The organism is bacterium (assembly GCA_035295165.1).
In the GTDB taxonomy this organism is placed as follows: Bacteria; Sysuimicrobiota; Sysuimicrobiia; order Sysuimicrobiales; family Segetimicrobiaceae; genus JAJPIA01.
In genome coordinates this window covers 1-56,526 of record DATGJN010000116.1, presented here as the reverse complement: position 1 = coordinate 56,526, position 56,526 = coordinate 1, and the positions used below count along the sequence as shown (strand labels likewise).

At 69.1% G+C, this 56,526-nt stretch carries 55 protein-coding genes and 1 tRNA gene (1 of these 56 only partly in view); 39 read left to right on the top strand and 17 right to left on the bottom strand.

Annotated elements, in window-relative coordinates; translation table 11 throughout:
- The 9 genes from VKZ50_20965 to VKZ50_20925 form a co-directional block, all read left to right on the top strand.
- Positions 1–193, top strand: the 3' end of a protein-coding gene (locus tag VKZ50_20965; protein HLJ62200.1) for an ABC transporter substrate-binding protein. It extends 1,373 nt beyond the left edge of the window; 193 of the gene's 1,566 nt are visible here — the last part of the coding sequence; its start codon lies off the left edge, out of view; it ends in the stop codon at positions 191–193.
- Positions 194–293: 100 nt separating this feature from the next.
- Positions 294–1,265 (top strand): ABC transporter permease, encoded by a 972-nt coding sequence (locus VKZ50_20960; protein ID HLJ62199.1) that lies wholly within the window; start codon positions 294–296, stop codon positions 1,263–1,265.
- Entirely contained in the window at positions 1,258–2,106 is an 849-nt protein-coding gene (gene nikC, locus VKZ50_20955) for a nickel transporter permease (GenBank protein HLJ62198.1), read from the top strand. The genes VKZ50_20960 and nikC overlap by 8 nt, the downstream gene beginning before the upstream one ends.
- 94 nt (positions 2,107–2,200) lie before the next feature.
- On the top strand, positions 2,201–3,136 hold the full coding sequence (locus tag VKZ50_20950; GenBank protein ID HLJ62197.1) for a M14 family metallopeptidase: 936 nt from the start codon (positions 2,201–2,203) through the stop codon (positions 3,134–3,136).
- Between the two features lie 96 nt (positions 3,137–3,232).
- On the top strand, positions 3,233–3,916 hold the full coding sequence (locus VKZ50_20945; protein HLJ62196.1) for an RraA family protein: 684 nt from the start codon (positions 3,233–3,235) through the stop codon (positions 3,914–3,916).
- Positions 3,826–4,608 carry an MFS transporter gene (locus tag VKZ50_20940; GenBank protein ID HLJ62195.1) on the top strand — a complete coding sequence of 261 codons (783 nt, stop codon included), beginning with the start codon at positions 3,826–3,828 and terminating at the stop codon, positions 4,606–4,608. The genes VKZ50_20945 and VKZ50_20940 overlap by 91 nt, the downstream gene beginning before the upstream one ends.
- 126 nt (positions 4,609–4,734) lie before the next feature.
- The gene (allB, locus tag VKZ50_20935; protein ID HLJ62194.1) at positions 4,735–6,096 is read left to right on the top strand and encodes an allantoinase AllB; all 1,362 of its coding nucleotides are present in this window, start codon (positions 4,735–4,737) and stop codon (positions 6,094–6,096) included.
- A 117-nt stretch (positions 6,097–6,213) separates the two neighbouring features.
- The gene (locus VKZ50_20930) at positions 6,214–6,666 is read left to right on the top strand and encodes an SRPBCC domain-containing protein (protein HLJ62193.1); all 453 of its coding nucleotides are present in this window, start codon (positions 6,214–6,216) and stop codon (positions 6,664–6,666) included.
- An 85-nt stretch (positions 6,667–6,751) separates the two neighbouring features.
- On the top strand, positions 6,752–7,819 hold the full coding sequence (locus VKZ50_20925) for a quinone-dependent dihydroorotate dehydrogenase (GenBank protein HLJ62192.1): 1,068 nt from the start codon (positions 6,752–6,754) through the stop codon (positions 7,817–7,819).
- A gap of 38 nt (positions 7,820–7,857) precedes the next feature.
- On the opposite strand, the gene VKZ50_20920 is transcribed toward VKZ50_20925, so the two are convergent.
- The gene (locus VKZ50_20920) at positions 7,858–8,715 is read right to left on the bottom strand and encodes an NAD(P)-dependent oxidoreductase (GenBank protein HLJ62191.1); all 858 of its coding nucleotides are present in this window, start codon (positions 8,713–8,715) and stop codon (positions 7,858–7,860) included.
- Between the two features lie 208 nt (positions 8,716–8,923).
- Here VKZ50_20920 and VKZ50_20915 point away from each other — a divergent pair, with 208 nt between their 5' ends.
- Positions 8,924–10,159, top strand: coding sequence for an amidohydrolase family protein (locus VKZ50_20915; GenBank protein ID HLJ62190.1), 1,236 nt, complete (start codon positions 8,924–8,926; stop codon positions 10,157–10,159).
- Positions 10,160–10,229: 70 nt separating this feature from the next.
- Here the strand turns inward: VKZ50_20915 and VKZ50_20910 are convergent, their stop codons facing one another.
- Both VKZ50_20910 and VKZ50_20905 read right to left on the bottom strand, forming a co-directional pair.
- Positions 10,230–11,501, bottom strand: a complete 1,272-nt coding sequence (locus VKZ50_20910) for a hypothetical protein (GenBank protein HLJ62189.1) — start codon at positions 11,499–11,501, stop codon at positions 10,230–10,232.
- Between the two features lie 302 nt (positions 11,502–11,803).
- Positions 11,804–13,507, bottom strand: coding sequence for a formate--tetrahydrofolate ligase (locus VKZ50_20905; GenBank protein ID HLJ62188.1), 1,704 nt, complete (start codon positions 13,505–13,507; stop codon positions 11,804–11,806).
- Positions 13,508–13,688: 181 nt separating this feature from the next.
- Here VKZ50_20905 and VKZ50_20900 point away from each other — a divergent pair, with 181 nt between their 5' ends.
- Positions 13,689–14,279 (top strand): 5-formyltetrahydrofolate cyclo-ligase, encoded by a 591-nt coding sequence (locus VKZ50_20900; GenBank protein ID HLJ62187.1) that lies wholly within the window; start codon positions 13,689–13,691, stop codon positions 14,277–14,279.
- A 42-nt stretch (positions 14,280–14,321) separates the two neighbouring features.
- Here VKZ50_20900 and VKZ50_20895 read toward each other — a convergent pair whose 3' ends face one another.
- The gene (locus VKZ50_20895) at positions 14,322–15,275 is read right to left on the bottom strand and encodes a sensor domain-containing diguanylate cyclase (protein ID HLJ62186.1); all 954 of its coding nucleotides are present in this window, start codon (positions 15,273–15,275) and stop codon (positions 14,322–14,324) included.
- A 111-nt stretch (positions 15,276–15,386) separates the two neighbouring features.
- On the bottom strand, positions 15,387–16,568 hold the full coding sequence (locus tag VKZ50_20890) for an amidohydrolase family protein (protein ID HLJ62185.1): 1,182 nt from the start codon (positions 16,566–16,568) through the stop codon (positions 15,387–15,389).
- Positions 16,569–16,846: 278 nt separating this feature from the next.
- On the opposite strand from VKZ50_20890, the gene VKZ50_20885 reads away from it, so the two are divergent.
- Together VKZ50_20885 and VKZ50_20880 are read left to right on the top strand one after the other, a co-directional pair.
- The gene (locus VKZ50_20885) at positions 16,847–16,996 is read left to right on the top strand and encodes a hypothetical protein (protein HLJ62184.1); all 150 of its coding nucleotides are present in this window, start codon (positions 16,847–16,849) and stop codon (positions 16,994–16,996) included.
- Between the two features lie 130 nt (positions 16,997–17,126).
- On the top strand, positions 17,127–17,993 hold the full coding sequence (locus tag VKZ50_20880; protein ID HLJ62183.1) for a hypothetical protein: 867 nt from the start codon (positions 17,127–17,129) through the stop codon (positions 17,991–17,993).
- Between the two features lie 3 nt (positions 17,994–17,996).
- On the opposite strand, the gene metC is transcribed toward VKZ50_20880, so the two are convergent.
- Positions 17,997–19,166, bottom strand: coding sequence for a cystathionine beta-lyase (gene metC, locus VKZ50_20875; GenBank protein ID HLJ62182.1), 1,170 nt, complete (start codon positions 19,164–19,166; stop codon positions 17,997–17,999).
- Positions 19,167–19,307: 141 nt separating this feature from the next.
- Here metC and VKZ50_20870 point away from each other — a divergent pair, with 141 nt between their 5' ends.
- From VKZ50_20870 to VKZ50_20855, 4 genes are all read left to right on the top strand, one after another.
- On the top strand, positions 19,308–20,681 hold the full coding sequence (locus VKZ50_20870) for an MFS transporter (GenBank protein ID HLJ62181.1): 1,374 nt from the start codon (positions 19,308–19,310) through the stop codon (positions 20,679–20,681).
- Between the two features lie 141 nt (positions 20,682–20,822).
- Positions 20,823–21,542, top strand: a complete 720-nt coding sequence (locus tag VKZ50_20865; GenBank protein ID HLJ62180.1) for a YbhB/YbcL family Raf kinase inhibitor-like protein — start codon at positions 20,823–20,825, stop codon at positions 21,540–21,542.
- A 242-nt stretch (positions 21,543–21,784) separates the two neighbouring features.
- Positions 21,785–22,939, top strand: a complete 1,155-nt coding sequence (locus VKZ50_20860; GenBank protein ID HLJ62179.1) for an SPOR domain-containing protein — start codon at positions 21,785–21,787, stop codon at positions 22,937–22,939.
- A gap of 94 nt (positions 22,940–23,033) precedes the next feature.
- On the top strand, positions 23,034–24,422 hold the full coding sequence (locus VKZ50_20855; GenBank protein HLJ62178.1) for a M20/M25/M40 family metallo-hydrolase: 1,389 nt from the start codon (positions 23,034–23,036) through the stop codon (positions 24,420–24,422).
- Positions 24,423–24,431: 9 nt separating this feature from the next.
- Here the strand turns inward: VKZ50_20855 and VKZ50_20850 are convergent, their stop codons facing one another.
- Positions 24,432–25,388 carry a peptidyl-alpha-hydroxyglycine alpha-amidating lyase family protein gene (locus VKZ50_20850; protein ID HLJ62177.1) on the bottom strand — a complete coding sequence of 319 codons (957 nt, stop codon included), beginning with the start codon at positions 25,386–25,388 and terminating at the stop codon, positions 24,432–24,434.
- Between the two features lie 195 nt (positions 25,389–25,583).
- On the opposite strand from VKZ50_20850, the gene VKZ50_20845 reads away from it, so the two are divergent.
- The 9 genes from VKZ50_20845 (at position 25,584) to VKZ50_20805 (ending at position 35,511) form a co-directional block, all read left to right on the top strand.
- Positions 25,584–26,792 (top strand): MFS transporter, encoded by a 1,209-nt coding sequence (locus tag VKZ50_20845; protein ID HLJ62176.1) that lies wholly within the window; start codon positions 25,584–25,586, stop codon positions 26,790–26,792.
- Positions 26,793–26,812: 20 nt separating this feature from the next.
- Positions 26,813–27,793, top strand: a complete 981-nt coding sequence (locus VKZ50_20840) for a cobalamin-binding protein (GenBank protein ID HLJ62175.1) — start codon at positions 26,813–26,815, stop codon at positions 27,791–27,793.
- A 15-nt stretch (positions 27,794–27,808) separates the two neighbouring features.
- On the top strand, positions 27,809–27,985 hold the full coding sequence (locus VKZ50_20835) for a hypothetical protein (protein ID HLJ62174.1): 177 nt from the start codon (positions 27,809–27,811) through the stop codon (positions 27,983–27,985).
- 179 nt (positions 27,986–28,164) lie between these two features.
- Positions 28,165–29,040: a DNA-formamidopyrimidine glycosylase family protein gene (locus tag VKZ50_20830; protein ID HLJ62173.1), complete on the top strand. Its 876-nt coding sequence runs from the start codon at positions 28,165–28,167 to the stop codon at positions 29,038–29,040.
- Between the two features lie 190 nt (positions 29,041–29,230).
- Positions 29,231–30,367 carry a winged helix DNA-binding domain-containing protein gene (locus VKZ50_20825; GenBank protein ID HLJ62172.1) on the top strand — a complete coding sequence of 379 codons (1,137 nt, stop codon included), beginning with the start codon at positions 29,231–29,233 and terminating at the stop codon, positions 30,365–30,367.
- 126 nt (positions 30,368–30,493) lie between these two features.
- Positions 30,494–31,876, top strand: a complete 1,383-nt coding sequence (locus VKZ50_20820) for a M20/M25/M40 family metallo-hydrolase (protein HLJ62171.1) — start codon at positions 30,494–30,496, stop codon at positions 31,874–31,876.
- Positions 31,877–31,909: 33 nt separating this feature from the next.
- Positions 31,910–32,857 (top strand): ABC transporter permease, encoded by a 948-nt coding sequence (locus VKZ50_20815; GenBank protein ID HLJ62170.1) that lies wholly within the window; start codon positions 31,910–31,912, stop codon positions 32,855–32,857.
- On the top strand, positions 32,857–33,819 hold the full coding sequence (gene opp4C / locus VKZ50_20810; protein HLJ62169.1) for an oligopeptide ABC transporter permease: 963 nt from the start codon (positions 32,857–32,859) through the stop codon (positions 33,817–33,819). The genes VKZ50_20815 and opp4C overlap by 1 nt, the downstream gene beginning before the upstream one ends.
- A gap of 78 nt (positions 33,820–33,897) precedes the next feature.
- On the top strand, positions 33,898–35,511 hold the full coding sequence (locus VKZ50_20805) for an ABC transporter substrate-binding protein (protein ID HLJ62168.1): 1,614 nt from the start codon (positions 33,898–33,900) through the stop codon (positions 35,509–35,511).
- A 66-nt stretch (positions 35,512–35,577) separates the two neighbouring features.
- Here the strand turns inward: VKZ50_20805 and VKZ50_20800 are convergent, their stop codons facing one another.
- From VKZ50_20800 to VKZ50_20775, 6 genes are all read right to left on the bottom strand, one after another.
- Positions 35,578–37,416, bottom strand: coding sequence for an ABC transporter ATP-binding protein (locus VKZ50_20800; GenBank protein ID HLJ62167.1), 1,839 nt, complete (start codon positions 37,414–37,416; stop codon positions 35,578–35,580).
- Positions 37,413–39,224 carry an ABC transporter ATP-binding protein gene (locus tag VKZ50_20795; GenBank protein HLJ62166.1) on the bottom strand — a complete coding sequence of 604 codons (1,812 nt, stop codon included), beginning with the start codon at positions 39,222–39,224 and terminating at the stop codon, positions 37,413–37,415. The genes VKZ50_20800 and VKZ50_20795 overlap by 4 nt, the downstream gene beginning before the upstream one ends.
- A gap of 80 nt (positions 39,225–39,304) precedes the next feature.
- Entirely contained in the window at positions 39,305–39,946 is a 642-nt protein-coding gene (locus tag VKZ50_20790; GenBank protein HLJ62165.1) for an O-methyltransferase, read from the bottom strand.
- Entirely contained in the window at positions 39,943–41,106 is a 1,164-nt protein-coding gene (locus VKZ50_20785) for a Gfo/Idh/MocA family oxidoreductase (GenBank protein HLJ62164.1), read from the bottom strand. Before VKZ50_20785 ends, VKZ50_20790 begins: the two co-directional genes overlap by 4 nt.
- A 9-nt stretch (positions 41,107–41,115) precedes the next feature.
- Positions 41,116–42,393: an aminotransferase class I/II-fold pyridoxal phosphate-dependent enzyme gene (locus VKZ50_20780; GenBank protein ID HLJ62163.1), complete on the bottom strand. Its 1,278-nt coding sequence runs from the start codon at positions 42,391–42,393 to the stop codon at positions 41,116–41,118.
- Positions 42,390–43,415 (bottom strand): LacI family DNA-binding transcriptional regulator, encoded by a 1,026-nt coding sequence (locus VKZ50_20775; protein ID HLJ62162.1) that lies wholly within the window; start codon positions 43,413–43,415, stop codon positions 42,390–42,392. Before VKZ50_20775 ends, VKZ50_20780 begins: the two co-directional genes overlap by 4 nt.
- 338 nt (positions 43,416–43,753) lie before the next feature.
- On the opposite strand from VKZ50_20775, the gene VKZ50_20770 reads away from it, so the two are divergent.
- The 12 genes from VKZ50_20770 (at position 43,754) to VKZ50_20715 (ending at position 52,361) form a co-directional block, all read left to right on the top strand.
- Positions 43,754–43,876, top strand: coding sequence for a hypothetical protein (locus VKZ50_20770; protein ID HLJ62161.1), 123 nt, complete (start codon positions 43,754–43,756; stop codon positions 43,874–43,876).
- Positions 43,867–44,850 (top strand): Gfo/Idh/MocA family oxidoreductase, encoded by a 984-nt coding sequence (locus VKZ50_20765; protein HLJ62160.1) that lies wholly within the window; start codon positions 43,867–43,869, stop codon positions 44,848–44,850. Before VKZ50_20770 ends, VKZ50_20765 begins: the two co-directional genes overlap by 10 nt.
- Before the next feature lie 4 nt (positions 44,851–44,854).
- Complete coding sequence (locus VKZ50_20760; GenBank protein ID HLJ62159.1) at positions 44,855–45,628, top strand: sugar phosphate isomerase/epimerase family protein; 774 nt, start codon at positions 44,855–44,857, stop codon at positions 45,626–45,628.
- A gap of 28 nt (positions 45,629–45,656) precedes the next feature.
- Positions 45,657–46,592 carry a ribokinase gene (rbsK, locus tag VKZ50_20755; protein HLJ62158.1) on the top strand — a complete coding sequence of 312 codons (936 nt, stop codon included), beginning with the start codon at positions 45,657–45,659 and terminating at the stop codon, positions 46,590–46,592.
- A 4-nt stretch (positions 46,593–46,596) separates the two neighbouring features.
- Complete coding sequence (locus tag VKZ50_20750; GenBank protein ID HLJ62157.1) at positions 46,597–47,496, top strand: TIGR01777 family oxidoreductase; 900 nt, start codon at positions 46,597–46,599, stop codon at positions 47,494–47,496.
- Between the two features lie 77 nt (positions 47,497–47,573).
- Positions 47,574–47,873, top strand: coding sequence for a UxaA family hydrolase (locus VKZ50_20745; protein ID HLJ62156.1), 300 nt, complete (start codon positions 47,574–47,576; stop codon positions 47,871–47,873).
- Entirely contained in the window at positions 47,866–48,882 is a 1,017-nt protein-coding gene (locus VKZ50_20740; GenBank protein HLJ62155.1) for a UxaA family hydrolase, read from the top strand. The genes VKZ50_20745 and VKZ50_20740 overlap by 8 nt, the downstream gene beginning before the upstream one ends.
- Positions 48,883–48,888: 6 nt before the next feature.
- Positions 48,889–50,061 (top strand): UxaA family hydrolase, encoded by a 1,173-nt coding sequence (locus VKZ50_20735; protein ID HLJ62154.1) that lies wholly within the window; start codon positions 48,889–48,891, stop codon positions 50,059–50,061.
- Positions 50,062–50,253: 192 nt separating this feature from the next.
- A tRNA-Ala gene (locus tag VKZ50_20730) sits at positions 50,254–50,329 on the top strand.
- A 244-nt stretch (positions 50,330–50,573) separates the two neighbouring features.
- A complete protein-coding gene (locus tag VKZ50_20725) occupies positions 50,574–51,134 on the top strand; it encodes a hypothetical protein (protein ID HLJ62153.1) in 561 nt (186 codons plus the stop codon).
- Positions 51,131–51,925 (top strand): terminase family protein, encoded by a 795-nt coding sequence (locus VKZ50_20720; GenBank protein HLJ62152.1) that lies wholly within the window; start codon positions 51,131–51,133, stop codon positions 51,923–51,925. Before VKZ50_20725 ends, VKZ50_20720 begins: the two co-directional genes overlap by 4 nt.
- Positions 51,926–51,935: 10 nt before the next feature.
- Positions 51,936–52,361, top strand: a complete 426-nt coding sequence (locus VKZ50_20715; GenBank protein HLJ62151.1) for a hypothetical protein — start codon at positions 51,936–51,938, stop codon at positions 52,359–52,361.
- A 153-nt stretch (positions 52,362–52,514) separates the two neighbouring features.
- On the opposite strand, the gene VKZ50_20710 is transcribed toward VKZ50_20715, so the two are convergent.
- The 4 genes from VKZ50_20710 to VKZ50_20695 all read right to left on the bottom strand — a co-directional run bounded on the left by VKZ50_20710 (position 52,515) and on the right by VKZ50_20695 (position 55,560).
- On the bottom strand, positions 52,515–52,847 hold the full coding sequence (locus tag VKZ50_20710) for an SHOCT domain-containing protein (protein ID HLJ62150.1): 333 nt from the start codon (positions 52,845–52,847) through the stop codon (positions 52,515–52,517).
- An 84-nt stretch (positions 52,848–52,931) separates the two neighbouring features.
- A complete protein-coding gene (locus VKZ50_20705) occupies positions 52,932–53,657 on the bottom strand; it encodes a hypothetical protein (GenBank protein HLJ62149.1) in 726 nt (241 codons plus the stop codon).
- Positions 53,658–53,761: 104 nt separating this feature from the next.
- Complete coding sequence (locus VKZ50_20700) at positions 53,762–54,868, bottom strand: ATP-binding protein (protein HLJ62148.1); 1,107 nt, start codon at positions 54,866–54,868, stop codon at positions 53,762–53,764.
- The gene (locus tag VKZ50_20695) at positions 54,865–55,560 is read right to left on the bottom strand and encodes a response regulator transcription factor (protein ID HLJ62147.1); all 696 of its coding nucleotides are present in this window, start codon (positions 55,558–55,560) and stop codon (positions 54,865–54,867) included. The genes VKZ50_20700 and VKZ50_20695 overlap by 4 nt, the downstream gene beginning before the upstream one ends.
- Before the next feature lie 392 nt (positions 55,561–55,952).
- Here VKZ50_20695 and VKZ50_20690 point away from each other — a divergent pair, with 392 nt between their 5' ends.
- Positions 55,953–56,504, top strand: coding sequence for a hypothetical protein (locus VKZ50_20690; protein ID HLJ62146.1), 552 nt, complete (start codon positions 55,953–55,955; stop codon positions 56,502–56,504).
- Positions 56,505–56,526: the final 22 nt, after the last annotated feature.

The window sequence follows — 56,526 nt, the reverse complement described above, 5'->3', positions numbered from 1 at the left end:
TACTACCCTCGATCGCGCGGCCCGCGCCAAGATCTATCAGCAGGCGGCGCAGATTCTCGCGAACGATCAGCCCTACGACGTGTTGCTCTACCAGGGGTACGTGGTGGTGCAGAGCGCGCAACTCCACGGATTCGTGCCCAATCCGAGCGGCAACCTCAAGACGCTGGACGCCGTCACCCTCGGTGGCCGATAGCGCGGCCGGCGGACGCCCGGCGCTGAACGGCTGACGGGGAGGACGATCGCGTCCGGAGGGACGGACTCGTCCCTCCCACACCCCGGGTATGCTGCGCTACGTGCTGCGACGGCTGGCCCAGATGGTCGTGGTGCTGTTTGGGATCTCGTTGCTCGTCTTCGGCCTGCTCCACCTCGTGCCCGGCGATCCGGCCGCCTTGTTGCTGGGCCAGCAGGCGACCGCCCAGGATATTGCGCGCCTCAGACACGTGATGGGCCTCGACCGCCCCGTCTGGTACCAGTTCGTGCAGTACGTGGCGCGCGCGGCGCGCGGCGACCTCGGCACGTCGATCTTCCTCGGCGGGCAGCGCGTTACGGTGTTGATCGGCGCGCATCTGCCCGCCACTGCGGAACTGGCGTTCGCGGCGATGGCCCTGGCGGTGGCGGTTGGGGTGCCGGTCGGGGTCCTGTGCGCGGTCCGGCAGTACTCCCTAATCGACGTCGTGAGCATGGCCGTGACGCAGATCGGCGTGTCGATGCCGGTGTTCTGGCTCGGCATGCTGTTCATCTTGTTGTTCTCCCTGCAACTCCGCTGGCTGCCGACGTTCGGCCGAGGGATGCCCCTCCCCGCGGCGTTCCTCGCCATGCTGGAAGGGAACGGCGCCCCGCTCGTCGACAGCCTGCGGCACTTGGCGATGCCGGCGATGACGCTGGCGCTGTCGGCGGTCGTGCTGATCACGCGCATGGTGCGCTCGGCGATGCTGGAGGTGCTTGGGCAGGACTACGTCCGCACGGCGCGGTCGAAAGGCCTGACCGCGCGGGCGGTGACCTACCGCCACGCGCTGCGCAACGCGGTGCTGCCGGTGATCACGATCGTGGGGCTGCAGGTCGGCGCGCTGCTAGGCGGCGCCGTGGTCACGGAGACGATCTTCGCGTGGCCGGGCCTGGGGCAGTTGCTGATCAACGCGATCAGCCAGCGGGATTTCCCCGTCGTCCAAGGCGCGACGCTGGTCATCGCCCTGGTGTTCTCCGTGATCAACTTGGCGGTCGACGTCGCGTACGCGTGGCTGGATCCCCGCATCCACTATGGGTAGCGAGGCACGGCGGCCATTTGCCGCACGCGTCGTGCGGAGCCGAGCGGCCCTGGTGGGCGGCGGGCTGGCGGTCCTGATCGGCCTGATCGCGGTGTTCGCCCCGTGGGTGACGCCGTACGACCCGTTCCAGATGGCGATGGCGCAACGGCTAGAACCTCCCAGCATCCCGCACCCGCTCGGCACGGACATGTTCGGGCGCGACCTGTGGGCGCGCATGGCGCTCGGCGCGCGCTACTCTCTGGTCGTGGCGTTCCTGGGCGTGGCGATCGCGTCGGTGATCGGCGTGTCCGTGGGGCTGCTCGCGGGCTATTATGGGGGATGGGTGGATACCATCGTCAGCCGGGTCGTCGACGTCTTTCTTGCATTCCCCGTCATCCTGCTCGCGCTTGCGCTGATCGCCGCCCTCGGACCCAGCCCCATCAACGCGATGATCGCGATCGGCCTGGTGTACTGGACGACGTACGCGCGGGTGGTGCGTGTGTCGGTGCTGGCGGTGCGCCACGAAGAGTATGTGCTGGCGGCGCACGCCGTGGGGGTGCCGGACGCGCGGATCCTGATCCGACACCTGCTTCCGAACGTGCTCGCGCCGGTGATCGTGCTCGCGACCCTCGGGATGGGAGGGGCGATCGTGATCGAGTCCACGCTGAGCTTTCTCGGGCTCGGCGTCCAGCCGCCCGCGCCGTCGTGGGGATGGTCGCTCGCGCTCGGAATGCGATACATGCGGCAGGCGCCGCACCTGGCGGTGGTCCCCGGCGTCGCCATCATGCTCACGGTGCTCGCCTTCAACCTGCTGGGCGACGGGGTCCGAGATCTCACGGACGCGAGGGGACGGACCCGCTGAGGGCTCGGCGGGTTGCCGAATCGCCCGCGACGCACGGAGTGACGCGACACGAAGACCCGCGCCGGGTCTTCGAGGCTCGAGGAGGAGGGGGATTATGGTCGGCACACGAACGACGTACACATCGGTCCCGGTCGTCACGCTGGCGAACGGTGGCGAGCTCCGCGTTCCGATCCACGAGGTGCGCGGGGTGGCGGGCGACGGGCCGACGCTCGGGCTCTCGGCGTGCCTCCACGGCGACGAGCAGGTCTCCACCGAGATCTTGTACCGGTTTCTCGAGGCGCTGGACCCGCGCGCGCTGAAGGGGCGGCTCCTCATCGTGCCGGTGGCCAACGGACTGGCGTACGAAGCGATCACGCGGCATACTCCGCTCGACATGCACAACCTCAACCGGGTGTTCCCCGGCGGCGGGGAAGGGTTTCTCACCCATCAACTCGCAGAGGTGTTGGTCGCGCATTTCCTGGACGCGCTCGACTACTACGTCGACCTCCACGCCGGCGGGGCGTACGGGACCGTGGACTACGTCTACATCACGAACGCCGAGGCGCTGTCGCGCGCGTTCGGGTCCGCGGTGCTGTTCCGGCCGCCCCAGGGCTACGGGTACGGAGGCTCCACGGCGCACTACATGACAGCCAAAGGGATCCCGTGCGTGACCGTGGAGCTCGGGGGCGGAGCGGTGGACCAGTCGGGGTATGTGCGGCGCGGCGTGGCTGGCATCGCAAACGTGATGCGGACGATCGGGATGCTGGCCGGGGACCCCACGCCCGCGCCGCGTCAGACGGTGCTGCGGACGCTCGTGACGCTGCGGCCGCGCGCTGGGGGCATGCTCCTCCCCGAAGCGACGGTGCTGCACGCCACGCTCGCCAAAGACACCGTGTTGGGGCGCATCGTGAGCCCGTACTCATTCGAGGAGCTCGACGTGTGCCGCGCGCCGTTCGAGCGAAGCCTCACGGTGCTGGTCCGGCCTTCGGTCTGCCGCGTGCAGCCGGGGGAGTTTGGGTACATGATCGGCGATCTCGCCACCGCGGAGTGACGGCCGCGGCCCCGCGGGGTTGAGCGGCTCGGCACCGGATGAGCCCGACGCCGGTGTGCGAAGTTCTTTCGGGCGAATCGAGAGGAGGCGCGACGCATGGGGTTGGTAGGGAACCGGGTTCGTCTGACACCCGCCAGGCCGCCACGCGATCTGGTGGAGCGATTTCTTGAGGCGAGCCCTCCGGATCTCGCCGATGCGATGAACAAGAGTGGAGCGATGCGCGACATCGCACCCGCGTATCTCCCGATCGCCCGATGCGTTGGCCCTGCGCTGACCGTCAAGATCCCCACCGGCAGCTCGATGATGATTCTGAAGGCGATGGAGCTGGCGCAACCCGGAGACGTGATCGTCATCGACGGGCGCGGCGCGCTCACCGCCAGCCTGTGGGGAGGGAACCGCAGTCTGTTTGCCGCGCAGAAGAAGGTCGCCGGCGTGGTCATCGACGGCGCGATGCGGGACGTCGCCGAAACGCGCGAACTCAACCTCCCGCTCTTTGCGCGGGCGATCTGTCCGATGGCCGGCACGACCGCGGGCCCCGGCGAAATCAACTACCCTGTTGCGTGCGGCGGGGTTGTGGTCGCGCCAGGCGACATTGTGGTCGCGGACGCGGAGGGGATCGCGGTCGTGCCGCTGGCCGACGCCGAGGATGTCCACCGCGCGTGGCGCAAGATCGTGGACCGGGAACGGGCCTGGCGAACAGATTCCGCGTCCGGCCGACAGGTGGGCGGGCTCGACGTCGATCGGTTATTGCGGGACGCTGGCACCGAGGTGGTTCCCTGACCCACGGCGGTTCCGCGACGACCGCCGCCGCCCGGGTCGAGGCCGCACGCCCGCCGTTTCGCCATCGAGGGTTCACGCTGCTGTGGACGGCGCGGATGATGTCGGTGATGGGCCTGCAGGTGCAGGCGATCGGCGTCGGATGGCTGATCTACGCGCTCACGGGGTCCGTGTTGCACCTCGGTTTGGTCGGTATGGCGCAGTTCGTGCCGACGGCCTGCCTCGCCCTGTTTACGGGGCGCGCCGCCGACCGCTGGGACCGACGCCGCATCCTCGTCGTGCGCTACAGCGCCGAATGTCTGTGTGCGTGCGTATTGCTCGTGCTGGTCGTGACGGGGACGGCCCCGGCCGCGACGATGCTGGGGACGCTGGTCGCGTTCGGCGCCGCCCGCGCGTTCGAAAACCCGGCGACCAATGCGCTGCTGCTGCTCGTCGTGCCGCGCCGGATCTTTGCGAACGCCGTCGCGGTGAACACGTCGGCGTTGCAGACGGCGACCATCGTCGGCCCCGCGCTCGGCGGCGTCGCGACCGTAGTGGCGGCGGCGCTGTGGGCGTGGTGGTTTCCCTCGCTGCGTCGCGTCGACCGACTGGATGCCCTCGACCGGCCGCGCGCTGACGCGTCGATCCGGCGGTCGAGCGGAGGAGTCATGCGACGTCCCGTGGAACGTGATGGCACGGATGAGCAATCGTCATAACGCCTCGAACGATCCCCGGGAGGCCACCGCCGAGCGGTTCTGTGATCGTTTCCGTGCGCCGGCCACGCGGTCGTGGCCGCCGGATGTCGCCGCCGCCGAGCGTGACGGGCGCAGGGCGCGCACACGATGCTTGACCTGATCGTCAAAAACGGCACGATCGTCAGCCCGGCCGCGAGCCACCGCGGGCACGTCCTCATCGACGATGGCAAGGTCCTCGAGATCCAGACCCGGGACGACTTGCCGCCGGCCGAGCGCGTCATCGACGCCACCGGCCTGCACGTACTTCCCGGGCTCATCGATCCTCACGTGCACTTCCGAGTGCCGGGCCTCGGCTACAAGGAGGACTTCGAGACGGGCTCGCGGGCGGCGGCGGCCGGCGGCATCACGACGGTCATCGATATGCCGAACGTCGTTCCGCCAACGGCCACGGTCGAGGCGTTTCACGCGAAGGCCCAGCACGTCCGCGGCGGAGCCTACGTGGACTACGGATTCTACGCCGTGCTGATCTCGGGGAACAGCGATCAGATTCTGCCGCTGGCCGACGCCGGGGTCGTCGGGTACAAGATCTTCCTCGGGGAGACCGTGGGCAACATCCCGGCGCCCGAGGACGGCGAGATCATCGATGCGTGGCGGATCATGGCGCAGACCGGCCTTCGCTGCGGCGTGCATGCCGAGGACAACGGCATCATCCTCTACCTGCGCAAGAAACTGCAGAACCAGGGACGCCGGGACCCCCTGGCCCATCTCGAGTCCCGCCCCGCTGTCGCGGAGGCCGAGGCGATCTCGCGCGCGATTCTGTTCGCGCGCGAAGCGGAGAGCAAGCTGATGATCTACCATATGAGCTCCGCGGAAGGCGTCGAGCTCGTCCGCCGGGGAAAAGCGAGCGGAGTGGACGTGATGGCGGAGACCGGTCCGCACTACCTTCTGCTGGAAGGGGAGGACATGGTGCGGAGGCAACTCGGCTCGCTGATGAAGATCAGCCCGCCGGTTCGGTCCAGGGAACACGCGGACGCGCTCTGGCGAGGTCTGCTCGACGGCACGATCGAGGTCTTGGGGACCGATCACTCCCCGCACACCCGGGAGGAGAAACTGGCCGATGCCCCCATGGGAGACATTTGGAAGGCGATGGCGGGATGGCCCGGCGTCGAGACCGCCGTGCCCCTCATGCTCACGCAGGTCAGCGCCGGCCTGTTGAGTCTCAACCACTACGTCAAGGTCCAGGCCGAGGGTGCCGCCCGCGCGTGGGGCCTCTGGCCGCGCAAGGGACATCTCGGTCGCGGGGCCGACGGCGATGTGACGATCGTGGATCTGCGCCGCGAAGGTACGATCGATCAGGAGACGCTGCACAGCAAGAGCAAGGTGACGCCGTTCCACGGATTCCGCGTCACCGGCATGCCCGTGTACACTATCGTACGCGGGCATGTCGTCATGGAGCGCGGACGAGTCTCTGGCCGGCCGATCGGCGAGCTGCAACGGCCCGTCGCTTAGCGCGCGGCCGATCACGACGCGCGGTGGCGTGCCCGCGGTCTCCGAACGGCGATTGGCCGGGGCTCCGAGGGCGCATGGGGTGCGCGGCGCGCGATCCGCAGTGGGGGGTGCCCGACGATGAAGCTTGAGAAGGAGATTTCGGTACCGGTCGCCCCCGACAAAGTCTGGGCCTTTCTGTGGGACGTCGAACGGGTCGCCCGTTGCTTGCCCGGGTGCCGAGACGTGCGCACGGTCGTGCCGCACGAGCGGTACGAGGCCGTCGTCGCGGAGCGGGTCGGCCCGTTCAAGGTGCAGTTTCCCCTCGAGATCCGCGTCGTGGAGGCGGAAGAGTCGCGCCGCCTGAAGGCAGAAGCGGTCGGCCGCGACGCCGCGATGGGTACCTCGCTCCGGGTGATGCTGGACTTGCACCTGGAGGGGGTGGGATCCGGCTCGCGGCTCGTTATTGTGTCCGACACGAGCCTGTCGGGGAAACTCGCGACGCTTGGGCACGGGATGATTCAGCAGCGGGCCGACGGGATCATGACGAAGTTTGCCGAGACGATGCAGCGCGAGCTGGAGGGCGCCGGCTAGGCCGGCGCGGCGGCGTGGTCGCGCCGGGTTCCCGGCCTCCGCGCGGCGTCGCGCGAGCAGTGGAGTCGCCGGCGCCCGATCGGTGATGTACAACCGGCTCGTGAAGCCCCTGCTCTTTCGCATGGATCCCGAGCGCAGCCACGATCTCGCGCTGGCCTCGCTGAGCCTTGCGGGGTGGGTGTGGGCCCGTACCGCCGCGCCGCCGGCCGTGGACCCGCGGCTCGCGGTCGAGGTGTGCGGGCTGCGGTTCGCATCCCCGGTGGGCCTCGCCGCGGGCTGCGACAAGGCCGGCCGCGCGCTGTGGGCGTGGCCCAGGCTCGGGTTCGGGTTCGTCGAGGTGGGGACCGTCACGCCTCGCCCTCAACCGGGCAACCCGCGGCCCCGGGTCTTCCGGCTGCCGGAGGATGACGCGCTGATCAACCGTCTCGGATTCAACTCCCCGGGGGCCGGGGTCGTGGCGGAGCGCATCGCGCGGGCGCGTCGCACGGGCGCGTACCCGATCCCGCTCGCGGTCAACATCGGCAAGAACAAGACGACGCCGCTCGAGCAGGCGGCGGACGACTACGTGGGCGCGTTGGACCGCCTGCATGCGCACGCGGATTTCATCGTCGTCAACCTCTCCTCGCCGAACACGCCGGGGCTGCGGGCGCTGCAGACGCGGGACGCCGCGGTGCCCCTTCTTGAAGCGCTCGCCGCCCGCAACCGCAGCCTCGGGGAGAAGCCGCTGTTCGTGAAGGTGGCGCCCGACATGGCCCCGGACGAGCTGGAGGCGATCGCGGATGCGATTCGCGGACGCGCCCACGGGCTGGTGGCGACGAACACCACGGTGCGTCGCGACGGGCTACACAGCCCGCGTGGACGCGAGTCCGGCGGCCTCAGCGGCGCGCCGGTACGGCGTCTCGCGACCGACGCGGTCCGCGTGCTCTTTCGCGCCACCGGCGGCCGGGTGCCGATCATCGGCGTCGGAGGGATCATGACCGCCGAGGACGCATACGAGAAGATCAAGGCGGGCGCGGCGCTCGTGGAGGGCTACACCGGCTTTGTGTACGGCGGCCCGGGGTGGCCGCATCGGGTCACTCGGGGACTCGTGCGGCTGCTTGAGCGCGACGGCCTGGGGACGCTTCGCGACGCCGTCGGCGTCGAGAACGGGTAGGCCCGCCCCCCCGGTGGCCGCCGCGCGTCCGTCTGACGTTACTCGTCGACGCCGCGGACGATCGCGGCAATCGTGTCGGCGAACTGGACCTGGCTGTCGTCCTCGGGTCGGTACCCGAGCGCGGCGCGGGCGTTGGCGAGGCTCCAGAATCGGTGGGTGTTGCCGCTGATGCCGTAGACGATCAGGAACGGGACGCCGTTCGCATCCGCGATGTTCTCGGCCTCGACCATCCGAATCACCTGCTGCACTTGGTCGCGGCGGGACAAGTACGCTCCCAGGGCACGGTGCATCCTTTTGATGTCTCCCGGTCGGACGTGCAGCACGTCGTCGTCCCGAGGTCCGCCGATCCGCCACTGCACGACCTCCAGCGCGCGTCCTCCCACATGCCCTGCGGCAAAGACGAAACCCAGCAGTTCGTACGACGCTTTGGACCAGCCGTACCAGTTATCCGATCGCGGCGGCATGTCGGGCGTGATCATGTCCAGCTTGTCCGCCCAGACCAAGCGCTCGTAGTAATCGGTCGCGTGGTTTGAGCTCGCGACGACCACGCGGCGGACGCCCTCCTCGAGCGCCGTCCGGTAGACGTTGTATGCGAGGGCCAGGTTTTGATGCTCGGCCCAAAACTTTCCCTCGGTGTTGTCGTTCCAGCCGGCGGGCTCCGAGGGCCGCACGAACGCGCAGTGGATCACGGCGTCCACGCCGCGGAAGTGCTGGCGGTACGCGTCGCGGTTTGGGTCGGTCAGATTCGCGAGGACCACCCCCGGCACGGGTGTGTCGTGACGGCTCGTGCTGCGCACGTCGATCGGGAGGACATCCCATCGCGCGCTGATCTCGGCGAACATGCGCTGGGCGATGTATCCGCACGCTCCGGTCAAGACGACGCGGCGCTTCGCCATGGCGGTGCTCCCTGTGAGGTGAGGAACGGCGTGGCCACGTTACAGGTTCGGATCCGTCACGTGATTCCCTCTCAATCACCGCGTCGGCCGCGTGCAGCGGGGCGGGGATGAAGCGCGCGACGACGCGTCGAAACTGTACCGTGGTGCGGCACTCGCGTTCGCCATGCGCGGCGGGTGCGGCAACTCGACGCGGAGGGTGGGAGGAGTCGTGACCACACGGTTGATCCTGTTCCGCAACGCTACGATCGTCGACGGGACGAGCCCGGATCGGCGTGAACGTCATCACGTTCTCGTCGAGGGCGGCACGATTCGGGAAGTGTCCGACCGTCCCATCACCGCCGCGTCCGCCGACGTGCTGGATCTGCGGGGCCGGACACTGATGCCCGGGCTGATCGACTGTCACGTCCACGTGATCGCATCGCTCGTGAACCTCAGTGTCGTGCTGTCCGAATCACTGATGACGCTCCGTGCGCTTCCGATCCTGCGCGGCATGCTCGAGCGCGGGTTCACGACCGTGCGGGATGCCGGCGGGGCCGACTATGGCCTGGCCCAGGCAATCGAGCAGGGGTTCGCCGTGGGACCGCGGCTGTTTGTGCCTGGGAAGGCGCTCAGCCAGACGGGGGGGCACGGGGATTCCCGAAGTCGGTTCGACGACGCTCCGGTGCACCCGCGCGGCCGGCCCGGAGGGCTCAACCGAATCGCCGACGGCGTGGAGGCCGTACGCTTGGCGGCGCGCGAAGAGTTGCGCGCCGGGGCGCACCAGGTGAAGGTGATGGCGTCCGGCGGGGTGGCGTCCCCGACCGACCCGATCGCGAACACGCAGTATTCTCGCGGCGAGCTCACCGCGGTCGTCGAGGAGGCGGAGGCCGCCCAGACATACGTGATGGCGCACGCGTACACCGCCAAGGCAATGCGCCGGGCCGTCGAGTGCGGGATCCGCACGATCGAGCATGGCAACCTCGTGGACGACGCGACGGCGAAGCTGATGGCCGAGCGGGGCGCGTACGCCGTGCCGACGCTCGTCACGTACGAGGCGCTGGCCGACGAGGGCGCGTCGCTCGGGCTCCCGCCCGACAGTGTGGCCAAAATCGCGGACGTCCGCGAATCGGGGCTTCGCTCGCTCGAGATCTTCCGCCGCGCGGGCGTCAAGATGGCGTATGGGACCGATCTGCTTGGCGAAATGCACCGGCACCAATCCTCTGAGTTCACGATCCGAAGCCGGGTGCTGTCTCCGTTCGAGGTGCTCAGGAGCGCGACGACGGTCGCGGCCGAAGTACTGCGCATGGAAGGGCGCCTCGGGATCGTGGCGCCCGGCGCGATCGCGGATCTGCTCGTCGTGGATGGGGATCCACTATCGGACCTCCGCGTGCTCCTCGACCAAGGCGCCCATCTTCAGATGATCATGAAGACCGGAACGTTCTACAAGAATCAGCTGGCGTCGTAGCACCGCGAAACACTCGAGAGGCGCTCCCGCAACCACGGTCTCGGGAGCGCCTCGAGCGTCGTCGGAGTCGTTACCTGGTCCGCCCGTTCTGGCAGGACTGATTCTGCGACCCTCCGCCGCAGTTCGATCCGCGCCCGCGGTTCTGCTGGCCTCCCGAGAATCTCCCGGAGTTGGGATTGGCGTACCGCGGTTGCGCCGGACCGTTGTTTCCGGGAATATACCGGGTGACCGGTTGGGACTGGAAGGTCCTCGGCGGCTGCTGGATCGTGGGTCGCGGATCGTTCTGCCCGCGGAACGCCGGCTGTGGTTGGTTGGCCGGGCCGCGGAACGTGGGTGCGCCCTGGTTGACCGGCTGGGACTGGAAAGTCCTCGGCGACTGCTGGATCGTGGGCCGCGGATGGTTCTGGCCGCGGAACGCCGGTTGCGGCTGGTTAGCCGGGCCGCGGAACGTAGGTGTGGCTTGGTTGACCGGCTGGGACTGGAAGGTCCTCGGCGACTGCTGGCCCGTGGACCGCAGATCGTTCCGCCCGTGGACCGCGGGCCCGGCGATCTGGCCGCTCACGTGAGAGGGGCCGTCCCAACGGGGATCGCCCTGCCGTATCGGGGCGCTAAAGGGCGCGCTCCCGTAGGTGCCCCGGTAGGGTTGGTACGCCGGATGGTAGTAGTGCGCACGATAGGGGCCGTAGTAGGGATACCGATAGAAATGACCGTCGTTGTCCCGGCTCACGAGGTAGACAAGGGTCCCGACGACGATCGTGCCCAGCACAAGGCCCACGATCGGCGCGGGGACCACGATCTCGGGGCACGACGGCGGATAATACCCGTAGTAGGCTCGGTAGTACGGACGGTAGTAGTAGTGGTAGTAGGAACCATAGTACGGGTATCGGTAGTAGCCGCCATCCGGGCCGTGGACAAGGAGATAGAGCAGGCCCGCCACGACGATCGTCCCCAGCACGACGCCCTCGATCGGCAACGGCGTCGGCTGGTACGCGATTGGGGCAGGCGGCGCGGACGGCGGCGTGGCGTACGCCTGACCGGACACGTCGACGCGCGTCGCCGCGAAGTCGCTTCCATTGGCGACGAGCCAGACGGTGATGGGCGCCCCGATGTACTGCTGCAGCGCACACAGCGGCACGCTCGACGAGTCGATCAGGATCGCCGTGTACGGTGCGACCGTGATGGTGTTCGACGTGTCGCCGTTGCTCAGCGTGATCGTCTGCGCGTCGCAGTCGACCGCCTCTATCGTCCCCTGTACCTGAATCGAGGACTGTGCCTGGCCGACACCGGCGAATCCGAGGAGCGGTACAAGCAGACCCAACAGCAGTGCGACGACGTTTCGCATCGTGCGCCCCCTCCCGTGCTCGTCCCCCCGGTCGCGGATGACGGTTGAGCGACACCGCGTCGCCTCCGTCTCACCTTTACCCTAGCAACCGTGGTTGAAGAACTCATGAAGAAGTGATGAAGGGGGCGGGCCGCAGCGCAGATTCATCAAAATGGTATCCGCGCCCGATCAACTGATCTGCGAGCGAGGGGGCGCGACGTGAGGTCGCACCCGCGCCCCGTCAGCGTCCGGCGAGCGGCCCGACGTGCCCGCGGGATGGGGGCGCGGCGCCTGCCGGTGTGGGTGGGGCGAGCGCGGCGTCGTTACTCCAGGCCCACGACGTTGCCGTGTTCGTCGACGTCCATGCGCTCGGCCGCGGGATGGGACGCGAGGCCGGGCATCGTACGCATGTCGCCGCAGATCGGGTAGATGAAGCCGGCGCCCACCGACGCGCGCACCTCGCGGACCGGCAGCGTCCAGCCGGTGGGTGCGCCCTTGAGCGCCGGGTCCGCCGAAAGCGAGAGGTGGGTCTTCGCGACGCAGATGGGCAGCCGCCCGAAGCCGTTGCGCTCGTAGCTGTCGAGTTGGCGGGTCGCGAGCGGCGAAAACGACACGGCCGCGGCGCCGTAGATCTTGGTCGCGATCGTCTCGATCTTCGTGCGCAGCGGCATCTCGTCCGGGTAGAGCAGCTGGAACTCGCTCGGCGTCCGCGTCGCCTCGAGGACCCGCTCGGCGAGCGCCACCGCACCCCGGCCGCCGTCTGCGAAGTGGGTGCACACCGCGACGGTCGCCCCCGCGACCTCGGCGATCTCGCGGATGACCGCGTGTTCCGTCGGGAAGTCCGCCGGAAAAGCATTGATCGCGACGACCGGCCGGACACCGTGGAGCCGCACATTCTCGATCTGCTTCCGCAGATTGGCGCCGCCGACGTGGACGTCGTCAGGGTTCTCCTTGAGCAGATCGGGCGGTAGGGGGCGGCCTGGCACGATGCGGTAGCGGCCGGAATGCGCCTTCAGCGACCGCACCGTCGCCACGATCACCGCCGCGTCGGGATGCAGCCCAGAGGTGCGGCACTTGATGTTGAAGAACTTCTCCGCCCCGATATCGGCCCCGAACCCCGCCTCGGTGATGAGGAAGTCGCCGCATCGCACGCCGATCAGGTCCGCGATGATGGACGAGTTGCCGTGGGCGATGTTGCCGAAGGGCCCGGCGTGCACCAGCACCGGTGTCTGCTCGAGCGTTTGCAGCAGGTTTGGCTTGATCGCCTCCCGCATGATGACCGTCATCGCGCCCGCCGCCGTCAGTTGCTCCGCTGTCACCGGCTCGCCGCCCCGGGTGTATGCGACCACCGTCTGGCCCAGGCGCCGCCGCAGGTCCCGCAGCGACGTCGCCAGGGCCAGGATCGCCATGACCTCGGACGCCGCGGTGATGTCGAACCCGGTCTGCCGGGGGATGCCATCCTCCTTGGCGCCGAGGCCGACGACGATGTTGCGGAGCGTCCGGTCGTTCACGTCGAGCACGCGCCGCCACGTGATGTTGGCGGGGTCGATGCCGAGCGCATTGCCGTGGAACAGATGGTTGTCGAGCATCGCCGCAAGCAAATTGTGCGCCGCTGTGACGGCGTGGAAATCGCCCGTCAGGTGGAGGTTGACGGTCTCGAACGGCACCACCTGGCTGTACCCGCCGCCTGCGGCCCCGCCCTTGATGCCAAACGTCGGGCCCATCGACGCTTGTCGCAACGCGATGGTCGCGCGTCTGCCGATCTGGGCGAAGGCCTGCCCGAGCCCGATCGTGGTCGTCGTCTTCCCCTCGCCGAGCGGGGTCGGGGTGATGCCCGTCACCACCACGTACTTCGCCCGCGGGCGGTCGGAGAGGCGTTCGATCGCCTCGAGCTTGATCTTGGCCGCGTACTGTCCGTAGGGCTCCAGCCACTCCGGGCGGAGCCCCATCATCTCTGCGATCTCACCGATGGGCTTGAGCCGAGCGCTGCGTGCGATCTCGAGAGCCGAAGGCGTCTGTGTGGTCATCACTCACTCCCGTCGGGGTGCGCGGTCCGGTGTCTGCCGTGCGCTATAGTAACATGTGGAACGGCACGGGGGCGCGCGAGGCCGATCGCGGCCGCGCGTCGCCGCCGACACCGCGCCGACTGCGCGCGCGGCGTCGGTCGCGCGGCAGGAATCGTGGCGCGCGGGTAGACGGGGGCCGGGGATGGGCGACCTTCGGGCGGAGAAGATGCAGCTGCGGGCGTCGATGCGAGCGCTTCGCGACGCGTTGTCCGCCGAGGAGCGGGCGCGGCTGTCCGATCGGATCGCCGCGCGACTGGGTGCCCTTCTGGATCGGCTGGCACCGCGCACGGTGATGGTGTTCTCGTCGTTCGGCTCCGAGGTATCGACACGGAGCATCATCGAGACGCTGCTCCAGGCCGGCCGGCGAGTCGCCCTGCCGGTGGTCGCCGGGCACGAAATGCGCGCGGCATCGTTCCGGCCCGGCGATCCGGTGCGGACGGCCCGCTACGGCGCCGCCGAACCCACCGCCGCAGCCGAAGTGCCGCCGGACGCGATCGACGTCGTCATCGTACCCGGCCTGGCGTTCGACCGGCGCGGATACCGCGTGGGATATGGGCGGGGGTACTACGATCGCTTCTTGGTTCGGACGCGGCCGGATACGTCGCGAATCGGCATCGCGTTCCACGCGCAGGTGGTGGACGCGGTGCCCCGCGGCGACGCCGACCAGCCGGTAGACGCGATCGTCACGGAACTGGAAGTCGTTTGCTGCCGGCCGCCGCGGCGGCCCGAGTAGCTCGCGGTCCCGGCCGCGCGCGGCGGGTGGCCTCGCCGAGGATCATCCCCTGCGCTGATTCTTGTGTTCGTACAGTCGAGCATCGGCCTTCGCGAGCAGCGTTTCCGTGTCCGCGCCATCGCGGGGATAGCCCGCCAGTCCCCAGGAGAGCGAGAGCGGCAACGGCATCACCCGCGGCCCGACGGTGACGGTGAGATCGCCGAGTTGCCGCAGCATGTCGGCCGCCTGCTCATCGTCCGTCTCAGGGAACAGGATCACGAACTCGTCGCCGCCAAACCGCGCGACGACGTCGACGGTTCGCAGCGACGCGCGGAGCGCGGCCCCGACCTGCGCGAGCACGGCGTCTCCCCGCATGTGCCCGAGGCTGTCGTTCAACCGTTTGAAGCCGTCGACGTCCACAACTGCGAGCATGAACGAGCGGCTAGTGTCGTGGTGCCGTCGCACGGCGCGTTCGCACTCCGTGAGAAACGCGCGCCGAGTCAGGAGTCCGGTCAGCGCATCCGTGACCGCCTGCTGCCGCACCTGTTCGTGCAGACGCGCGGCCTCGAAGGCGCCGCCAAGATACCGGGCCACGATCGCGAGCACGTCGAGGTCCACCTGCGTGAACCCGTCCACCTCCGTCCGGTGGGCGGCCACCATCCCGATCGCCCGCCCCTGGGCCACGAGCGGCGCGAAGATCCCCGAGCGGATGTTCTCGTACCGGCGCACCTGGCGCGCGTCGGCGTGCAGATCGGGCACGTACAGGGGGGCGTTCTGCTCCACCGCGGCCCAGCTGAGCCCGTGCCCGCGCGGGAGCCGCAATCCCTTGGTATCGCTGCGGAGCCCGGCCGCGCCGACGAGGACGAGCGTGTCAGGATTGTCCTCGTCGATCAGCCCGATCGTGCAGGACTCGAACCCGACTTCCTCCTTCAGCCCGTGCAGCACGCGGTCGATCAGATCCGACATCTGGAGGACCGCGGTGAACTCTGTCGCGAGGTGCGCCAGGAAGGCGAGCACCTTCGCCGGCTCGGCGTCGACCGGCCGTCTCGGCCGCCGCCGCGGGGAGGAGGCTTTCCGACGAGGTTGGCGTGTCACGCGGGGTCCCGATCGGCTCGAGCTGGCACCCGCCTACGAGGGCGACAGGCCATCGCGGCGGGCTCCACCTTGGACGATCAGCCGGACGCGCCGCAGCGACGTGATGTCTTCGTGCGGATTGCCGTCCACGCTGATGACGTCCGCGACCTTGCCGGGTTCCAGGCTTCCCACGTCGCCGTCCATCCCGATCGCTTCGGCCGCGCGGCGGGTCACCGCGAGCAGCGCGTCCTGCGGCGCGGCGCCCCACTCCACGACCTTCGCGGCCTCCCACCAGAGCAGACCGTGCATCGAGTCCGTCCCGAGCGCCCATTTGACGCCGCTGTCGAGCACGGCCCTGAAGTTTTCGCGCGACTTCTCGCGGGATTCCCGCAGCTTGGCCATGATCGAGGGGACGTGCGCGTCCCCCTTCTCGATGCCGTCCGGGTGCCCGGAGACCGCGTTGTTGGTGACGAGCCAGATCCCGCGGCGTCGCATCTCCGCGAGGTCCTGCGGCTCGCACAGCTTCCCGTGTTCGATCGTGTCCACCCCCGCCTCGATGCAGATCCGCACGCCCGGGCCGCCGTGGGCGTGGACCGCGACCGGCTTGGTGTTGCGGTGCGCCTCCTCGACCGCGACCTCGACCTCGTGGCGTGAATAAGCGTACCAGCGCGCCGTGGTGCCCTCGCTGGACACGCCGCCCGTCATGAACAGCTTGATCAGATCGGCGCCCATCGCCACGTTCTCGCGGATGTGCTTGCGAATCTCTTCGGGGCCGTCGGAGTAGGTGAGCGCCGCGCCGTGCCCGTTTCGGGCGGTGATCGGCCGGGTCGCGACGCGCAGCCGGGGTCCGGGCAACCGCTGCTGTGCAATCGCCGCCCGCAACTCCACGTCGATGAAGTGCTCTTCGCCGACGACCCGCATCGTCGTGACACCGGACAGCAGGTCGGCGCGGAGGTTTGGGACGGCGCGCAGCATCTGCCGGGCCGGCGGCTGCTTGAGCTGCCCGATCTGGTCGCCGAGGCCTGGGTTGATCGACGCGTGGGAGTGGGCGTCTACCAATCCCGGGAGCACGGTCTGGGTGCCGCAGTCGATCACGTCGACGCCGGCGGGCACGGGCACCGCGGCCTCGGGGCCGACCGCCGTGATCCGTTCCCCCTCGATGAGCACCACCCCGCGCTCGATGGCGGGTCGTCCGGTGCCGTCGATGATCCGCTGTGCTTTGATTGCGATGCCCACTCGGCTCACCTCTTTGCATGTTGCGTCACGTTGCCACGGACCACCGGGACGGAGTACAGGAGCGCGCGCGGACGCCGCGCGAGAGACGTTGTGCAGGGTGTGCGACATCGCCCGCCACTCGCCCGGATGGACCGAGGATCCACCGGACTGTTTCGCACCCTCCGGGAGCGCTCCCTCCGGAGGGGCTGCGGTGACAGGAGTTTCCGCGCGGACGGCGAACGCCGTCCCAAGCTCGGGTGCGATCCGCGCAGTCAGACCCCGGGGGAAGGGAGAGAGGGATGCGGAGGCTTCTTGCGATCGTGTTCGCCGGACTGACCTTGGGCGTGATGGCGACGGCCGCGTTCGCCTGCGGCGCCGACGACGTGTACGCTCCGCCGCAGAACAGCTCCCCCGCCGTCCAGCAACCACAGCCAGGAAGCACGACCTGATCGACGCCGCGCCACCGCACGTGCGGCGGCCGGCAGCATCGGCTCGAGGCGGCCGGAGACATCTCCGGCCGCCTTGCCATTGGTCGCGATGCGCGCCGACGAGGCGCGGCCGGGGGGGAGGGGCAGGGCAGTGGAACGGACGCGGGCAGACGCGGACGACGCGGTGGACCGCCGGCTGCGGACGCTGGCGGAAGGGTGTCGCGCGGTCTTCTTTGCGGGACTCCCGGGCACCGGTAAGAGCTTCTTTGTGCACCGCCTGGCAGCGTTGGCGCACGCTGCGGGCCGACCGGTTCATCTGCTGTTGTGGGACGTGATCCGGCCGGTGTTTGAGGCGAGCCCCGTGGGTCGCCGCTATCCGGTCCGTGCCGGCATCACCCACCCGGTCATCCGGAGGGCGGCGGGGATCTGGGCCCGGCGGGCGGTGGCCCGGTGGGACGCCGGCCATCCGGCGGTCGCGGCGTTGATTGGGGAGAGTCCCCTGGTCGGGCACCGCTTCATCGAGCTGGCGCGGTCGGCCGACGACGCGGCGGAGCCCTTGCTCGCCGGCGACGCCTGCGCGTTCGTCGTCCCCGTCCCCTCGGTCGAGGTCCGGCGCTTCTTGGAGGCGGAGCGACATCGGCGGTCGGTCCAGCACCGTCACGATCGAGAGCGTGAAGACGCCGTTCCCGCCGTTGTGCAGACGTTGTGGGGCGAACTGGTCGACGTCTCGAGGAAGCTCGGGATCGAGCGGCCGGGCGGCGGCGGAGGGTCCCCGGCCTACGACCCGGCCCTGTACGAGTGCGTCTACCGGCGGGTGCTCGCACGGCGCCACGCATATGTGCTCGGGGTCGAACGGGTGTTGCCGGCGCCCGCGGACTCGGTGTACGCGTTCGCCTTTCCCACGCACGACGTCACCCCCACGGTTGAGGACGCCGACGCGTGCATCGAGGCGGTGGAGACGCAGTACGCCGACCGCGACGTGCTCGATCGCGAGATCGCCGGCTGGTATCTAGTCTAGCGGCTACGTCTTCAGCGCGGCGTTGAGTCTGGCGAAGCCGCCCTCGAGATCCGCGATTAGATCGTCGACCGCTTCGAGCCCCACGTGGACACGAATCAGCGTCCCGTGTTCGTCGCGGGGCCGCACGGTGCGCTCGGGCCGCGCGGGGAGGATGAGGCTTTCGAAGCCCCCGAAACTGGCCCCGATCTTGAACAGCGCCAGGCCGTCGAGCATGGCCGCCACCGCGCGGTCGGAGTTGGTATGGAGCACGATGCCGAACAGGCTGGAGGAGCCGAGGAAGTCCCGCTTCCAGAGGGCGTGGCCGGGATCCTCGGGAAGGGCCGGGTGCAAGATGCGCGCGACCTCCGGCCGCCCGGCGAGCCAGCGTGCGACCTCGAGCGTGGAGCGCTCGTGGTGGCGCAGGCGCACGGCGAGCGTGCGCAGCCCCCGCAGCGTGACGTAGCAGAGGTCCGGCGAGACGCAGTCTCCGAACTCGTCGAGGCCGCTCTTCACCGTGCGGAACAACTCCTCGTCGCGGACAGCGATGACGCCCATGAGCAGGTCCGAGTGCCCACCCAGGTACTTAGTTGCGGCCTGGATCTCGACGTCGACGCCGTGCTCGAAGGCGCGGAAGTTGAGCGGGGTGGCCCACGTGTTGTCGAACAGGACCACCGCCCCGTGCTCGTGCGCCACGCGGGCGATCGCTGGCACGTCCTGCACCTCGAACGTCTGCGAGCCCGGCGATTCGGCGTACACGACCCGCGTGTTGGGGCGCATGAGCGCGGCGATTTCGCCGCCGGCGTGCGGATCGTAGAACGTCGTCTCAACGCCGAAGCGCGCGAGGACGCCCCGGCAGAACGCTCGCGTCGGCGCGTAGACGGTGTCGGCCGCCAGCATGTGATCGCCCTGTTTGAGGAACGGGAGCAGCGCCTGCGTGACCGCGGAAAACCCGGAGGAGGTGACTACCGCGCGGTGCGCACCCGACAATTCCGCGAGCGCCTCCGTTAGGGCGAACGTAGTCGGCGTGCCCTGGATGCCGTAGTAGAAGCCGGTGTATTTGCGTTCCTGACGGCGCTCGAATTCCGCCATCGTTGGGAACAGGATCGTCGACGCCCGGTACACCGGCGGGTTGACGATCCCGAAGTGTTTCTCCGGCTCCCGCCCGGCGTGGACGAGCCTCGTTTCCGGTTTCATCGTGGTCCCTCCCGTGTCGCGTGTCTCGGCATCAGTCTTCGAGCGTCTCCCGCGTATTGTCCTGCCGCGCCGCGGTCCGCGGGAGGAGTGTCGCCGCGGCGCCGCCAAAGCGTTGGGGTGGCTCCCCCCAGCGAAAGGCGCGTGGCGTTGCTGGTCGCGATGACCTCGTCGTTCATCACCCCCTACATGGCCACCTCGATCAACGTCGCGCTCCCGACGATCGGTCGGGAGTTCGGGCTGAACGCCCTAGGGTTGAGTTGGGTGACGACTGCGTATCTGCTCGCGGCCGCGGTTTCCCTCGTGCCCCTCGGCCGCATCGCCGACCTTCACGGCCGCAAGCGCATGTTCGTCGGCAGCCTGGCGCTGTACACAGTGACGGCGTTCCTCTGCGCGCGGGCACCGTCGGCGCCGCTGCTGATCGCGTTCCGCGCTCTCCAGGGGATCGGTGGCGGGACCATTTTCGGCATGAGCGCGGCGATCGTCGTCTCGATGTACCCACAGGCCGAGCGGGGACGGGCGCTCGGCATCATCATCGCGTGTGTCTACGGGTCCCAGGCCGTCAGCCCGCTGCTCGGCGGCCTGCTGACGGAGTACTTCGGGTGGCGCTCCATCTTCATGACGACGGTGCCACTCGCGGCTGCGACGATCGCGCTGACCCTCTGGCGGCTCCACGGAGAGTGGGCGTCGCCGCACCGGGAGCGGTTCGACGTGCCCGGCGCGTGCCTGTACGGCGCGATGCTGATCGGGCTGATGTATGGGCTGACGCGGCTGCCCGAGCGCGCCGGCGTGACGCTCGTGCTGCTCGGACTCGCAGCCGCGGCGGCGTTTGTCCGGTGGGAGCGCAGCGTCGCCCACCCGGTCCTGAACGTGCGTCTCTTCCTCGAGAACCGGGTGTACGCGTTCTCAAATCTGGCTGCGCTCCTGAACTACAGCGCCACGTACGCCACCGCGTTTCTGTTGAGCCTCTACCTGCAATATGTCCGCGGGTTGTCGGCGGATCGCGCCGGTGTCATCCTCCTCGCGCAGGCGGTGCTGCAAGCCGCGTCGTCGCCCTTTGCGGGTCGACTCTCCGATCGGGTAGAGCCGCGCTGGCCGGCGTCGATCGGCATGGCGCTGACGGCCACCGGGCTGTTTCTGCTGGCCACGATCCACGACGCCACGCCCGCGTCGTTCATCGTCGGCAGCCTGCTCGTCGTCGGGTTGGGATTCGGCCTGTTCTCGTCGCCGAACACCAACGCGGTGATGAGCTCGGTGGGACCCGAGATCTACGGCGTTGCGTCGAACACGCTGTCGACGATGCGGCTCGTCGGTCAGATACTCAGCATGGGAATGGTGACGCTGGTCTTCAATACCTACCTTGGCGGGGCGACGATCACGCCCGAGCTCCACGCGCCCTTCCTCGCAGCGACCCACACCGCATTCGGTGTGTTCGGCACCCTGTGTATTATCGGCATGCTTGCGTCGCTCACGCGCGGAGGGCTCCATTCACCCGCGCGGACCGTCGCAGGTTCATGACCGGGTGCGGCGCGGGGCGGTCCCTGCGCTCCCGCGGAGGGGAGGATTCGGACGGTTGACGGCGTTCCGCACCGATGGGACGATACGGGCGATGCCGGCCTTCCGTCGCGAGAAGGCCGCGGCGGTTGGGGAGGGATGGGAGTGGGGCGTCCTGGGAACGGGCGGACCGTGCTGGTCGCGTTTCTGGCCGGGGTTCCTTTGCTGCTCTGCGGCGTCGGCGCGGGGTGGGCGGCGACATCGGGTTCGCTGACTGTCACCGTCACCGGGCTCGCACCGGGCGGGGTAATTCCGCAGGTACATGCTTTCTGCGTTCCGGACGGGCGAGGCCACGCAACCGACGGCCCCAACGTGAGCCCGGCCATCTCTTGGTCCGCCGGGCCGGCCGGGACCGCATCGTACGCGATCGTCACTCGCGATGCCGACGTGCCGTCAGTGTTTACGAACGCGAACCAGGAGGGCAAGATGCTTGCGGCCGATCTGCGGCGCGTCGACTTCTATCACTGGGTTCTGGTGGACATTCCCGCGACGGCGAAGGAGCTGCCGCTCGGCGCAGATTCCAACGGGGTCGTCGCGAACGGGAAGCCGCTGGGTCCGACCAACTTCGGAGTGCGCGGCGCCAACAGCTTCACGCCCGGCGTGCACGGCGGGTACGACGGGCCGTGCCCGCCGTGGAACGACGAACGGGTGCATCACTATCACTTTACCGTGTACGCGCTGGACGTCGCCCGACTTGGCGTGTCCGGCAACTTCAGCGGTCCGGACGCGCTGCGCGCGATGCGGGGGCACATCCTTGCAAGCGGCGAGGTCGTCGGAGTGTACTCGCTTAACCCCACGGTACGGCAGAGCCTGGGCCTGAAGTGACGTTTGGCACGCCCGCCGTGGGCGCGCGGGGGCGCCACGCTCGCCGTCGTGCGCGTTTGATGCAACTGCGGGCGAAATTTACGGGAATATAGAAGTATAGTAGAATAAAGTTAGGCTATCGAGATGTCATCCATAGAAGGATCGCGGGAAAACGACACTATGGATGGAAGGAACACTCGTGCCGGAGGGAAGACAAGTACCTAGGCGGGTACGCTCACGCCGCTCAGGTGGAAGAGTGTAGCATGCGAGGACTGCTGGCCCCGAAAACGGACCCGGAGCGAGGCGGTGGGCCGACGATGAGCCGGACCACTGCGGGAGTCTTCGCAGGACTCTTCATCGCCGCGATCTCGATTGGGTACGTGGTAGGAGCCGTGTTGTTTCCCAGGCCGGTGCCTGCGGGAACGGCGGCGCACGTTGGATCCGCCCAGACGGCTGCGTCGGTGCCCGGCTCCGCTTCCACGAGGACCCCGGTCGCCAGCACTCCTCGCCCAGGACCTGGTCCTGTGGTGGCGTCGCCGCCGTTGCCGGGTGCACCCCGTCATGAGCCGATCATCGCCGCGGCCCCGCCGGCCACCGTCGCGCCACGGGGCGCGACACCTGCTCCTTTGCAGATGAGGCTTCCGGCCGCTGCTCCGGCCGGTGCGGCCGCCGGTATCACCGTGCCGGCGTCTCCCCACAAGGATCCCGCGGTGTCCACAGTGTCACCGCGAGCGCAAACGCCCCCGGTTCCGGGTACCGCGCCGGTCGCGCGGCCCGCGCCAGGACAGGCGGCGCCCGGGCAAGTGCAGCCTGCGCATGCGCAACCCGCGGCACCGGCCGTTGCCCCCAATGTTCGACGCACACCGGCCCAAGCCACAAACCCAGGCGCCGACCTGACGATCCCGCTGGTCAGGCCGTCGGCACCCGCGGCTGGCGCGGGGGCCACGCCCCCCCGCACGAGCGCTCCAGGATCGGCGGCGTCCGCGCCCGCGGCTTCCGGGTCGGCGACCGTTAGCTTCCCGACGTCCCAGGGAGCGCCGGGGTCGACGTCCGCAGGAGTACAATCGCCGGGGACGTCCGGCGATCCGACGGCATCGGGTGGAGTGGGGGCTCCCGGCGCGGTGCCTCCGAGGACCCCCGCCGCAGGACCGGCGCCCTCCGGATCAGCGGCACCGGCGCCCTCTCAGGCGCCCGCCTCCCCGGCGTCGGAGCGTTTCCACGTGCAGGTCGGGACGTTTGACGTCCGGCAGGATGCCGACGCGCTCGCTCAGCGGCTGCAGAAGCATGGCTACTCGACCTCGGTCACGAAAGACGCGCCGTACCGCGTGTGGGTCGGCGGGTACCTCGATCGGCCGACCGCGGACCGGCTGGTGAACGCCCTGCAAGCGCTCGGGTTTGCCGCCACAATGGTGCCGTAGGCGCGCCCCGAGCCGTTTCGGGTCACCGGCGGAGATCTCGGCACGCGCCGGCATCACCCCCCATCGTACCCTCATCACGAGCGGAGGACCGCAGATGCCCGTGGACCGTGTGCACCGGTATATCGACGAACACCGCGGCGAAGCGCTTGAGACGTTGAAAGGATTGGTCCGGCAGCCAAGCGTCAGCGCGCAAGACAACGGCGTGAAGGAGTGCGCCAGCTACCTCGCCGATCTCCTTCACGGGCTCGGGATCGCGGCGGAGATCATCCCGACCGAGACGCAGCCGATCGTATACGGTGAGATCGTTCGGGATCCTCGGGCGTACACACTGCTGTGTTACGGACACTACGACGTGCAGCCGCCCGAACCGCTCGAGTTGTGGGAGACGCCCCCGTTCGTGCCGACGGTCCGCGATGGAAGACTGTACGGCCGGGGCACCGGCGACAATAAGGGCCAGCTCATCACGCACGTGCTCGCGGCGAACGCCTGGATGGAGGCGGCGGGCGGCCCGCCGATCAACCTTAAGTTCGTGTTCGAGGGCGAGGAGGAGTCGGGCTCGCGGAGCCTTGGCGGGTTCGTCCGGGATCATCGGGTCAAGCTCGCGGCCGACCTGGTGTACATCTCCGATGGGGGATTGCATCCGTCCGGCGCACCCACGGTGTCGCTCGGCAATCGTGGCATCCTCGGCATCACGCTCGTCGCCGAAGGCGCGGATCGCGACAACCACTCCGGCAACAAAGGCGGCGTCGCGCCGAACCCGGTGTGGATGCTCGTGCATCTGCTCTCAACGATGGTGGACCGATCGGGACGCGTGCTCATCGACGGGTTCTACGACCACGTCCGGCCGATCGGTCCGGTCGAGGAACGGTTGCTCGCCGCGATGGACTTCGATCCTGGGGCGTTTGCGGCGACCATGGGTTTGGACACGCTGCCGATGGACGGTGCCACGTACTGGAAGCGCATCATGCTGGAGCCGTATTTCAACATCAACGGATTCATCAGCGGCTACGTGGGGCCCGGTTCCAAGACGATCATTCCGTCGCGCGCCGAATGCCGGATCGACATCCGCCTCGTCGTGGATCAGAAGACGCAGGACATTCTTACGAAGGTCGAGCGGCACGTCGCGGCGGTGGACCCCCGTGTGCGGGTCCTGGAGCGGGGGTTCGGGGTGATGGAGGCGAGCCGGACGCCGGCAGACCACCCCGCCGTCGGCGTCGTGGCCGAGGCGATCCGGGCATACCGCGGCACGGCTCCCTACATCAACCTGTCCGGCGGCGGGAGTCTTCCGAACGCGGTGTGGCCGAACGTGCTCGGCGTGGACCACATCGGCGTGCCGTATGCCAACGCGGACGAGAACAACCACAGCCCCAATGAGAATCTGAGCTTGGAACGCTACTACGACGGCATCCATACGAGCGCGCAGGTGTTCCAGGCCCTCGCCGACGCGGATCGGAAGGGGACGCTACGCCGGGCGACGCGGTAGCGCGCCTGCCTATCGCCGAACGCGCCTGAGCTTGGACAGGCACCGGAGCTCCCGGGGCGGGGTCAGCAGCCGTCCGCGGATCGTCCAGGAGACCTCGCCGACGTACACGTCGCCGTGGGAGTCCACGGCGATGGTGTGGGGCGCGACGAACTGGCCGGGCTCGCTGCCCGGGAATCGATCCCCGAGGCGCGCGAGCAACCCTTGATCCGTCGCGTACACGGCGACGCGCGCGCCGAGATTGGCCACCCCCTCGCTCACCGCTAGGCTGGGACAGAGCTCGCCGACGTAGACGCGGTCTCCCGCGGGGTCGCGGGTGTCGACGAAGAGCCCGCAGGGCCGGTACATGTTGTTCCACTGGGTCTGATACCGGCCGTCGGCGTCAAAGACCTGGACGCGGTGGTTCTCCCGGTCGGCGACGTACAATAGCCCCGCGCGATCGACGCCGATCGCGTGGGGCAGGTTGAACTGGCCGGGGTCCGTCCCCGGCTCGCCCCACGAGCGCCGCCACGCGCCGTCGGGTGAGAACTGATGGATCCGCGAGTTGCCGTAGCCGTCGGTAATGTAGAGCGACCCATCCGGGCCGACGGCGACGTGCGTGCAGCGGTTGAACGGACGCCCGCTGTACTTGGGCGCGGGTTGCCCGGGGGCCCCGATGGTACGGAGCACCCGGCCGTCGAGTGTGCACTTGCGCACCGTGTGGTCGCCGTCGTCCGTGAGATAGATGGTGTCGTCGGGACCCATCGTTACCGCGTGCGGGCGGGTGAAGAGGCCCTCCCCCCATGATGCGAGAAACGCGCCGTCCCGGTCGAACACCGTCACTGGGTGCTCGCCGCGGCTGAACACATACACGCGATCGTGCCGGTCGACGCCGATGCCCGAGATCTCCTTAAACGACCAGCCGTCGGGCAACGCGCCCCAGGGCTCGACGACCTCGTAGACGTACGCTCCGCTGCCTACCGTGGTCACCCACATCCCCCCTTGCGGCCCGATCCGGGCTCGCGGCTGCTCCAATGCTTCGACGCGCTGCTCCAAGACTCCGCACCGGGGCCCGCCTGCCGATGCCGCGGGGAGGCGGGAGAGCCGCCAGGCCGCGCGTAACTACCTTCGGGTGAGCCACGCGACGTGCGTGCCCGTTTCTCGGTCGGCCGCCGAGGCGCCCGGATGGTGAGCGCCGACGTGCCGGCGCGCCGGTTGAACGTTGCCGCGCTCGGCGCCGGGTGGGCCGTGTTTGTAATCGCGAACGCCCAGCGCATCGACGTCGTGCCGTTCTTCGGCCGCCTGCGTTCGTACTACCACGTGGACTATACCGGCGCCGGCGGGCTGCTCTCCGCGTATCTGCTCGGATACGTGATGGCGCAGGTGCCGATGGGGCTCGCCGCCGACAACCTGCCGACGCGGCGCGTCACGCTGACCGGTCTCGCGCTGATGACCGTTACGTCGGGGCTGTTCGCGCTGACCCACCAGTACTGGCTGGCGATGCTGCTGCGCTTCCTGATGGGGATCAGCGCCGCGGCGCTGTATTCGTCGACCGTGAAGCAGCTGCTCGGCGTCGCCCCGAGTCGGGGCACGGCGATGGGTCTTCTGCAATCGGGCGCCGGCACCGGCGTGGTCGTCGGGTTGCTCGGGTTACCGCTGTTGGACCAGGTGATTGGGCTGTGGCCGGCGTTTCTCGCCTTGACCGCGGCGACCGCGGTGACGGATGTCTACGCGGCCGCGTGCCTGCCGCCGGTCGGACAGCGCGGCCCCGCCGCGGGCACGATGGCCCAACAGGTGGGCGGCATCGTGCGCGACCGCTACTTCCGGTACATCGCGTCGTGCAACGCGCTCGCTCTGTTCAGCGTGTACGGCATCACGGCTTGGGTACCAACGTACCTGCAGACCGAGTTTCGCTTCAGCGGTGCGGCCGCAGGTGGCGTCGCGGCCCTGATCAACGTCGGCCTCGCGGTGGCGTCGCCGGCGACCGGGGCGCTCTCCGACCGGCTCGGGGTGCGCGGCCCCGTGGTGATCGCCGGCGTCGGCACGCTCGTGCTGGCGTTCGCGCTGCTCGTGGGCGTCCCGAGTCCGGCGGGGGTCATCGCGAGTGCGGTGATCGCCGGGCTCGGGATCGCGCTCACGCTGCCGATCCTGACGACGATGACCACGGATGTGTTCGGGGTCCGGCGCGCAGGCGTGGCGATCTCGCTCAATCTCGCGGTGAGCCAGGTCGCCTCCACGATCTCGGGTGTGCTGTTTGGCTTTCTCCTGGACGCGACCCGCAGTTTCCATCTGGTATGGAGCGTGGGGCTTGCGGTTGCCGTCGTGGGTCTCGTGCCGGCAGCGCTGTTGCGCGCCCGCGAGGCGGCCGGCGCGGTCGCGGGCGCGCAGGGATAGTCGACCGCCGTGGCCCCGACATGACGAACGTGCGCGGCACAGGGGGTGGGCACCGGACGCGGCCGTCGGGTGAGACGGGCGGCCCGCCCGTTGCGCGCATCGTGTCGCTTGTGCCGAGCGCGACCGAGATCGTGTGCCGCCTCGGCCTGGCCGATCGGCTCGTGGGCGTGTCTGGTGACTGCGACTTCCCGCCCGACCTCCGCGATATTCCGGCGCTGAGCCGTCCCGTGGTCGCGCCGGGTCTGCCGAGCTCCGCGATCGACCGGCGTATTCGCGCGGGCGTGCACACCGGGACGAGCGTCTACCACCTCGACGCGGCCGTGCTGGCCCGCCTCCATCCCGACGTGATCCTCACGCAGGAACTCTGCGCCGTGTGCGCCCCGTCCTTCACGAGCGTGAGGCGTGCCGCGAGGCTGCTTGACGCTGCGGTGCGGATCGTCTCCCTGGAGCCCCGAGGAATCCACGACGTGCTGGACAACATCCAACTGGTCGCCGATCTCGCCGGCGTCGCCGCGCGCGGCCGGGCGCTCGTCGCGGCCCTACACGCACGGCTCGATGCCGCCACTGTGCGGGGTCGCGCGACACGTCCGCGCGTCGCCCTGGTCGAGTGGCTCGACCCGATCTACGTGGGCGGACACTGGGTGCCGGAGATGATCGCCGTCGCGGGGGGGCGTGACGTGCTCGGGACGGCGGGCGCCCCCTCACGGACCGTCCCCTGGCAGGTCGTGCTCGACGCCCGCCCCGAGGTCCTGGTCGTGGCCCCGTGCGGATTCGACGTCGCGCGTGCCCGGGCGGAGATGCATCTGCTCACCGCGCGTGCGGGCTGGGATGACCTGCCGGCCGTGCGCCGGGGGCACGTGTACCTCGTCGACGCATCGTCGTACTTCAGTCGGCCCGGTCCGCGGCTCGTGGACGGCGTGGAGATTCTCGCCGCGTTGCTCGGCTCGGAGACCGCGGCGCGCGGCCTGGCGCCGGGCGCAGCGGAGCGGTTCGTGGGTTGAACCCCGGGACGGCCGGTGACCACGCGGCGGCCCTGGCCGAGCGTGCTCCAATGCCAGCGGACGATCATTGCAGAACGGACGCCGGCGCACAGCCGTTCCGACGATGTCGTCGGATTCGATCCCTACGCGACGCTTGCTGGCTACCTGCCGGTGCGGGGTCGGTTTAGGGGCCCGGCGCCCGCCGACGTGTAGCGGTACGGCGTCGCCGCCCGACTGAGCCGCCGGGCTGCGATCCATCACGGTCGCCACGGCGTCGGGCGCGTGGGGGCCGCGGGCTCCGGGGCGCATCCGCCGTCCCGCGGTCGGCTGAAGGAGGGCGGCGCGGCCGGGGCGCAATTCCCTGTGCGCGTGCACGCCGTGGACGGTGCGGAATGCCCGAGTTGCCGTTTCTGACGGTCCTGGCCGAAAACCTTGAGCGACAGGTGCGGGATCGCGTGATCGAGGACGTGGTCGTACGGGGCGCGTCCGTGCTCAAGACTGTCGACCCGCCCATCGGGGCGGTGCGCGGCGCCCGGATCACCGGCGTGAGGCGCCGCGGGAAATACCTGCTCCTGGAACTCGATCCCGGGCTCGTCCTCACGATGCACCTGATGCGCAACGGCCGTCTCCGGCTCGTCCCAAGGACTGCGGGAGGGCAGAGGCCCGCGCGCCGTGCGGGGCGGGATCTCGCGCTCGTGCTCGCCCTCGATGACGCGCGCGACCTGTGCCTGATCGAGATGGGGCCGAAGAAGCGGGCGGCCGTGTGGCTGTGCCGGAGTGGCGAGGAGCAGGCGGGGCCCCCGGCCGGGCTCGGGATGGAGCCGCTTTCCGACGCGTTCACCCCGGATGCGCTCGCGGGCATGGTGCGCGAGGCGCACATGAGGCTCAAGCTCTTTCTGACGACGCAGCGCTTCGTGGTCGGCATCGGGAACGCGTACGCCGACGAGATTCTGTGGGCGGCGCGGCTCTCCCCGCAGGTGATCGCGGACAAGCTGGAAGCGGAGGCGATCGCGCGTCTGCACGCGGCGATCACCGCGACGCTGTCTCGCGCGATCGCCGCGCATCGGGACGAACTCGACGGCGCCCTGCCCATGAAGGAGCCGCTGTCCCTGCTCGCGGTGCACCGCCACGGAAAGGAGCCGTGCCCCCGGTGCGGGACGCCGATCGCGGTGATCTACTACGAGGACCGGGAGACGTACTACTGTCCCACATGCCAGACGGCGGGACGAGTGTACGCGGATCGGCGCCGGTCGCGCCTGTTGAAGTGACGACGGGTCGTCGGACGCTCGACGGGTGGCCGTCAGTTCTCGGGGCGCGCGTGACGCCGACGCGCGCCTATTGTGACTGCATCGCGCTGAGGCGGTGGATCCGGTTTGCCGAGAGCGCTGGCGCCGACGGGGACAACACGACTGCCGGGGCCACCCGTCGCCGCGATTCGGCCGGCGTCATGGCTACCGCATGCTGAGGCTGACCTGGGCCCGGGCGGCGTCCTGGCGCATCCGGCGCCATCACCTCGTTCAGCGCGCGCCCGCCGGGAGCATGCTCGCGGTCGCCAGCCGCCTCTGCGGCGTGCACGCTCAGCTGATGTCCTCGGCCGAGCTGAGCCTGTGGGCCAGGGTCGAGGATCTCGACCGACGGGCCGTTCAGCGCGCGCTGTGGGAGGACCGCACGCTCGTCAAAACCTGGGCCATGCGGGGTACGCTGCACTTGCTTCCCGCCGACGAGCTCTCGCTGTGGCACGCCGCCCTCGGTACGAGTCGGCGGTATCTGAAGCCCGCACAGTGGCAGAAGTACTTCGGGATCACGCTTGAGGAGCTCGACCGCCTGACGGCCGCGATCGCGGCCGCGCTTGACGGCCGGGTGATGACGCGAGAAGAGTTGGTGCAGGAGGTGGGACGGCTCACCGGGTCGGCCGCGTTCGGCGCGAAGCTCGCGCAGAGCCGTTGGGGCACCATCCTGAAGCCGGCGGCGTTCGCTGGCCACCTGTGCTTCGGGCCCAGCGTGGGCCAGCGCGTCCGGTTCACGCGTCCGGATACCTGGTTGGCGGCGGCACCGCGGTCGATTGATCCGCAGGCTGCGGCGGCCGCCGTCACGCGCCGCTTCCTGGCGGCGTACGGTCCGGCCACGTACCAGGATTTCGCGCGCTGGTGGGGGGGCGGTGGCAGCGTGTCCACCGCCCGGCACTGGATCGCCTCGCTCGGCGACGAGGTGGCACCGGTCGAGTTGAGCGGTACGCCAGCGTGGATGCTCGCCGTCCACATCCGCGACGTCTGCGAGCGTCCGTCCAGCCGGTCGGTCCGCTTACTCCCCGGCTTCGATCAGTACGTGGTCGCCGCGTCCTGCCACGCCGAGCACCTGCTGCCCGGCGATCTGCGGCACCGCGTCTATCGCCCGCAGGGCTGGATTTCTCCGGTCCTGCTGGTCAATGGTCGGATGGAGGGCACCTGGCGGCACAAGTTCAAAGGCAGCCGCGTCGACGTCGTCATCGAGCCGTTCGTCAAGGCGCCGGCATGGGTGCGCCGCGCGGCCGGGCAGGAAGCCGAGCGCCTGGCCGCGTTCCTCGGCCGCACCTTGAGCCTCGCGTGGAAGCGCTGATCCTCGTGACCGTGCGTGTGGGAGTCAGTGACATCCGGCCGCCCCGCTGTCGCAAAGTGCAGGAACCCCTGCTGCGGCCGTCGTAGCCGACCCGGGCAGCGACTTTCCCGCGACAGGGGGGCCATGATGGAGATCGACCGAGTCCTTTCCCGCATCGACGACGAGTTCGACCGGCACGTCGATCGCGTGCGGGCGTTCGTCCGTCAGCCCAGCATCAGCGGCGAAGGCGTCGGGATGCAGGAGATGGCGGAGATGCTGCGGGACACGATCACCCGGTTGGGGGGGAACGCTGAGATCGTGCCGACGCCCGGCTGGCCGGTCGTCTACGGGGCGCTCGACGCGGGACGGCCGAAGACCCTGTTGCTCTACGGGATGTACGATGTCCAGCCGGTCGAGGGCGAGGAGTGGATGGTGCCGCCGTTTGCGGGGCAGACGGTGACCCTGCCCGAGTTCGGACCCAGCATCGTCGCCCGAGGCGTGTATAACACGAAGGGTCCACTCGCGGGCATGTTCAACGTCATCGAGGCGATCCGGCAGGCCGACGGTCGCTTGCCCGTGAACGTCAAGTTCGTCATCGAGGGCGAAGAGGAGCTTGGCAGCCGGAACCTCCCCGGTTTCATCAACGCCTACCGCGACAAGCTCAAAGCCGATGCGACGTATTTCGCGTTCTACTGCCAGGAGCGGCACGGTAAGCCGGTGCTCTGGCTCGGCGTCAAGGGAATCCAGTACTTCGAGGTCACGTGCCGCGGCGGGGCGTGGGGTGGTCCGCGGACCCGCGGGGTGCACGGGAGCAACGCCGTGTGGATCGGCAACCCGGCGTGGCGGTTGGTGCGGGCGCTCGCGACGATGATGACGGATGACGAGCAGATCCAGGTCGCCGGGTTCCGCGACGACGTGGTGCCGCCGAGCGCCGAGGACGAAGCGCTGCTCACGAAGCTGGCGGAGACGTTCGATCCGGCGACGCAGCTGTGGAACTGGGACGCCGAGCGCTTCAAGTACCCCGAGGACCGCGCCGCGCTCCTACGCCACTATCTGTACGATCCCACGCTCAACATCGACGGCGTGTGGGGTGGATACACGGGGCCCGCGATGAAGACGCTGTTGCCGCACGAGGTCAAGGTGAAGATGGACGTGCGGATGGTGCCGAACATGGAGCCGGAACGCGTGCGTGAACGGATCCGTGCCCACCTCGCGCGGCTTGGGCGCGAGGACATCCAGGTCCACTTCTACGACGGCTACCCACCGGCGAAGACGAGCCTCAACGAGCCGGTTGTGCAGGCCCTGCTCCGCGCGATCCGCGGACTCGGCCACGAGCCCGAGGTGTGGCCCCACCTGGCCGGATCGGCCCCGTTCTACCTGTTTCGCCGAACGCTCGGTCAACCGTTCGCTGCCGGCGGACTCGGGCATGGCGGGCGGCCCCACAGCCCCAACGAGTACGCGACGATCGAAGGGATGCGCCGGTTCGAGCGCTCGGTCGCCAGGTTCTTCTACGAATTCGCCGCGGGGTAGGCCCGCGGGCGCCGCCGGCCGTCCCTCCAACAGATGGCGCGCTATCTCGTCCGACGGTTGCTGATCACGATCCCGGTGCTGCTCGGGGTCACCGCGATGAGCTACCTGATCATCTCGCTGACGCCCGGCGATCCGGTGCAGGCGTTGATCGATCCGAGCATGAGCGCGGCCGACGTGCAGATCAAGCGCCACGCGCTCGGGTTGGACCAGCCCATCTACGTGCGCTACGTCAAGTGGCTCGGGGAGATGGCGCACGGCAACCTGGGGTACTCGTTTTCAAGCGGCGCGCCGGTCGCCGGTCGGATCGCGGAGCGTCTCGAGCCGACGCTCACGCTGACGCTCAGCGCGCTCGTGCTCTCCTACCTCGTGGCCGTGCCGGCGGGCGTGCTGGCGGCGACGCGCCGGTACACGTGGATCGACTACAGCGCGACGCTGCTCGCGTTTCTCGGCATCAGCCTGCCGACGTTCTTCCTCGGGCTGATCGGAATCTACATCTTCGCCCTGCGCCTGCGATGGCTCCCCACCGGCGGCACGATGACGCTCGGCGGCGGGGGGTTCCTGGACGGGGTCACGCACCTGATCCTGCCCGCGGTCGTGCTCGCCGCGGCCGGCGCCGGCGCGCTGACCCGGTACGTCCGGTCCAGCATGCTCGAGGTGCTCGGGCAGGAGTTCGTGCGTACCGCGCGCGCGAAGGGATTGGGGGAGGGCGTCGTGCTCCGCCGCCACGCGCTCCGCAACGCCCTGCTCCCGGTGGTGACGCTCGCCGGGCTGCAGCTCCCGGCGCTGCTCGCAGGAGCCGTCATCACGGAACAGATCTTCGAATGGCCCGGGATGGGGCGCCTCACGATCGAGGCGATCAACCAGCGCGACTACCCGGTACTGATGGGCATCACGCTCGCCGCGGCGGTGCTCGTCGTCGTCGGCAACCTGCTGGCCGACGTCACTTACTCGTTCGTCGATCCCAGGATCCGGTACGACTGATGCGCAGGCCGCCCCGGCGGGCGAGGCAACCGCGCGACGGCGCCGGCGCGGCGACGGGACGGGCGGTGTCCACGGCCGCGCCGGCGGTCGCGGTCGTGCGGGCGCCCCGGTCCACGTCCTTCTGGGCGATCGCCGGGCGGCGGTTCCTGCGGCACCGGCTGGCGGTCGTCGGCCTGATCGCGCTCGCGGCGGTGGGCGGGCTTGCGGTATTTGCGCCGCTGCTCGCGCCGCACGGCCCGACGACGATCGATCCGACGCAGTTTCAGGCGCCGCCGTCCGGCACGCACCCGTTGGGAACAGACAGCGTGGGCCGCGATGTCCTGAGCCGGTTGCTCTACGCCGGCCGCGTGTCCCTGACCGTGGGCCTGCTCGCGGTCGCGATCTATGTCGTGCTCGGCACCGTGGTCGGCGCCCTCGCCGGATATCACGGCGGGGCCGTGGACACCGTGCTCAGCCGCCTGACCGATGTGGTGCTGTCGTTTCCGCCGCTCATCATCATCCTGTTCGCCGTCAGTATCTTCGGCCGGCCGAGCCTCGCGAACATCATCATCGTGCTCGGCGCCCTCGGCTGGCCCATCGTCAGCCGGCTCGTCCGCGGCCAGTTCCTCGGATTGCGCGGCCTGGAGTTCGTGCAGGCCGCGCGGGCCACGGGAGGATCCGACGCGCGCGTCGTCGCCCACCACTTGCTGCCGAACGCGATGGCGCCCGTGCTCGTCGCCGCCACGTTCGGCACGGCCAACGCGATCCTGACCGAGGCGTCGCTGTCCTTTCTCGGGCTGGGCGTGCAGCCGCCGACGCCGTCGTGGGGGAACATGTTGACGGACGCACAGTCGTTGACGGTCCTCGAGCGAATGCCGTGGCTGTGGGTGCCGCCGGGGATCATGATTCTGATCGCGGTCCTCGCGATCAACTTCGTCGGCGACGGCCTGCGCGACGCCTTGGATCCGAGCCTGCGATTGTAACATCGGGTGACGCAGCGGAGGAGGGGACGCCGCGGCCCCCGAATCACCGCGCACGCGGTATGGGGAGGGAAAACGTTGATGCGCGTTCGCTGGGCGGTTGTGCTCCTGATCGTCGCGAGCCTGGTCGTGCCTCTGTCGCCCGTCCGGGCGGCGGGACCGAGCTCATCGCTCGTCGTTGTCGCGGGGATGTGGAGCCCGCCGAACAACTTCAACCCGATCAACACCGACAGCTCCTACGGCTTCTTCGGCATCCGGTTCATATTCGATACGTTGGTCGCCGCGCGTCTCGAGAACAACAAGCTGGTGTTCTCCCCGGACCTGGCGCAGCGGTGGACGGTGTCGCCCGACCGGCAGACGTTTACGTTCACCCTCAATCCCAAGGCGATGTGGCACGACGGTAAGCCGGTCACGGCGGATGACGTCGTGTACACGGTGATGACGATCAGCGACCCCAAAACCGAGACGAACCGAGGCGCCGACATCGCGCAGATCGCTGGTCTCGACGTCCACGGCAAACGCGCGCCGGGGGTGGCGATCGGGATCCGGGCCGTCAACGACCGCACGGTCGAGGTCAAAACCCGCGTGCCGGTAGACCCGCAGATGTTCCTCGAACTGTTCGGGTACAACGTGTACATTCTGCCGAAGCACGTGCTGGCGGACACGCCGCCGGACCAGTTGTCGAAGTCGCAGTTCTTCCAGCACCCGACCGTTGGGGACGGGCCGTTCAAGTTCGCACAGTACCGAACCGACGAGTACATTGAGCTCGCCGCGAACGACGCGTACCACCTGGGCGTGCCGAAGGTCCGGCGTGTGTTCATCCGGATCATCCCGCCCGCGTCGATGGTCGCTCAGCTCCAGCGCGGCGACCTGGACGTGACCGCGGGGTTCGGGATCGGCGAGGTGCCGATCGAAGACTGGGATACGGTGAAGACGATGCCGAACGTGCACGCGGCCTCGTTCCCGGCGCCCGGCTATCAGTACATGCTGTTCAATTTCCAGAAGTCCTATCTGCAAGACAAGCGAGTGCGGCAAGCGATGGCGGAGGGGATCAACCGCCAGTTGATGGTGTCCCAATTGTTGCGCGGGGAGGGCATGATCGCGGACGGTCCGATCCCGCCGGCGAACCCGTACTTTAACAAGGCCGTGAAGCCGTGGCCGTACGACGTGGCGAAGGCGAAGGCGCTGCTGCAGGAGGCCGGGTGGGATGCGAACCGGACCTTGTTGCTGCGGGTGCCCGTGGGCAACACGATCCGCGAGCGGTCGGCGGATATCATCAAGGAGAACCTCGCCGCCGTGGGGATCAAGACGGACATCCAGAAGTCCGACTTTCCGACGTTGATCGCCGCGGCGAAGAGGGGCGACTACGACCTGATGTTGATCGGGTGGGCGGGGCCGACCGACCCGGACGTTTCGTCGCAGTACCGCACCGCCGGACAGTACAATTTCTCGTTCCTGTCGATGCCGGACATGGACAAGCTGCTGGACGCGGGCGCGGCGGCGTCCGATCCGGCGAAGCGCAAGCAGATCTATGATCAGTTCCAGGTGATGTTCGCGGACCAGCTCCCGGTCCTGGTGTTGTACTACCCCAACGCGCGGACGGCGATCTCGGCCAGGATGCAGAACGTTCTGGCCGATCCGGACGGCGTGTACAACTTCTACTCGTTCCGCTGGGGTGCCGGTGGGGTGCGGTAGCCGAGACCGCGCCGGAGGAAGGCCCGCGGGGGCGCCGGATCGATCGGCGCCCCCGCGGCGCGCGTCTCAACCCGCGGCGCCCCGCTCCTGCTCTTCGAATTGGAGGCGGTACAACTTCGCGTAGATCCCGTTGCGGCGCAGCAGGTCGTGGTGCCGACCCTCCTCGGCGATCCGACCCCGATGCAACACCAGGATCCGGTCGGCGTGCTGGATCGTCGAGAGGCGGTGCGCGATCGTGATCGACGTTCGCCCGCGGAGGACGGTGGCCATCGCGTGCCGGATCAGCGCCTCCGTCTGGGTGTCGACGCTGCTCGTCGCCTCGTCGAGGACGAGCAGGATCTCGGGGTTTGCGGCAAGCGCCCGCGCGAACGCGATCAACTGCTTCTGGCCGACCGACAGTCCGGCGCCGCGCTCGCGCAGTTCAGCGGCGTACCCGCCCGGCAGCGCCTCGATGAAGCGATCGGCGCCGACGCGCTCGGCGGCGCGGCGGACGTCCTCGGTGGTGAGGTCGGGGTTGCCGAGACGAATGTTGCTCTCGACCGTGCCGGCGAACAAGAACACGTCTTGCAGCACCAACCCGATGTGCCGCCGCAGGTCCCGCTGGCTGACGTCCCGGACGTCCACGCCGTCGACCAGCACGCGACCGCGCTGCGGATCGTAGAAGCGCGTCAGCAGGTTCAGGATCGACGTTTTGCCGGCACCGGTGTGACCGACGAGGGCGACGGCCTGCCCCGGTTCGACCGTGAACGAGATGCCCCGCAGCGCCCACGTCTCGTCGTTCTCGTATGCGAACCACACGTCCCGGAATTCGATCCGTCCCCGCACCGTGGGCAACGCCACCGGTCGCGGCGGGTCCTGGACGGTGACCGGCTCGTCCAACACGCGGAAGATCCGCTCGGACGAGGCCATCGCCGCCTGCAGGATGTTGAACTTGTCCGAGAGGTCCCGGAGCGGATCGAAGAACCGCTCTGCGTACTGGATCGTCGCGACCAGCACGCCGAGCGTAGTCACGTGACGGACGACCTGGCCGCCGCCGTACCAGAGGAGGACCGCGACGCCCACCGCACCGAGCAACTGGATCGCCGGGTAGAACTGGGAGAAGTTCCAGGTCGAGTCGAGGTTGGCGTCCAGCAGACTCGTGTTGAGCTCGCCGAAGCGCCGCCGGCTGCGGCGCTCCTGGTTGAACAACTGGGTCACGGTCATGCCCATCAGGTGCTCGGCCAGGAACGCGTTCAGGCGGGCCAAGCGCGTCCGCACCGCTCGGTAGGCGCCCCGCGACCGGAGGCGGAACCGATCGGTCACCGCATAGACCAGCGGCAACACCGTAAACGCCGCCAGCGCCAACCGCCAGTTCATCCACAGCATGACGACCGTGATGCCCACCAGCGTCGCGATGTCTCCGAAGATCGCGACGACGCCCGACGTGATCAGCTCGTTGAGCGCGTCCACGTCGTTGGTGACGCGTGTGACCAGCCGGCCTACCGGCTCCCGCGTGAAGAACCCCGCCGAGAGCGCCTGGAGGTGTTCGAACATCTGGACGCGGAGATCGGCCATCACGCGCTGGCCGACGTATTGCATCAAGTTGCTCTGCAGCCACCGGGCCGCGAAGCCGACGCACAGGATCGCGACGTACAGCGCGGCGATCCCGGCGAGGCCCCGGACGTCCGCTGCCTGCCCGAGGGTCCCCGCCGCCGGCGTGCCGGAGGTGTGCGGGGCGATGTACCGGTCGATCGCGATCCGGTACAACCAGGGGCCGGCCAGGTCGGTCGCAGACGCGATCAACAGGAACGCGATCGACCACGTGACGATGCGGCGATACGGCCGCACATAGCGCAACAGCCGCCGGATCAGGCGCGCGTCGTAGGCGCGGCCGAGAATCTGGTCGTCGTCCGCCATGACGCTCATGGCCGAGGGATCTCCGCCGCGTGGGGCGGCGCCCCGGGCTCGTTCGCCTCAGGGTCTGCCGCTTCGAGCTCCTCCCGCAGCAGCTGCTGTTCGTAGAGCGTCGCGTAGAGGCCGCCCGCGGCGAGCAACGTGTCGTGGGTGCCCTGCTCGGCGATCCGCCCGTCGCGGAGCACGACGATCCAGTCGGCGTCGCGGATCGTGGAGACGCGATGGGCGATGATGAGGGATGTCCGGGACGCCATCACGGCGCGCAGCTGTTCGAGAATGCGCCGTTCGGTGTCGGTGTCCACGCTGCTCAGCGCGTCGTCGAGGATCAGGATGCGTGGGTCCCGGATGACCGCACGAGCAAGCGCCGCGCGTTGGCGCTGCCCGCCGGAGAGAGTCACGCCGCGCTCGCCCACGACCGTGGCGTACTTGAGGGGGAACCCTTCGACATCCGCGGTGAGCTGCGACACCGCCCCGGCCGCGGCTACGAGGCCGGGCGCACGCTCCTCGTTCGAGGCGCCGGCGTCGTCACGGCCGAGGCTGATGTTCTCGTGCAGCGTGTCGGAGAACAGAAACGCCTCCTGCGGCACGAGGGCGATCGCGCGGCGCAGGGACGCGAGGGAGAGGGTGCGCACGTCATGGCCGTCCACGAGCACCTCGCCCCGCACGGGATCGTACAGCCGCGGCACCAGCCCGACGAGGGTGCTCTTGCCCGACCCGGTGGCGCCGACGATCGCGACGGTGCGACCCTCGGGGATGCGCAGGGACACGTCGTGCAGCACCGGCGCCCCGTCAAACGCGACGGTCACGTGACGGAACTCGATCTCGCCGCGCGGGGCCGCCAGCTCGATGGGATCGGCCGGGTCGCGGACCTCCGGGGTGATGCGAAAGATCTCGTCCAAGCGGAGCATCGACGCGCGCCCCTGCTGCCACAGGTTCGTGATCCAGCCGAGCGCGACCATGGGAAAGCTCAGCCGCGCGAGATAGTACGAGAACTGGACCAACTGCCCGAGCGTCAACGGCCCGCGGACGACGAGCGCGCCGCCCTGCCACAGCAGAATCACCGAGGCGAGTCCCACGATCAGGCCGATCGCTGGCCATAACACGCCCTGCACCCTGGCCAACCGCATGTTCACGCGGACGACGGCGTCGACCTCCGTCTTGAAGCGGGCGCTTTCCGCGGCCTCCTGCGCAAACGCCTTGACCACGCGGATGCCGCTGAAGTTCTCCTGCGCGCGCGTCGACAGCGACGCGAACTGCGCCTGCACCTGGTCGAACCGCCGGTGGATCTCCCGGCCGAGCCCGAGGAACAAGAGCGTGATCAGCGGGAGCACCAGGAGCATCGACAACGTGAGGCGGACGCTCAGCGACAGCATGAACGCGACCGACGCGACCAGCATGATCGTCGTCTGCACCGACCGCATCAGCCCGACGCCCGCGAGGCGTTGGACCGCCCGGATGTCGTTGACGGCCCGAGCCATCAGGTCGCCGACCGGGGTGCGCTGGAAGAACCGCAGCGACATCCGCTGGAGGTGCGCGAAGTAGTCGTGGCGCAGGTCGGACTCGACGCGGTACGCCGCGGCCAGGATCTGCGTGCGCATGACGTAGGTCATCGCCGCCTCCGCGAGCGCGAGCAGCATCAACGCCCCGGCGAGCTCGGCGAGGCGCCCGCCTGCTTGCCCCCGCTGGATCGCGTCGATCGCCGCGCGCAGGACCCAGGGCGACAACTGGGCCATGGCCACGGCGACGGCCGAGGCCGCATACCCAATCAGGTAGGCCCGCCGGTATCGTTGCACGTACTGCCAGAAGCGTTGACTGCGCATCGTCAGCGTGGAAACGGGGTCGAGGTCTAATTATAGCGCGGGGATCGGGCGCGCGCGATGGGGATCCCGTCGGCTCGAGCCTACCGCCTGCGCGCGAGCAGCACGCCGTCTCTGAGCGGCACGATCACGCCGAAGAACTCCGGATCGGCGAACACGGCCCGCGTCAGCGTGCGGACGCCCTCCGTGTCCGCGTCCGTCGCGGCCGCGTCCATCACCGCGCCGTGCCACACCATGTTGTCGACGATCATGAGGCCCCCCGGCGCCAGGCGTGGTTTGATCACCGGGAGCGACGCCGGATAGCCGTCCTTGTCGATGTCGTTGAAGATGATGTCGAACGGTCCGTCCGCCTGCCGCAGTTCCGCCACCGCCTCGCCGACGTGGAACCGGACCACCCCGTCGAGCCCGAGGCGTTCGAGGTATCCGCGCGCGTCATTGGACAGCGCCTCGTCCCAGACGACGTGGTGCACCTCGCCGCCGCCGTTGTCCCGCACGCCCATCGCGAACCAGGCCGTGGAGTATCCGAACCCCGAGCCCATCTCGAAGATCCGGCGGGCGCCCCCGAGGCGGGTCAGCAGATAGAGCAGGTGTCCAACCGCCGGGCCGACGATCGGGAAGCGGCTTGCGCCGGCGCGCGCTTCCATCTCCTGGAGCACCTCGTGGCGCGGCGGCAGGATGCCTTCGAGGTAGGCGGACACCGTGCGTGCATCGAGCGAGCGGGTCATGACGACCTCCCAGACGGTGGAGTCTGCACCGAGCCTGCCGCGGGGACGGCGACCCGCCGTCCCGATGTCGCGGCGTCGAGGAGCGCGTCGCACACTCGCGCGCACGCCCACCCGTCTGCAAATGTCGCCGCGACGGGTTCCGTCGGGACGCCGGCGATGAGGCGGGCGAGCGCGTCGAGTTGATGAGTGAATGCGTGCTCCCACCCGAGGGTGTGCCCCGGCGGCCACCAGCGGCCGCCGTAGGGATGGTCGCGTTCTGTGACGAGCACGTCGGCGAGTCCCCGCGCCGCGCTGTCGCCGTGGTAGACGCGGAGCTCGTTCAGGCGCTCGAGATCGAACACGAGCGTGCCGCGTTCGCCGTTCACCTCGAACGTCAGGAGGTTCTTGCGGCCCGGGCACATCCCACTGGCTTCGAGCGTGCCGATCGCGCCGTGCTCGAGCTCGATCGTCGCCGCGATCGCGTCCTCCACGGTCACGCGCGCCGTCGCACCGTCCGCCGGACGCTCCGGGACGTACGTGCGCAGCGTCGCGGTCACCGCGACAACGGGCCCGACGAGAAAATGCGCGAGATCCACGGCGTGGGAGGCGAGGTCGCCCGTGACTCCGCTCCCGGCGGCGGCCTGGTCGTGCCGCCACCCGAACGGCGACGATGGATCCACGAGGGAATCGTCGCTGTATCGACAACGGAAGTGGTACACGCGGCCGACCCCGCCTTCCGCGATCAGTCGACGTGCCAGGAGGACCGCGGGCACGAACCGGTAGTTGAATCCGCACACGGCGGGGGGCCCCGCGTCGCGGGCCGCCCGCGCCATCGTCTCGGCCTCCGAGGCGGTGCGCCCGAGCGGTTTCTCGCACAGGACGGCTTTCCCGGCGCGGAGGGCGGCGAGGCTCGGAGCCGCGTGCAGGTCATTCGGCGCGGCGTTCACCACCAGGTCCACCTCGGGATCCTCGACGAGCTGTTCCCAATGCGGTGTCCAGCGCGCGGCGCCAAACTGGGCCGCGGCGTTGGCTACCTCGCGATCGCGCCGTCCGGCGATCGCCACGAGCCGAAGCCCGGCGGGCGCGTCGGCGAAAACCTCGCCGTGGCGCCGGAGCGCAGTGAGATGCGCCTTGGCCACGCCCGCGTAGCCGATGACGCCCACCCCGAGAACGCGCCCCACGCGGACCGCCTAGGCGAGCGCGGATGCGACCTTGCGAATGCCGCGGACGATGTCGGCGTTGTCACGCTCGGTGAACAGGGGGTGGAGATCGATGTGGATCGTCCGCTTGAGCAGGTCATCCGACCTCGGAAACATTCCCTTCTCGAGCCGCGCCTGTCCCTGGTAGTGCGGACAGTCCCAGGCGCAGGGCCGCTTCGCGAACATTCGGCGCTTGATGATCTGGTCGAAGTGGTAGTACACGTGCTGACCGCTGTCCCACGCCACGCCGTTTTGGATTCCTTCGGCGCCGAGCGCCTTGCTGAAGCGCCGCGCGTCGTCCGCGGTCGGCAAGAAGAACATCAAGGTCGCCCCGGTGTCACCCGCCGCGTCTGGCAGGGGCCGCACCGACACCCCAGGCGTGCCGGTCAACCCGTCGAGGATCATCGCCTTGTGCGCGCGCATCTGCTCGATGATCCATTCGATCCGGCGAAGCTGCACGAGGCCGATCGCCCCGGTGATCTCATTCATCCGGTAGTTGACGCCGATCATGAGCGGGTTGCCGGCCGGGATCGTTTCATCCAACTCCTCGATCCTCATCGAGCCCTGATCGTGGTAGCGGAACGCGCGTTCGTACAGGGTCGGGTCGGCGGTCGCCACCACGCCGCCTTCCCCCGTCGTGATGACCTTGTGGTACTGGAGGCTGAACGCGCCGATGTCGCCGAGCGTGCCGAGGCGACGCCCCCGATACCGGCCGCCGACGGCCTGGGCCGCGTCCTCGAGGATGCGGAGGTGATGTCGCCGCGCGAGGTCCAGCAGCGGGTCCATGTCCGCCCCGGCGCCGCGCATGTGCACGGGCAGGAGCGCCGCCGTGCGCGGCGTGACCGCCGCCGCGGCGGCAGTCGGGTCCATCGTCAGCGACTCGTCGATGTCCGCGAACACTGGCACGGCGCCGACGGCAACGACCGCGTTGATCGTGGCCACCCAGGTGTAGGTCGGGACGATCACCTCGTCGCCCGGTCCCACACCGAGCGCGGAGAGTCCCGTGATCAGGGCCGCGGTGCCCGACGTGACGGCGACGGTGTACCGCGTGCCCATCGCCTTGGCGAATGCATGCTCGAACTGCGTGACGCGTCCGAGCGGCCGGGGTCCGTAGTGGCGGAACAGGCTCTGGCTGTCCAGCACCTCCATCACGGCCGCTTTCTCCTCGTCGCCGATCAGGAGACCGCCCGGGTAGCCCGGGAGGAGCGGGGTGGTGCGGATCGGCGTACCGCCCTCGATGGCAAGAGATTCTCCAGCGTGCCGCCTCATGGTTTCCCTCCTGTCGTCCCGCGCGCGATGAGCGAGTTCGGAAGCACGATAGGGCCTCGATCGGGAAGTTGCCCGTGAATCCACCGTAGCAGCATCTCCGCGGCCACGCGCCCCATTTCCTCTTTCTGCACGCGGACCGTGGTCAGCGGAGGATTGATCAGCACGGCCAGATCGATGTCGTCCATCCCGACGATCGACACGTCGCGGGGGACGTCCAGCGCTCGATCACGCGCCGCGCGGACCACGCCGAGGGCGATGGCGTCTGTTGCCGCGACGACCGCCGTCGGACGATGTGACATCGCGAACAGCGAGGTCGCCGCCTGCCGCGCGCGGTCCGTGTCGATCGGCACGGCGATCTCGATCGCCGGGTTCCGGTTGAGTCCGGCGTCCCGCAGTCCTCTCAGGTACCCCTGCCTGACGTTTCGCCCGAACGGATACGACACGTCCGCGCCGACGAGCGCGATGCTCACGTGGCCCAGAGCGGTGAGGTGTTGAACGGCTAGGTACGCGCCGGCTTCGTCGTCGTTGACGACCGCGGGAGCCGGCAGGTCGGGGATGTAGTTGTCCACGAGCACGATGGGGATCTGCAAGTCGAGCGTTTCTCGAACCCACCGCGGATCCGCGGCGCCGATCGCCAGGACGCCGTCGACTTCACGTCCCAGGGCAAGGTTGACGAACTGCGGCGGCTGCGTGTCGCCGCGCGTCGCCGGTGCAACGAGCATACGGTAACCTGCCTCGTCGCAGATCCCGGCGACCCCGGTCAGTACGACGCGGTAGAACAGATCCGAGAACATGCCCTTGACGTTCTGCCCGGGAACGATCGCGACGCACTCGGACCGCCCGAGCGACAACCGCCGCGCGGCCGCGTGCGGAGTGTAGCAAAGCTGATTGGCCGCAGCACGGACTCTCGCCCTAGTTTCAGAGCTGATGCGGGCACGTCCGCTCAGCGCCTGGGAAGCCGTCGGGATCGACACATGGGCAAGCCCGGCTACCTGCGCGAGCGTCGCTCGAGGTCCCGCCATGGCCTTCTTCTCCCGACATCGACGCAAACATTCTCCGTCGACCTCGATTAGATTGTTTCAGACCCAGTGACAGTTGTCAAATCGGTTTGGCAACGCCTCAGAATCGCAAGGTAATGCAGGAATCCGTTATTGGACCTGGGGTGCCCCTGGCCGCGTCCGGAGGCGCTCGAGATGCTCCGGCCGGGGGGATTGTTGGTCGACGCCTTGAACTTCTGAGATTCGGGCGCGGTTTCCGTAATAACCTCCGCCGGCATCTTTGCTCCAAGAGTGTTCGGCTGATCGGCGGCGGCGAGGAGAAGGGAAGCTACGGCCCCGGCATACGGCAGATGGTGCGATACATGCGGCACGATCCGATCGGGACACTGGTGTTTCACCGCTTCTCGCTGTTCGATGTCGAGACGGCCGTTCGCATGTCCATTGCACCGAACTCCTTGACGGTCGTGCTCGAGCCATGGGCGTGAAGGTGGGGCTGATCGGGGCCGGGTTGATGGGGCGGCGCCACCTCGATGCCTTGTCGCGCGACGCCCGGGTGCAGATCGTCGGCGTCGCTGACGTCGCCGAGGCAACCGCCCGCGACGCCGCGGCGAAAATCGGCGCCGCTCCCTGCCGCGATCTTGCACAGCTCGCCGCGCTGGGCGTAGAGGCCGTCTTCGTGACGCTTCCGAACGTGTACCATGGTCCGGTCGTCCTCGACGCGCTCGCCCGAGGCCTGCACGTCTTCTCCGAGAAGCCGATGGCGATCACCTTGGATGAGGGACGGGCCATCGTCGAGCAGGTCCGCCACGGGCGTGCCGTCTACCAGATGGGATTCAACCGACGCTGGGCCCCGGCGTACCGGTTCCTTCGCAGGCAGATCGACGCGGGGTTCGAGCCGTACTCCGCAAACGTGAAGATGAACGACGGAGACATGCTGACCCCAAGCTGGTACACCAACGTGGCGGTTTGCGGTGGGTTCATGTACGATACCGCGGTGCACCTGATGGACATGATCGCGTGGCTGATCGGGCCGGTCGAGACGGTGTCCGCGCTCGGACGCCGGAGCTGTTACCCCGACTACGACGACATCGCGATGCTGCTGCGGTGCCGGGGCGACCGGCCGGTCGCGCTGACGACGTGCGGCCACGCGTCGTGGGCGGCACCGCAGGAGCGAGTCGAGCTCTACGGCGACCATGCGCTGCTCACGTCCGAAGATCTCGATCGCGTGCGGCTGACGACCCGCGAGACGCCGGAAGCCGAGTGGCAGCAACTGCCCGCGGCGGACGATCTCACGCGCTGGGGATACGTCGATGAGGACCGTGCGTTCATCGACGCGTGTGCGGGGGAAGGCGCGCCCCCGGTCGGCGTGGACGACGCGTTTCACAGTCTGGCCATCCTGACCGCGGCGTACGAGAGCCTACGCGGAGGCGGAGGACCCGTCTCCGTCGTCGAGAGGTGAGACGATGTACCTAGCGTGCAGTTCCCAGTCCTACGATGACGCGCTCGCGGCCGGCCACCTGACCTTGACCGACTGGTTTCGGCTCGCGGCCGAGGATCTCGGGCTCTCCGCAGTCGAGCTGGAGGACAAACATATTGGGGAGCCGACGCCGGCGCGCCTCGACGATCTGCGCGCGGCTGCCGCGCGCTACGGGCTCGAGATCGTCGACATCGCCCTGATGAACAACTTCGGGGTTGAAGATGCGAACCGGCGCACCCGGGAGGAGTCCCGCACCGTCGAGTGGATGGCCGCGTCCCGGCGTCTCGGCTCCCGCTTCCTGCGCACCTTCGCCGGCTGGCCGGAGGGAGATCGCGCGGCGCGTTGGCCCACCATGCTGGCGTCCCTGCGGGCGGTGTGCGCCAGGGCGGAACAGACCGGCGTCCGGCTGGTCATGGAGAATCACAACCACGGCGGCTTCGTGCAGACCGCGGCGGACGTGGAGGCGATTCTTGCTGGTGTCGGCAGCCCGGTCCTCGGGCTGCTGCTCGATACCGGGAACTACCTCGACGGGATGCCGTCGATCGTCCGAACGGCATCGCGCGCCTGGCACGTGCATGCCAAGTGTACGCGTATCGCCCCGGACGGCCGCGACGAGCGTGTGGACAACGACGGCGCATTGCGTATCCTCGCCGAGGCGGGATATGCGGGATGCGTCTCGGTCGAGTATGAGGGCGAGGAGGCCGGCCACACGGCCGTGCCCCGTGCCGTGGCACGTCTACGCAGCGCACTCGGCGCGTAGGACGCGGCTGGCTCCAGAGGCTCCCCCGGTGGCTCGCCGCCCTCAGATCTGCGTGGTTGGGTCGTCGAACGTCGACCTGATCGCGCGCGTGCCGAGGTTTCCGCGACCCGGTGAGACGCTCGAGGGCCGCTCGTTCCACATCGGGTACGGGGGCAAAGGCGCCAATCAGGCTGTGATGGCCGCCAAGCTCGGCGCCCGCGTCACGATGGTCACACGTGTGGGCCGGGACGCGTTCGGGGACGGCTTGGTGCGCAACTTCACGCAGCACGGGATCGACACGACGCATGTGCACGTGGACGAGGAGCGCTCGTCGGGCGTGGCGCCGATCCTAGTGGACGACGCCGCGGAGAACGAGATCGTGATCGTGCCCGGCGCGAACCACGGTCTCTCACCCGACGACGTGCGCCGCGCCGTGGCGGCGCTCCAGGCGGCGGACGTCGTGATCGGCCAGCTCGAGGTGCCGATCGCGGCGACGCTCGAAGCGTTCCGCGCGGCGCGGACCGCAGGCGTACGGACGATCCTGAACCCGGCTCCGGCCGCCCCTCTTTCGGACGATCTTCTCGCGCTGACCGATCTCTGCGTTCCGAATGAGGCAGAGGCGGAGTTACTGACCGGGCGTTCCGTCGCCGGTGTCGACGCGGCAGCGGCGGCCGCCGGCGCGCTGCGCGCGCGCGGCGCGCGCACGGTGATCATCACGCTTGGACGACGCGGGAGCCTGCTCGTCGATGCGGACGGCCCGCACCATGTTCCCGCGATCCCGGTCGAGGCCGTGGATGCGACGGGCGCGGGTGACGCGTTCATCGGCAGCCTCGCCGTGTTTCTCGCGGAAGGGCACACGGCGCGCGAGGCCGCGCGGCGGGCGAGCGCGGTCGCCGCGCTGTCCGTGACCGCGCTCGGCGCTCAGGGCGCGTTCCCGGACCGCGCCGCGGCGGACGCGTTTCTTGTCGCCCGCGGGATGACGTGACGGGATGATGACCGTGCTCGTGTCGGGAGCGCGCGGGTTGATCGGATCCGCGCTGGTCCGCGATCTCCTCGCCGCGGGCGATCACGTGGTCCGGCTCACGCGGGCGAGCGGGACCCTGGCGGCGGATGAGGTCGCCTGGGAGCCGGGCGCGGGGCGGATCGACGCCACCCGGTTGAAGGGCGTCGACGCGGTCGTGCATCTTGCCGGCGAGAGCATCGCCCAGGCGCGGTGGACGGCGGAGCGCAAGGCGAGGATCTGGCGCAGCCGCGTCGACGGTACGATGCTCCTGGCCCGCGCGCTCGCGGGCGTCGCCAGTCCGCCTGCAACGATGGTGTGCGCGTCGGCCGTCGGGTACTATGGAGACCGCGGCGACGAGATCCTGCGAGAGGAGAGCCGTCCCGGGACGGGGTTTCTGGCAGATCTGTGCCGCGAGTGGGAGACGGCGGCGGAACCCGCGCGCGCCAGGGGAATTCGGGTCGCACACCTGCGAACGGGGACGGTGCTGTCCCGGGATGGCGGTGCGCTGCCACGGCTACTCCCGCTGTTCCGGTTCGGTCTCGGCGGCGCGATCGGGAGCGGGCGACAATATATGAGCTGGATCACGCTCGCCGACGCGGTCGGGGCGATCAGGCACATCCTCGCGCGGGACGAGCTCGCCGGGCCGGTGAACCTCGTCTCGCCGCGCCCCGTCACCAATCGCGAGTTCACCCGCGACCTGGCTCGCGCCGTGCGGCGCCCCGCGGTGCTGCCGGTGCCGGCGCCGATATTGCGCCTGGTGTTCGGCGAACTCGCCGATGAAACGCTGCTGGCCAGCACCCGCGCCGCGCCGGCGCGGCTGCTGGCAACCGGATACACGTTCCGGCTGCCCGGCCTCGAGGGCGCGCTCGCGGCGCTTCTCAACTGACCCCTCGGTGATGCGGGCGCCGCTCCCTGAGCGGTGATGCGCTGGCGTCGATACGGCGCGGGCGGTAAGATACAGGCATGGCCGCCGCCCGTCCCGCCGTGCTTGTTCTCGACCCCCGCGACACCGTCGCCGTGGCGGTGACACCGCTCCAACCGGGCAGGATGGTCGAAGCGGTCCGCGGCGACGGGCCCGTACGCGTCAGCGTCGACGCATTGATCCCGTTCGGGCACAAGATTGCGATCGCGCCGATGGACGTCGGCGATCCCATAGTGAAATATGGCGAGGTGATCGGGTACGCGCTCGCCGCGATTCGTCCCGGGCAGCACGTCCACGTGCACAACGTCCGCAGCGACCGTGCGGGGGCCGGCCATGCATGAGACCCCACCGGACCTACTGCGAGCGCGACGCCGGCCGGGCGGGGCCTGTGGGATCCGCCACCACCTACTCGTCATCCCCTCCGTGCTCTGCTCCGCGCAGGCGGCGAAGATCATCGCCGAGGGGATCCCCGGCGCGATCGCGATCGAACATCAGCACGGGTGCTCTCAACTCGGCGGCGACGCGCGTCTAACCGAGCAGATTCTGACCGGGCTCGGCACCCATCCCAACGTCGCGGGCACGCTTGTGGTTGGGCTTGGCTGCGAGACGGTCCAGGGCACATCGCTGTACCGAGCGATCGAGGCCCGCGGGCAGCGCGCCGCGTTCGTCGGCATCCAGCAGGCCGGTGGGACCCTCGCGGCCATCCGCGCCGGCCGCGAGGCGCTCGCTCGTCTGCGCGACACGGCGGCGGTCGACCCCGAAGGACCGGTCGCCTGGGGTGACCTTTGTGTCGGCATCGAGGCCGCGTGGTTGTCCCTTCCGCAGGTCCAGGCGGCCGTGTTCGTGGAGGTGATCAGGCGGTTGTTGACGGCGGGCGCCACCGTCGTGCAGGCGGTCCCGCAATCTCGCGCAGGGTCTCCCGCGACGGCGATCGTTCCACCATTGCTGGCGCCGCTAGCGTCCCGTGCAATCCCGTATGCTCACGCGGTCGCCGGATCGGCGGATGTCGCGGCTGCTGTCCCCGCGTCGCGCCTATTTCTCATGCCGGCCCCCGAAACGAGGATCGCGCAAAAGACCGGGCTCGCGGCGGTCGGTGCACACGTTGTCCTCTCCGCGTTGATCGAGGGCCTGCCCGCGGGTTGCCCGGTGGCGCCCGTCGTGCACGTGGGCGTCGTCCCCGCCGCGCGCGCGTTTGCCGAGGACGTCGAGGTCATGCTCGATGTCGAGCCGGACGCCGGCGCGGCGCCGGCGATCGTGCGCGCGCTGGAGGATGGCTGCCGTGAAGAGACGGTCGTGGAAGCGCTCGGGACGTTCGAGATGGCAATTCACCGAATCGCCCCCACGATGTGAACGCCGATGGATGCGATCCCGCTCTTTCGCCGCGGGAACGGTCGATGGGGGACCCGTAACCACGTGCTCGTGATGCCGCTTGTCGCCGCGGCGTCCGGAGTGGCGCGGGCGATTGCCCACGGCACGGGTGCGACCTGGGTGGAGCACGACTACGAACCCGAGCCCGACGATCTTGCTCAGAATGTCGCGCGTGTCTCGCGCACGTTCGTGGGCTTCGCCACGAACCCAAACGTCGCGGCGGTGTTGCTCGTCGCCGATACCGCGCGGCACGCCTCCGCGCTGGACGCGGTCCGCGCGGAGGGGCAGCGCGCAGATCTCGTTGTGGTCGCGGAGTCGGGCGGCCTGCGCGGTGCTATCAGGTCCGGACGCGCCCGCCTCGTGCCGCTCCTTGCGAAGGCCGCGGCGGCCGCGCGGGAGCGCGCGCCAGTCGGCGCGCTCATGCTGGGGACGGAATGCGGGGGGTCGGACGCGCTGTCCGGTATTACCGCGAACCCCGCGCTCGGAGACGCCAGCGACCTGCTCGTGGACGCCGGCGGTACAGTGATTCTCGCGGAGACGACCGAACTGATCGGCGCCGAGCACTTGCTGGCGCGGCGGGCGGTGAACCCCGCGGTCGCCGATGCGATCTACCGGATCATCCACCGCTACGAGGCGGTCGTTCGCGCCCACGGGGAAGACATCCGCGGCGCCAACCCTGCGCCCGGGAACATCGAGGGCGGGCTGACCACCATTGAGGAGAAGTCGCTCGGGGCCGCCAAGAAGGGGGGCACCCGACCGATTCACGAGGTGATCGAATACGCGGTACGTCCAGGCGCGCGCGGGCTCGTGATCATGGATACTCCGGGAAACGACGTCGAGCAGATGGTCGGCATGACCGCCGCGGGTTGTCAGATCGCCGCGTTCACGACCGGCCGCGGAACGCCGACCGGGTCCCCGATCATCCCCGTGATCAAGATCGCGACCAATTCGCATACCGCCGCGCGCATGCGGGACAACATCGACGTCGACGCCGGGCTGATCCTGGACGGTCGGGAAACGCTGCGCAGCATGGGGCAGCGCATCTTTGACAAGATTCTCGCGGTCGCCTGGGGGGAACTGACAAAGGCCGAGCAGCTCGGCCATCGTGAGTTCTCTGTGAGCCGCTATCCGTTCGCGGCGCTCGGCCCGGCCGCAAGGTAGACCTGCGCATGGGGGTACCGAGTGCCTCCGCGGCGCGCGCCGGTCGCGTCAGCGTGGCGCCACCATCGTTGTCGTTCACACTGGGGGTTGCGAGAGTGTCCATAGGTCGGATATAATCGAAGCCGGGCTCGTCACAAGGCGGAGCGGCGCTCTGGGTGCGGCGGGGCGCGACACGACAGGGTGTGCAAGAGTGGGGACGTAGCTCAGCTGGGAGAGCGCCTGAATCGCACTCAGGAGGTCGGCGGTTCAAATCCGCTCGTCTCCACCAAGTAAATAAAGGCTTTCCGCTCGATAGTTGCTTAGCCGCACCTCCGTGCTACAGCCAAACTACAGCCAATCACTGTCCGTCGGGCACGCCGGCCACGGTCGCGGCGCCCGCCCGGCGAGACATTGGTCACGACGATCATCGTCGTCGACCCAGAGACCGGGATCACCGGGATGCGCTGCGACTGCCGAGGCCACCTGTTCCCCGGTCCCCTGGACGGGGATGGGAATAGGGGAGGGCACGCACAATGCCCCGGACCTGCACCGTCTGCCGGCACCCCCAGCGTCCGAGCATCGACGAGGCCCTACTCGCCGGGCAGGCGTTCCGCGACATAGCGCGACGGTGTCGCGTTTCCAAGGACGCCCTGGCGCGCCACAAGGCCCACGTGCCCGCAACGCTTGCCAAGGCCCGCGAGGCCCGAGAAACCTCCCGCGCCGACAGCCTCCTGGCGAGCATCACGGCGCTGCGGGAACGGCTGGAGCGGGCTTTGGAGGCGAGCCAGACGGCCAAGGACGTCGCCTCGCTCGCCCGCGAACTGCGCGAGACCTTGCGCCTCCTGCTCGAACTCGAGGGTCGACTGCGGCACGGAACGCAGGTGCAGGTCGCCGTCTCGCTGGTCGCGTCGCCGGAGTGGCAACGGCTTCTGCCGCGGATCGTTGTCGCACTCGCGCCGTTTCCTGACGCGAGAGAGGCCGTGCTCGCGGCGATCGAGGGAGAAGACACCGGCCCGGGTCCGTCGCGTACGCTGGCGGCGCACGGAGAGGCCGTAGCGGCCAACATCACGGCGAGCGCCGCCCCCGAACCATGAACGAACTCGCTCAAGCGCTCGCCGCGGCGCTTCACACGCCATCGTGGGTCACAATCGCGCGCCCCGCGCAGCTTCCGCCTGCGATCGACTGGCGGATCTGGCTGCTGCTCGGCGGTCGGGGCAGCGGCAAGACGAGAAGCGCGAGCGAGTATGTGGCCGCCGAGGTCGCCTCCGGCGGCGCGCGGCACGTCGCTGTCGTGGGCCGCACCGCCGCCGACGTGCGCGACGTGATGGTCGAGGGGCCCTCAGGTTTGCTCGCGATCGCGCCCGGGTGGTTCCGGCCGTCCTACGAGCCCAGCAAGCGCCGCCTCACGTGGCCGAACGGAGCGATGGCGACGGCGTTCAGCGCCGACGAACCGGACCTGCTCCGCGGGCCGCAGCACGATCTCGCGTGGGCCGACGAGCTCGCGGCATGGGAGAAGCCCGATGAGGTGTGGGCGAACCTCATGCTTGGGCTGCGGCTCGGTGCGGCGCGGTGCGTGGTCAGCACGACCCCGCGGCCGATTCCGCTCATCCGCGATCTCGTGAGCCGGGACGGGACCGATGTGGCGCTTGGGCGCATGACGACGTTCGAGAACCTCCCGAACCTCTCGCCCGCGTTCGCGGCGGACATCGTCACCCGATACGCGGGCACCACAGGAACTCTACGCAGAGTTGCTGCTCGACACCGCAGGCGCCTTGTGGACGCGCGAACTCCTCGAGCAGACGCGCCTCCGGTACGCTCCGCACCTCGCGCGTGTGGTGGTGGGCGTCGACCCCTCAGTCGCCGCATCGTCCGAAGGCAGTGCTGAGTGCGGCATCGTGGTCGCGGGCGTGGACCGCCAGCAACCGCCGCACGCCTACGTGCTCGAGGACGCGAGCCTCCGCGCCTCGCCCGATACCTGGGCCCACCGGGTCGTCACCGCCTATCGGGGCCATCAGGCCGACCGCGTCATCGCCGAGGGCAACCAGGGCGGCGAACTCGTCCGCCGCGTCCTTCAGACCGTGGACCGGAACCTCCCGGTGCGGATCGTCACGGCCGCGCGGTCGAAGCAGGCGCGGGCCGAGCCGATCGCGGCGCTGTACGAGCAGGGCCGCGTGCATCACGTAGGCCTGTTCGCGGGCCTTGAGCAGCAACTATGCTCCTGGGTGCTGGGCGCGGGCGAGTCGCCGGACCGGCTCGACGCGCTCGTGTGGGCCGTGTGGGCGCTCGTGGTCGAGCCGGCCGAGGTCGCCTGGGCGCTGTAGGTCGCGCGCACGGCGAGCGTACCGGAGCACCCGGCCGAGCCTCGCAGACGAGAGACCTCCCACAAGATCGGCGTCAACGTTTGTCTCAAAATCCAACGGCCCGAACGCATGCTCATCCTGGTACCCTCACAGTGCAAGCCTGATGTAGGCGCGCTAGGGAGACCATCCACCGGGTCGCAGCGGGCCGTGCATCCCCCAGCGTGTCGCCAGGCTCGCCAACCCGAGCATGAGCAGGATGAGGAGACCGACGACTGTTCCGAGCGCCAGACCGGCCCACCGTACGGGACGTCCGAGGTCGCGACGCATGCGATGATACTCGTCTGGTGTCAGTTCACCCTGTGCGTAGCGCGCGTCGAGGATGTCGTGGGCATTCGGACTGGAGGATCTAGGACTACTGGGAAACAGCCAGGTCGTGGCGCCGAACGCGAACGCGATCACAATCAGTACGATCGTCGTCCACACCAGCATCCACAGTCCCATACCCATGGCAGCCCCTCTCCTACGACGGCGGGGCGGCCGTGCGGACCACACCCGGGAACTCGCGACTGTCCCGCATGGTCGCCCAGTACATTAGCGGAGCACCGCCTCCCGGATAAACAGCCCGTGCCCCGTGTGGTACCACACCTGCCCACTGTACGCGTTGACGCTGAGCAACCCGGCTGTCGTGCCGTTCAGCGTGAAGTCGATCGTATAGTAGCCGGGGAACACCCTGGTGCTGCCCACCGTGGCGTTGGTCATCCGGCTGGCAAGGAACTGCTGGGCGAGCGCAGTAGCCTGCGCAGACGTCACGGACGCTGGTGTGGTCGGCCCGATCGCACCAGGACCGACCGGCGCCGCACCACCGTACATACCCCACGCGCCAGATGCACGACCGCGTCCCTTGCCATAGCCTGGTCCATAGCCAAGCGCTCCGCTCCACAGCGTACGGCCGTACTTCACGTTCCAGAGAACGTTCGGTCCACCCTGAGGAGCCACGAAGCCCGTGAACCGGTTGACGACCAACTCAAACGCGCCCGCACCCGTTGCGCCGTCCTTCACGACAACGTAGAAGTGGTTGCTGAACTCCATCACCTCTCCAACAGCGAGTCCCTGGATCCCGGTCGCCGCGACGGCGGACCGCGCCGCGTCGACGGCCTGAGCCATGGTAATCGGTTGGCCCGACCCCAGCACACCCTGCCCGCCAGCCGCAGGGCACCCGGGACGCCCCCACCCCGGTCCAGGCTGGGCCAGCACGGGCATGGCGCTGACCGCCAAGAGACTCACCACCGCAAGAGCGACAACCCAACGCCTCCGCATCTTACTACCTCCTCCGTCCGGCCTCATGGGCCTTCGACACTCTCAGCATACGGCCGCCCCGTGAGGCTACCGTGCCGCTCGGATGAAGATTGTGTGAAGGTGGATTAGGCGAGAATCGGCAGGGTGATCACGAACGTCGTCCCGCGGCCGAGACCGAGACTGTTGGCGTAAATGCGTCCGCCGTGGGCTTCGACGAGATAGCGGGCGATCGTGAGCCCGACGCCGCTCCCACCGTTGGCTCGTGCTCGGGATCGATCGACCCGGTAGAATCGATCGAACACACGGGAGAGGTCCGCGGGGGCAATCCCAATGCCGCTGTCGCGGATCGTAACCTCCACGCTCTCATCACTCCGTCGAGCCCGCACCTCGACGCGACCGCGAGGGGCGGTGTACTGGAGCGCGTTGCCGAGCACGTTGGAGAGGACCTGGCCAATCCGGTCCGGATCAGCGTGGATCATTGGCAGATCGTGCGGCACGTCGACGATCAGCGCAACCGTCTTTTCCCGAAACTGCGGGCGCAACCGTACCACAGCCGCATCCACCAGTTGCCACGGTTCCACGGGATGCTTCTGCAACGTGATTTGCCCCGCGTCAGCCCGAGACAGTCCTTGCAGATCGTCCACCAGCCGTCCGAGACGCATCGCCTCGCGATAGATGCGCTGCAGGTTGTCGTTCTCCGCAGGGATGACTCCGTCCACCATCGCCTCAGCATACCCGGCGATGCCCGCGAGCGGGGTGCGCAGTTCGTGTGCGACATCACCGATCAGTTGTTGACGCCGGCGTTCAGTATGCTCAAGGGCCTCAGCCATGCGGTTGAACTGGATCGCGAGTTGCCCGATCTCGTCATCAGAATGGACCGGGACACGCTCCGAGTACTGCCCATCCGCGATTCGGGCGCTCGCCGATCGCATCGTCGCGATCGGTTCGGCGATTCGGCGAGCCACGAAGACGCTAACCGCAGCCGCGATGAGGACGGCGGCGACTGCGGAGGTAGCGAGGGCGGCGTTCATCGCCCCGGTAAATGAGGCGATGAGGCCGGCCATGATCTGGGGGTTCGGGCCAACGAGACGCGCCATCGCGGCCTCGTGTTCGGAGAATGCTGCGGGGGCCAGCATCTGCGCCGCCGTCCAGAGCACCACCGCCCCGACGGCGACCGTCAGGAGATACGACGCGAGCAGTTTCCACCGCAGAGACCGCCGGAGTAGTCTCACGACGGCTCGTCCGCGAACCGGTAGCCTACGCCGCGCACGGTCTGCAGGAGGCGAGCGTGCGCTGCATGATCCCCGAGTTTGCGGCGCAACTCTTTGATGTGTGCGTCGACGACGCGCGCGTCTCCGAAAAAGTCGGCCCCCCACACCCTTGCGAGCAGTTGTTCCCGGGTCAGTACGCGCCCGGGATGGGCCGCTAATGCATACAGGAGGTCAAACTCCAGGGCGGTCAGCGACACCGACGAGTGTCCTCGCCAGACTTCTCGCCGCGCGGGGTTGATGCGCAACGTACGGAAAGTAAGCGGACTTGAAATCCCTTCGTCTTGGCCGCGCATGCGACGGAAGATCGCGCGGATGCGGGCGGTGAGTTCGCGCGCACTGAACGGCTTGGTCACGTAGTCGTCAGCACCCACGGTAAGTCCGATCACCTTGTCAGTCTCGTCTGCCTTTGCGGTCAAGAGCACGACATAGGTGGGAGACTCCTGGCGCACCCGGCGGAGCACCTCGATCCCGTCAATGCCGGGGAGCATGATGTCTAGCACCAGGACGTCCGGTTGGAACTGAGGCACTTTCCTGAGAGCGTCCTCACCGTTGGCGGCGACGTCCACTTCGAACCCTTCCTTTGACAGGTACGCGCGCAGCAACGTCGTGATTTTCTCATCATCGTCAACAACGAGGACTTTGCCGGCGACCATCGCAACTGTACCTCGACACACCGTTCGGTTAGTCGTTCACACGCCCTTAATTGACTTTACATATCCAATCTTTGGCCGCGTATCGGTTGCGCACCCGATTCCCGCATGGGGCTAATTAGTACCTACATCTACACTTGGGTGGCCAATCCATAGCCCGCGCCCGTCTGGGGAAGCCGCTTGTAGCGTCCACACCATCCGTCTCTCCGCGTTTCGTTGCGCGATGCCTCCTTGCTTGGCGTGCTCGTGGCGCTGGCGTTGTTCCCGTGTCCCGAGGCCCTCATCGCCTCCGGCTGGTCTGAAATCCGGTTGAGACCCGATGTCCCGTGCACCCCTCCGTCGTATGCTGCAGGTAGGCGCGGAGTATCTAGCCCCGCGACCTCGGGGTCTTTGGAATGGCGCGGCCGTCGTTAGTAGCGAGTCAATCATTTGACCATTCGCCCGCAGGCGTGCTGGTTCGGCCTCCCGAACGCACGAACGGCCGGCCGGCAGCATCGCCCGGTGCGCGCGGGACGGACGCCGAGGGCTGGCTCGCGCATCTGTGGCCCGGTGCGCAGCCGGTGCTCTGCGCGCTGCTGCTGATCGCGGGGCGTGTCGTCGAGCGCGCCGCCCCAGGGCCGGCGGTCGTCCTGTACGCGCTCTCGTATCTTGCCGGGGGAACCGGCAGCGCGCTCACCGCCTGGAGCGCGCTGCGGGAACGCCGCATCGACGTCAACCTGCTGATGCTGCTCGCTGCGCTGGGGGCGGCGTACCTCGGGGCCTGGACGGAAGGTGCGATCCTGCTCTTCCTCTTCTCGACCAGCAACGCGTTGGAGTTCTACGTGATGCGCCGTACGCGGCGGGCGATCCGCTCGCTCACTAGTGTACCCTCCAGGAGAGAAGAGGAAAGAGCGCGGTCATGTGCGGATGAAGGGAGTGCCTCTGGTGCCGTTCCGAGGAGGGCCTAGCTCGCTTGCGGTTCGACCGCCA

Excerpts from the sequence above, each read along its gene's own strand:
- VKZ50_20840 (HLJ62175.1), top strand. The coding sequence starts at position 26,813 with ATGACGAACGTGCGCGGCACAGGGGGTGGGCACCGGACGCGGCCGTCG.
- VKZ50_20805 (HLJ62168.1), top strand. The coding sequence starts at position 33,898 with ATGCGCGTTCGCTGGGCGGTTGTGCTCCTGATCGTCGCGAGCCTGGTC.
- VKZ50_20750 (HLJ62157.1), top strand. The coding sequence starts at position 46,597 with ATGATGACCGTGCTCGTGTCGGGAGCGCGCGGGTTGATCGGATCCGCG.
- VKZ50_20745 (HLJ62156.1), top strand. The coding sequence starts at position 47,574 with ATGGCCGCCGCCCGTCCCGCCGTGCTTGTTCTCGACCCCCGCGACACC.
- VKZ50_20760 (HLJ62159.1), top strand. The coding sequence starts at position 44,855 with ATGTACCTAGCGTGCAGTTCCCAGTCCTACGATGACGCGCTCGCGGCC.
- VKZ50_20855 (HLJ62178.1), top strand. The coding sequence starts at position 23,034 with ATGCCCGTGGACCGTGTGCACCGGTATATCGACGAACACCGCGGCGAA.
- metC (HLJ62182.1), bottom strand. The coding sequence starts at position 19,166 with ATGAAACCGGAAACGAGGCTCGTCCACGCCGGGCGGGAGCCGGAGAAA.
- nikC (HLJ62198.1), top strand. The coding sequence starts at position 1,258 with ATGGGTAGCGAGGCACGGCGGCCATTTGCCGCACGCGTCGTGCGGAGC.
- VKZ50_20920 (HLJ62191.1), bottom strand. The coding sequence starts at position 8,715 with ATGGCGAAGCGCCGCGTCGTCTTGACCGGAGCGTGCGGATACATCGCC.
- VKZ50_20815 (HLJ62170.1), top strand. The coding sequence starts at position 31,910 with ATGGCGCGCTATCTCGTCCGACGGTTGCTGATCACGATCCCGGTGCTG.
- VKZ50_20820 (HLJ62171.1), top strand. The coding sequence starts at position 30,494 with ATGGAGATCGACCGAGTCCTTTCCCGCATCGACGACGAGTTCGACCGG.
- VKZ50_20710 (HLJ62150.1), bottom strand. The coding sequence starts at position 52,847 with ATGGGTATGGGACTGTGGATGCTGGTGTGGACGACGATCGTACTGATT.
- VKZ50_20735 (HLJ62154.1), top strand. The coding sequence starts at position 48,889 with ATGGATGCGATCCCGCTCTTTCGCCGCGGGAACGGTCGATGGGGGACC.
- VKZ50_20790 (HLJ62165.1), bottom strand. The coding sequence starts at position 39,946 with ATGACCCGCTCGCTCGATGCACGCACGGTGTCCGCCTACCTCGAAGGC.
- VKZ50_20800 (HLJ62167.1), bottom strand. The coding sequence starts at position 37,416 with ATGAGCGTCATGGCGGACGACGACCAGATTCTCGGCCGCGCCTACGAC.
- VKZ50_20720 (HLJ62152.1), top strand. The coding sequence starts at position 51,131 with ATGAACGAACTCGCTCAAGCGCTCGCCGCGGCGCTTCACACGCCATCG.
- VKZ50_20775 (HLJ62162.1), bottom strand. The coding sequence starts at position 43,415 with ATGGCGGGACCTCGAGCGACGCTCGCGCAGGTAGCCGGGCTTGCCCAT.
- VKZ50_20860 (HLJ62179.1), top strand. The coding sequence starts at position 21,785 with ATGCGAGGACTGCTGGCCCCGAAAACGGACCCGGAGCGAGGCGGTGGG.
- VKZ50_20690 (HLJ62146.1), top strand. The coding sequence starts at position 55,953 with ATGGCGCGGCCGTCGTTAGTAGCGAGTCAATCATTTGACCATTCGCCC.
- VKZ50_20695 (HLJ62147.1), bottom strand. The coding sequence starts at position 55,560 with ATGGTCGCCGGCAAAGTCCTCGTTGTTGACGATGATGAGAAAATCACG.
- VKZ50_20910 (HLJ62189.1), bottom strand. The coding sequence starts at position 11,501 with ATGCGAAACGTCGTCGCACTGCTGTTGGGTCTGCTTGTACCGCTCCTC.
- VKZ50_20725 (HLJ62153.1), top strand. The coding sequence starts at position 50,574 with ATGCCCCGGACCTGCACCGTCTGCCGGCACCCCCAGCGTCCGAGCATC.
- allB (HLJ62194.1), top strand. The coding sequence starts at position 4,735 with ATGCTTGACCTGATCGTCAAAAACGGCACGATCGTCAGCCCGGCCGCG.
- opp4C (HLJ62169.1), top strand. The coding sequence starts at position 32,857 with ATGCGCAGGCCGCCCCGGCGGGCGAGGCAACCGCGCGACGGCGCCGGC.
- VKZ50_20765 (HLJ62160.1), top strand. The coding sequence starts at position 43,867 with ATGGGCGTGAAGGTGGGGCTGATCGGGGCCGGGTTGATGGGGCGGCGC.
- VKZ50_20770 (HLJ62161.1), top strand. The coding sequence starts at position 43,754 with ATGCGGCACGATCCGATCGGGACACTGGTGTTTCACCGCTTCTCGCTG.
- VKZ50_20740 (HLJ62155.1), top strand. The coding sequence starts at position 47,866 with ATGCATGAGACCCCACCGGACCTACTGCGAGCGCGACGCCGGCCGGGC.
- VKZ50_20885 (HLJ62184.1), top strand. The coding sequence starts at position 16,847 with ATGCGGAGGCTTCTTGCGATCGTGTTCGCCGGACTGACCTTGGGCGTG.
- VKZ50_20900 (HLJ62187.1), top strand. The coding sequence starts at position 13,689 with ATGGGCGACCTTCGGGCGGAGAAGATGCAGCTGCGGGCGTCGATGCGA.
- VKZ50_20845 (HLJ62176.1), top strand. The coding sequence starts at position 25,584 with ATGGTGAGCGCCGACGTGCCGGCGCGCCGGTTGAACGTTGCCGCGCTC.
- VKZ50_20830 (HLJ62173.1), top strand. The coding sequence starts at position 28,165 with ATGCCCGAGTTGCCGTTTCTGACGGTCCTGGCCGAAAACCTTGAGCGA.
- VKZ50_20945 (HLJ62196.1), top strand. The coding sequence starts at position 3,233 with ATGGGGTTGGTAGGGAACCGGGTTCGTCTGACACCCGCCAGGCCGCCA.
- VKZ50_20780 (HLJ62163.1), bottom strand. The coding sequence starts at position 42,393 with ATGAGGCGGCACGCTGGAGAATCTCTTGCCATCGAGGGCGGTACGCCG.
- VKZ50_20825 (HLJ62172.1), top strand. The coding sequence starts at position 29,231 with ATGCTGAGGCTGACCTGGGCCCGGGCGGCGTCCTGGCGCATCCGGCGC.
- VKZ50_20930 (HLJ62193.1), top strand. The coding sequence starts at position 6,214 with ATGAAGCTTGAGAAGGAGATTTCGGTACCGGTCGCCCCCGACAAAGTC.
- VKZ50_20795 (HLJ62166.1), bottom strand. The coding sequence starts at position 39,224 with ATGCGCAGTCAACGCTTCTGGCAGTACGTGCAACGATACCGGCGGGCC.
- VKZ50_20925 (HLJ62192.1), top strand. The coding sequence starts at position 6,752 with ATGTACAACCGGCTCGTGAAGCCCCTGCTCTTTCGCATGGATCCCGAG.
- VKZ50_20950 (HLJ62197.1), top strand. The coding sequence starts at position 2,201 with ATGGTCGGCACACGAACGACGTACACATCGGTCCCGGTCGTCACGCTG.
- VKZ50_20705 (HLJ62149.1), bottom strand. The coding sequence starts at position 53,657 with ATGCGGAGGCGTTGGGTTGTCGCTCTTGCGGTGGTGAGTCTCTTGGCG.
- VKZ50_20905 (HLJ62188.1), bottom strand. The coding sequence starts at position 13,507 with ATGACCACACAGACGCCTTCGGCTCTCGAGATCGCACGCAGCGCTCGG.